The following is a 42,476-nucleotide window of genomic DNA, read 5'->3' on the forward strand; positions in this document are numbered from 1 at the left end:
CCCGAGCCCTGCTCCGACTCCTGGGGAGACTCCGAGACCTCGGGTGCGGTCGTGGTGGACATGGCGGACATTCTCGCCCATGGGGGTCGCCGGACCGGCATCCGGGGTTAACGGTTTGCCGCCCCGCGGCGGCCGCTGAGAGGGTTCCGGCATGCCCGCGCCCACGCTCACCGACGGAGTCGTCACGCTCCGCGCGCACCGGCCCGACGACGCCCTCCGGTGCTTCGAGCAGTGCCAGGACCCCTCCTCTCAGCGGTGGACGAGGGTGCCGGTGCCGTACTCGATGGACGACGCCCGGTCGTTCGTGGAGGAGTTCTGCCCAGGGTGCTGGGCGGACGACTCCGAGTGGATCTTCGCGATCGAGCACGAGGGCCGGTACGGCGGCACGATCTCGTTGCGCGACGAGGGCTCGGGACGCGCCGAGATCGCGTACGGCTCGCACCCGTCGATCCGCGGCAGCGGAGTGGTCGAGCGAGCGCTCCGGCTGCTGCTGGCGTGGGGGTTCGCGGAGCGGAACCTGCAGGTGGTCATCTGGTATGCGACCGTCGGCAACTGGGCGTCCCGCAAGGTGGCCTGGCGTCTGGGCTTCTCCGACGACGGCCTGGTGCGCCGCTGGAACCCGCAGCGCGGCGAGCTCCTCGACAGCTGGGTCGGGACGCTGCTGCCCGATGAGCCCCGCGAGCCGCGCACCCGCTGGCTGGAGAACCCGGTCGTGGACGGAGAGGGCGTGCGGCTGCGCCCGTTCTCCGATGCCGACGTACCCCGGATCGTGGAGGGGCTCGGCGACGCGGACACGCAGTACTGGCTGTCGTTCCTGCCCCGCGACCCCGGCGAGCCCGAGGGCCGTGCCTACGTCGAGCAGGTCACGGAGCGGCTCGCGACCGACCACACGATCACCTGGGCGGTGTGCACCCCCGAGGACGACACCCTGCTCGGCGCCGTCGGCCTGCACCGGATCGCCCAGGAGCCCGAGGTGGGCTACTGGACGCACCCGGACGCTCGAGGTCGTGGGATCGCCACCCGGGCGGCCAGGCTCGCGCTCGGGCACGGGTTCGAGACCCTGGGGCTCGAGCGGCTGGCGGCGTACGCCTCAGCCCCCAACCTGGCCTCGCTCCGGGTGCTCAAGGCGATCGGCATGCGGCGCACCGGCGTACAGCGGCGGGCCGTGCGCACCGCCGACGGGACCCCGGTCGACCTGGTCGGCTACGACCTGCTGGCCGAGGAGTGGGCCGCGGACCGGTCGACGGAGGCCGACCAGAGCAGCACCGCGACGCCGACGACCGAGAGCGCGCCGCCCACCAGCGCCGGCGCCCGGTAGCCGTAGCCCGCTGCGATCACGACGCCGCCGAGCCAGGCGCCCAGCGCGTTGGCGAGGTTGAGCGAGGCGTGGTTCATCGCCGCGCCGAGGGTCTGGGCCTCGCCCGAGACCGCCATCAGCCGCAGCTGGAGGTTGATCACCAGCACCGACCCGATCGCGGTGACGAGGAACACCGCCGGCAGCAGCAGCCAGCCGTGCGGTGCGGCCGCCCACACGACCAGCATCACCAGCCCGGACCCGATGCCGGCCCAGATCAGCGACCCGAAGACCGACCACTCGGCCAGCCGGCCGGCCAGCCAGGTGCCGGCGACCATGCCGACACCGAACGCCGCAGTGAACACCGGCACCGCGGACTCGGACAGCCCGCCGACCTCGGTGACCGTCGGGGCGATGTAGGAGTAGACGGCGAACAGGCCGCCGAAGCCCACGGCCCCGGCCAGGAGCGTGAGCATCGCCTGGCCGTTGCGGAAGAACAACATCTCGCGACGGCCGGTCGCAGCGAGGTTGCCGGGGTGCGACGGCACGAAGAGCAGGATCATCGCGATCGAGGCCGCGGCGATCGCGGCCGTCGACACGTACGCCGCCCGCCACCCGGCCTGCTGGCCGAGCCAGGTCGCGGCCGGCACGCCGACGACGTTCGCGACGGAGAGCCCGAGCATCACCGCGGCGACCGCCCGTCCCTTCCGGGCCGGCGGCGCGAGGCTGGCGGCGACCAGCGACGCGACCCCGAAGTAGGCGCCGTGCGGCAGCCCGTCGAGGAAGCGGGCCACCACCAGCACGCCGTAGCCGGTGGCGGCCGCGCTGAGCAGGTTGAACGCGGCGTACGCCGCCATCAGGCCGACCAGAAGCCCTCGCCGCGGCAGGCGGGCTCCGAACACCGCGATCAGCGGGGCCCCCACGACCACTCCGAGTGCGTACGCCGAGATCAGGTGGCCGGCGCTCGGGATCGACACGTCGATCCCGTCGGCGATCTGGGGCAGCAGCCCCATCGTCACGAACTCCGTGGTGCCGATCGCGAACCCGCCGAGCGCGAGCGCCAGCACCGCGAGCCGGAAGTGCGAGGCGCGGGCACTCGGGGCCAGGCCCGGGGCGGGCGCGGTCGTCGTCATCGGGTCGGGGAACCCTCTCCGGTCGCTGGGGTGGGACGCGGCTGACGGCGTTGTGCAGCGCTCCCAGTCTGCAACCGGACGACCGATGACGCCTATTCCGCGTTGCGGCGCGCGCGCTCCTCGTACGCCGCCCGGGCGGCCGGGTCGGCCTTGTGGAGCACGTCGGCCGCGCCGTTCATCCGGGCCAGGGCGTCCTGGACCCGCCGCGGCAGCGCCTGGATGGTCTTCGTCGGCCCCTGCACCCACCGGGGCACCCACACCTCGGCCCGCGGCTTGCGCACCACGCTCTCGATCACCGTGGCGACGTCGTCGGCGGTGACCGGCGGGACGCCCTTCGCGGCGGGGACGCCTGCGGAGAGCTCGGTCTGCACCACGGTGGGCAGCACCACCGAGACGTCGATGCCGAGCGGGCCGAGCTCGGCCCGGGTCGCCTCGCTGAAGCCGACGACCGCGAACTTCGACGCGGAGTAGGAGGCACCGTCGGCGACCGCCAGGCGGCCGACCGCCGAGGCGACGTTGACGATGTGGCCGTGGCCGCGCTCGACCATCCCGGGGGCGACGGCCTTGGTGCCGTTGATCGGGCCGTGCACGTTGACGTCGAAGATCGCGCGGGTCACCTCGTCGGGCTCCTTGAGCACCGAACCCAGCGGCATGATGCCGGCGTTGTTGACCAGCACGTCCCAGGGGCCGAGGTGCGCGACCTCGGCGAGGAACTCCCGCCACGACGCCGGGGCGGTCACGTCGAGCCGGGCGGCGACCACGCGGTCGCCGTACGCCCCGGTGGTCTCCGCGGCGAGCTCGGGGTCGAGGTCGCCGACGGCGACCGAGGCGCCCTGGCGGGCGAAGCGCTCCACCGTGGCCTTGCCGATGCCGCGGGCGCCGCCCGTGACGATGATGGACATTCCGGAGATCTGGCGGGTCATGGTCACCTCGGGGTCGGTCTGAACAGGGGTCTGGTGTCGGGTGCTAGCGCACGCGCAGCCGGCGCAGCGCCCGGAGCTGGGCGTTGCCCATCGCGACGAACCGCTCCAGCGGCGTGCCCGGCGGCGGGCCGATCGGGCCGATACGGGAGGTGGCGACGGTCTGGGCGTCGGTGTACTTGCGGATGCCCTCGGCGCCGTGCCGGCGGCCGAGGCCACTGTCGCCCACACCGCCCATGCCGGCCTCGACGGTGCCGGCGGCGAGGGCGGCTCCGTCGTTGATGTTGACCGAGCCGGCCCGGATCCGCCGTGCGAAGGCATCGGCGGACGCCAGGTCCTTGCTGAACACGCTGGCGGACAGCCCGGCGGTGCCCTGGTTGGCGATCCGCAGGGCGTCGGCGTCGTCACGCGCCCGGTAGAGCGCGACGACGGGCCCGAAGGTCTCGCCGAGGCAGAGTCCCATGTCGCCGGTGACGCCTTCGAGCACCGTCGGCGCGTAGGCGTACGGCCCGATCTCGGGGCGCGGCCGCCCGCCGGCGAGCACGGTGGCACCCTTGGCCACCGCGTCCGCGACGTGCCCCGAGACCTTGTCGAGCTGGGCCTGGGAGGCGAGCGGGCCGACGTCGCAGGAGAAGTCGTAGGTCTGACCGAGCCGCTGACCGCTGGTAGCGGCGCGCAGAGCGTCGGTGAACTCGTCGTAGACGTCGGTGTGGACGATGACGCGCTCGATGTGGATGCACATCTGGCCGGTGTTGGCGAACGCCGCGAGCACGGTCCCCCGGGCGGCCTGGGCGATGTCGGCATCGGCGCGCACCACGAGGGGGTTCTTGCCACCGAGCTCGAGCGAGGCGCCGATCAGCCGCCGCGCGGCGCGCTCAGCGACCAGCCGGCCGGTGGCCGTCGACCCGGTGAAGCTGACGAAGTCGACGTGGTCGACCAGCGCCTCCCCGGTTGCCGCACCCGGCCCGGCCACCACCTCCCACACGTGCTCGGGGAGCCCGGCCTCGGCCATCAGTGCGCGGGTCCACAGCAGCGTCAGCGGGGTCTGCGGATCGGCCTTGACGACGACGGCGTTGCCGGCGACCAGCGCCGGGATCGTGTCGCCGACGCCGAGGTAGAGGGGGTAGTTCCAGGGCGCGATGATCCCGACCACGCCCTTCGGCCTCCGCACCTCGCGGACCTTGGTCACCGCCGGCACCGGCGGCCGGACCCTGGTGTCGGCGAGGTAGGCCCGGCCGTGCCGCGCGTAGTGGCGGGCCAGGTTGCCGACCTGCAACACCTCCTGCCAGGCGTGGAACCGCGCCTTGCCCATCTCCCACTGGATCAGGTCGAGCACCTCGTCCTGCCGCTCGACGAGCAGGTCGTGGAAGCGCAGCACGACCGCGGCCCGCGCGTCGTGCGTCAGCAGCGCCCAGGCGGGCTGGGCCGTGCGCGCCGTCTCGACCGCGGCCGCGACGTCGGCCGCGGTGCAGGCCGGGACCTGCGCGGTCGGACCCGCGTCGTACGGCGCGGTCGCGGTCAGCGTCTCGACGCCTCCGGAGACCGGGCAGGCCACCCAGCGGGTCCAGGACGCCAGCTTGCGCTCGGTGACCCAGGCCGGGCGGGCGTCGGAGGTGCGGGCCGGGGCCGGCCGGGTGGCGGTCATCGGGCACTCCCGGTGCGGACGAGGCGGAGCGGCTGGCCGTCCTTGGGGAACGGCAGCGAGTGGTTGTCGATCGGGGCGACGTAGCCGGGGTCGACGCTCCAGCGGTGCTCCCGCAGCAGCCGGTGCAGGATCGCCTTGACCTCCATGCCGGCGAAGTACAGCCCGAGGCACTTGTGGACCCCGCCGCCGAAGGGCTCCCACGCCAGCCGGTGCGACTTGTCCTCGCGCCGTGCCGGCGAGAACCGCTCGGGGTCGAACACCATCGGGTTGGTCCAGTACTCCTCCATCACGTGCGAGAACTGCACACCGACCACCACATGGGTGCCCGCCGGGATCCGGTAGCCCTGCACGGTGGTGTCCTTCACGGTGTAGCGCACCAGCGCCGGCACGGGAGCGCGCAGCCGCAGCGCCTCGCGCGTCACCCAGTCGAGCGACTCGAGGCTCTCCAGCTCGTCGAGCGTGGGCGCGGGACCGAGCGCGAGCGACTCGGCCCGGCAACGCTCCTGCCACAGCGGGTGCTGACCGAGGAGCTGCAGGATCGTCGAGGCGGTGATGGTCGAGGTGTCGTGGGCCGCCATCATCAGGAAGATCATGTGGTTGACGACGTCGTCGTCGCTGAACCCCTCACCGTCCTCGGTCTCGATGTGGCACAGCACCGAGAAGATGTCGTCGGTCCGCGTGGCCCGCTTCACCGGGAGGTAGTGGCGCAGGAACCCGTCGAGCACCGCCCGACCGCGGTAGGCGCGGCCCCACCGGGTGAACGGCACGTCGGCGCGCACGACGCCCGCGGCCGCCTGCACGCAGGCGATGAAGGCGCGGTTGACGCGGTCCATCTCGGCGGGGCTGGTGGCGGGCGCGCCGCCCATGAAGATGTCGGCGGCGATGTCAAGCGTGAGCTGCTTGAGCGCCGGGTAGGCCCGGAAGCGCGGGTCGCTGTCCCATCCGACGGTGCCGTCGGCGATCGCGGGATGCATCCGCCCGGCGTACGCCGCCAGCCGGTCGCGCGTGAACGCCTCCTGCATGATCCGGCGGTGGACGCGGTGCTCGTCGCGGTCGAGCAGCATCAGGCCGCGATGGAAGAACGGGCCGACGACCCTGCCCCAGGCGGGCTCGTTGAGGAACGCCTTGTCCTTGTTGCGCAGCGCCTGCTCGCACGCGTCGGGGCCGAGCAGCACGACCGCGCGGTCGACGGCGTGGAGCGGCGAGACCGGCCCGTAGGTCTCCCACTGGTGGCGGAACAGCCCGATCGGGTCCCTCGTGTAGTCGAGGAGCCTGCCGAGGACCGGCAGTCCGCGGTCGCTGGGCAGCTGCACCGGCACCTCGCGCACGGTGGTCGAGGCGGTGCCGGCCGACGCCTCGAGCGTCGCTTGGTCAGTCATCGAGCCTCCTCGGGCTGGTGTGACCCGCGCCATACTTCATTCAGGAAGGGCATCCTGTCAATGTTCTGCCGCGGAGACCCTCGGGCCCGTGAGATGGTGTCGCCATGGCGGTGCAGGCAGGCGTGTACCGCGGCGTCCCCGCCGCGGCGCGGGTCGCGGAGCGCCGGACCCGTCTCATGGAGGCCACGCTCGCGGTGTGGGCCGACCCCACGACCAGCACCACCATGACCCGGATCTGCGCCGAGGCCGGGCTCTCGGAGCGGTACTTCTACGAGAGCTTCCGCAACCTCGACGAGGCGCTGACGGCCGTCATCGACGCGATCGCGGTCGAGATCGAGGAGCGCGCCCTGTCTGCGGCCGACGAGTCGGGTGCGGACCCGGCCGGGCGGGTGCTGGCCTCGCTCCGGGCGCTCGTCGAGATGCTGGTGGAGGACCCGCGCAAGGGCCGGGTGGCGATCATCGAGGCCGGCGCCATGCCGTCGCTGCGGCAGCGGCGCACCGAACTGCTCCACCACTTCGCACAGCGCTCCGCCGAGGAGGCCCGGACGCTCTCCGGCGGCGCCCGCCGCAGCGAGCACGACGACGAGATCGCCGGCGTCCTGTTCGTCGGCGGCATGGCCGAGCTGATCACTCGCTGGTTGAGCGGGACGCTCGAGGCGACGCCGGAGGAGATCGTCGAGGCTGCTGCGCGCAGCTTCTTGGGGTTCTACCGCTGAGGGGGCCGCTTCCCGGCCGGTCACGGGCTGTGTCGGCGAGCCTCGGCCCGGTCGCGGCTCGGTTGGCTGCTGCACGCGGGCACTCCACCGCGAGCGGCCCGCAGGTCCACTCATTCCGGCCTGCAAACGTGGAGTCGCCTCAGTAGGCGCCCTCTGGCACGGGTAGGGCTAGCACGACGGTGACAGGGACGTGGTCGGAGACTCCGCCGGCCGCCTTCAGGCCGGACCAATCGGCGAAGGTGCCAACCTTCACGTCGAGGACCTCGAGATCAGTGAAGCAGTGATCGAGATGGAACGGCTTGGCTTCGCGGCGGTGCAAGAAGAACGTCGGCTGTGACTCCGAGCCTTGGACCTCGCCAGTCCAGAGGTGGTACGCAGACACAAGACCGTGCACCGCGAGCCGGCTCACTAGCGTCGAGTGGTTACGACGCCTCTCCTTGTCCCAAATGGCGTTCGAGTTGTAGTCCCCGATCATCACTGTGCCGGTGCGCAGTGCCGGTTCCAGATCATCAAGCGCGAGGTGGGCTTGGCCGACGTAGGCGGCCTCGTGCCGTGACGCGCCGAGGGTCCACACCGCCCAGAGGTCGGCCGAAGCACCAGAGGGTGAGGTGATGGTGAAGGGAGTGACGTGCGAGTACCCGGGCACGAGTGGCTGCAACTGCGCCTCGACCTTGTAGCCAGGGCGCGCGAAGACGAGTACACCCTTCGCGTACTCCGGCCGAGCGACGTAGTGGGTCATGCTGCCTGGCGGCAGCAGTCCTGCGTACCGGTCGACCGGCTCCGCCTCCTGGATCACATAGACGTCGGCGTCGAGCGCCAACGCCCGCCCAATCTTCTCCCTGAAGGCACCCGCACAATTCCAACTGACGACTCGAAGCGGCTCACCCACGATGCAACACTCTGCACCCTGCACAGAGGGGATGAGGCCGTTTCCAGAATCCCCGGTTGCTGCGGCGGGACGACGCCTGATTGAGTCCGTATCCCGTCTGTGCACTGGTCCGAGCGACCGGTCCCACCGCGTCTTACCTATGCGCCACGGTCGACCTGTGGGGTCTCGTCGGACGTCGTGGTAGCGGCTTCCGCGACTGCGTCTCCCTAGCCGACTGGCCGCGACCTGCGAGGCTCCGCAACCACCAGACGCAACGATCCACAGACTCCTGCTAGGTATTGTTTTCAAACATCTGTTCGGTTAAGGTAACAGCATGTCCCTCCCGATCTGCGACCTCGATGCCGCCGGCGTGCTCGCCGCGAGCGAGGGTGCGCTGCGTCGGCGTCGCGAGGCGCAGGTCGAGGACCTGCTGCTGATGCTGCAGTGGGCGGACCTGCACGGCGCGGACCCGCAGGAGCAGCCGGGGGCGGTGCCGGCCCGACGTGGCGGGGACCGGCTGGTCGAGCTCGGCGCGGACGGCACTCCCCTGGTTCAGGAGCTGTGCGTCCACGAGCTCGCCATCGCCCGCCAGACTCATCCCGCCTCGACGCGTGCCACGCTCGGGGACGTGCTGGACCTGCGGCACCGCCTGCCGCTGACGTGGGCTCAGGTGGTCGCGCTGGAGTGTGAGCCGTGGGTGGCGTGCAAGGTGGCCCGGATGTCGCGCCGCCTCGACCGCGACCAGGTCGGCATCGTCGACCAGGCGGTCGCGGACGCGATCGGCGGTGAGTCACCCGGCCGGGTGCTCACCATCGCCGAGGCCAAGGTCATCGAGGCCGACCCCGCCGCTCAGGTCGCCCGGTTCGAGGAGGGACGGCGCCGCAAGGGCGTGTGGGTGAGCCGCACCGACCTCGAGACCGGCACCCGCAGCGTGTTCTCCCGCCTCACCCCCGGCGATGCGGTGTGGATCGATGCCATGGTCGAGCGCATCGTCGATGCCCTCCTCGCCCGGCCCGACGTGCTTCGCGCCCACCACCCCGACCTCTCGGTCGAGCTCGACGACCTCACGCACGACGAGCTTCGCGCGATCGCGTTCGGTTGGCTCGCCCGGCCTGACGACGTCTGCGCTCTCCTCGGGCTCAAGCAGGACGAGCTCCTCCCCCGCCGCCCTCACGGACGCGCCGTGCTCTACCTCCACCTCCACGAGAGCGCCCTGGCCGGCACCTCCTCGGCGGTCGCCCGGGTCGAGGACCTCGGACCCATGCTCCTCGAGCAGGTCGTGTCCCTCCTCGGCCACGCCCACGTGACCGTCAAGCCCGTCATCGACCTCGACGACCACGTCAGCGTCAACGCCTACGAGTTCCCCGCGACCGTCACCGAGCGCACCCGCCTGCGCTGCGTCGGCGACGTCTTCCCCTACGCCGTCGGCACCAACACCATCACCGGCCGCTACGACGGCGACCACGCCGTGCCCTACGACCCCCTCGGTCCACCCGGACAGACCGGCGACCACAACATCGCCCCACTCTCCCGGTCACACCACCGGGCCAAGACCATCCGCGGCTACCGAGTGAGACAGCTCGGCGATGGCGCCTACCTGTGGACCACTCCCAATGGACTGCGGCGCCTCGTCGACGCAGGCGGCACCCACGAGCTCTGCGCCTCCGACGCATGGCGCCTCGAGCACGCCGACGAGCTCGACGCCGCTATCCAGGCCATGTCTGAGGCGAGCTAGACACCGGCGACGGCGTATCAGTCGGGGACCGACGCCTCGGACTGCACGATCGCGAGCTCGCCACCCTCGAGGTCCACCGTGACCCGCCCGTCGTGACCGACGTGCACGTCGAGCCGCCGGCCACCGGCGCGTAGCCCCCGCAGCGAGTACCCGCCCAGGGCGGCGCTGACCCGGGCCGGGTGCAGCACCGTCCCTGCCGGTACGTCGACGCGGAGCCCGCTCGCTGCGACCAGGGCGGCCAGCGGGGCCGCGGCCGACCAGGCCTGCGGACGGCACGCCGCGGGGTAGGCCGACGGCAGGGGTACGTCGGCGGCCGCGTCCCCGCCGTACAGCTCGGGGAGGCGGTGGCCGAAGCCCTCCGCGGCGGTGAAGAGCCCACGGGCCAGCCGGGCTGCCTGGTCGAGGCGACCCTCGGCCGCCAGTCCGCGCACCGCGATCGCGGTGTCGTGCGGCCACACGGTGCCCCCGTGGTAGGAGAGCCGCGAGAAGCGCGGCGAGTCGGAGGCCAGCGTGCGCAGCCCGAAGCCCGAGTCGAGCCGCGGCTGCTCCAGGACCTCGGCGACCCGGGCCACCCGGTCCGGGGCGAGGATGCCGGTGCCGAGCAGGTGGCCGATGTTCGAGGTGACCGAGTCGACGCGGCGGCCGTGCGCGTCCAGCGCGATCGCGACGTGCCCGCCGTCGGGGGTGTCGACCCAGAACTCGCGGCCGCGGCCTCCTAACCGGCGCGGGAGTCGAACTCGGCACGGGCCGCCAGGATGCGCGGCGTGTTCACGGTGGTCCACTCGGCCAGGTGTGACACGGGCACGCGGAGCTCCCGACCCAGGTCGGTCAGGGCGTACTCGACCTGTGGCGGCACGGTGGCGATCACCGTCCGGCTGACGAGGCCGTCGCGCTCGAGCACCTTCAGGGTCGAGGAGAGCATCTTCTGGCTGATCTCGCCGACGTGGCGCCGCAGCTCGTTGAAGCGCAGCGGTCCCTCGCCGAGGGAGGCGACGATGAGCAGCGACCATTTGTCGCCGAGCCGCGCGAGCATGTCGGCGATCGCACCGCAGGACCCTTCGCCGCCCTCGGGCCGCGCGCACGTCCGGGTGTCGACCACGCTCGCTCCTCTCTGGGGGTAGTCACCTCGAGGTGACCTGGTGCGGTGAAAGTGCCTTCTTGTCCCGATCCGGCGGCCACGGCACGGTGGTTACTACAGGGAACCTACTCCCTACTCGACACCGAAGGAAGCCCCGTGACCACACCGCCCCGCCTCGCCCTCGTCATCGGATCCACTCGCCCCCAGCGCTTCGCCGACAAGCCCGCCGACTGGCTGGAGGAGCGCGCTACGACGCGCGGCGACCTCACCGTCGACCGGCTCGACCTGCGCGACTTCGACCTGCCGTTCTTCGAGAAGGGCGACCTCTACGCTCCGAGCGCGGACTCCCGGGTCCGGGCGTGGCAGGAGGCGATCGGCAGGTACGACGGCTACCTGTTCGTGGTCGCCGAGTACAACCACGCCATGACCGCGGTGCTCAAGAACGCGCTCGACCAGGCGACCGTCGAGTGGCGGCGCAAGCCGTTCTCCGCATTCGGCTACGGCAGCGTCGGCGGCGCCCGGGCCGTGGAGAACCTGCGCACCGCGGCGATCGAGCTGCAGATGGTGCCCTCGAAGTTCTCGGCGCACCTCGGCGGCGGCGACCTCTTCCGGGTCCACCCGTTCGGCGGAAACGGCCCGATGAGCGACATCGCCGAGGCGATCACCCCCTCGGTCGACGCGATGTTCGACGACCTGGCGTGGTGGGCCACGGTCCTGCGCGAGGCGCGCGCCGTGCCCGCAGCGGCCTGAGCCCACCGTCTGGTCTGCCGGTCAGTCCGCGACCGTCACCTCGGACTGCACGATCGCGACCTCACCGCTCTCAGGCAGGCAGGGCTGTCCGGCGAAGGTGCCGACGGGCCCGTAGCCACCGCCCATCGAGACCCGGTCGCCGTCGTGCGCGACCGTCCGGCCGGCGCCGTCGAGCAGGGTGAGCCGCTCGCCGTCGCGGACCGCCTTGAAGCCCGCGGGCCACACCGGCCAGATCTGTCCCGGGTCGGCGCCGTCCTGCCCGGCCTCGAGGTAGACGCAGTGGTCGTCGTCGAGGCGCAGCACGCCCTGGATCTGGGCGCCGTCCCCACCCCCTCCCGGTGTCCATCCGGACACCGGGAGCCGGACCGTCGTGCCGCTGCCGGTCTCGTCGCCGGCAGAGACCAGCGAGACCACGCCGAACGCGATCGCGGCGATGAGGAACGGCAGCACCGCGATGATCGCGTACCCCCGCTTGCTCAGCGCCTCGGGGCGGGACCAGCGGTCGTAGGGCTGGTCCCGCTCCTGCGGCGTCTGCTCGTCGACCGGCTCAGCCAAGGGACGCCAGCGCCTCGTTGAACGTCGCCGAGGGCCGCATCACCGCGGACGCCTTGGCCTCGTCGGGCCGGTAGTAGCCGCCGATGTCGGCCGGCGAGCCCTGCACGGCGATCAGCTCGTCGACGATCTGCTGCTCGTGGTCGGCCAGCGTCTGGGCGAGGGGCTTGAACGCGCCGGCGAGCTCGGCGTCGTCGGACTGGTTCGCGAGCTCCTGCGCCCAGTAGAGCGCGAGGTAGAAGTGCGAGCCGCGGTTGTCGATGCCGCCGACCTTGCGGGTCGGCGACTTGTCCCGGTCGAGGAACGTGCCCGTCGCACGGTCGAGGGTGTCGGCGAGGACCTGGGCGCGCGGGTTGTCGGCGTACCCGGCGAGGTGCTCGAAGGACGCCGCGAGCGCGAAGAACTCGCCCAGGCTGTCCCAGCGCAGGTAGTTCTCCTTGACCAGCTGCTGCACGTGCTTGGGCGCCGAGCCGCCCGCACCGGTCTCGAAGAGACCGCCGCCGGCCATCAGCGGTACGACGGAGAGCATCTTCGCCGAGGTGCCGAGCTCGAGGATCGGGAACAGGTCGGTGTTGTAGTCGCGCAGCACGTTGCCGGTCACCGAGATGGTGTCCTCGCCACGGCGCAGCCGCTCGAGGGAGAACGCGGTGGCGAGCTCGGGGGTCAGGATCTTGATGTCCAGGCCCTCGGTGTCGTGGTCGGCCAGGTAGGCGTTGACCTTGGCGATCAGGCAGGCGTCGTGGGCACGGCTCTCGTCGAGCCAGAACACCGCCGGGACGCCGGTGGCGCGGGCCCGGGTCACGGCGAGCTTGACCCAGTCGCGGATCGGGGCGTCCTTGGTCTGGCAGGCGCGCCAGATGTCACCGGCCTCGACGTCGTGCTCGAGCAGGGTGGCACCGGAGCCGTCGACCACGCGCACCGTGCCGGCGGCGGGGATCTCGAAGGTCTTGTCGTGCGAGCCGTACTCCTCGGCCGCCTGGGCCATCAGGCCGACGTTGGGCACCGAGCCCATCGTGGCCGGGTCGAACGCGCCGTGCTCGCGGCAGTCGTCGATCACGGTCTGGTAGACGCCGGCGTAGGAGGAGTCCGGGATCACCGCGAGCGTGTCGTGCTCCTGCCCGTCGGCACCCCACATGTGGCCCGAGGTGCGGATCATGGCGGGCATCGAGGCGTCCACGATCACGTCGGAGGGGACGTGGAGGTTGGTGATGCCGCGGTCGGAGTCGACCATCGCGAGCGGCGGCCCGTCGACCAGCGCCTGCTCGAACGCCGCCTTGATCTCGGCGCCGTTCGACAGCTTGTCCAGCCCGCTGAGGATGCCGGCGAGGCCGTCGTTGGCGCTGAGGCCGGCCGCGTCGAGGTCGGCGCCGTACTTGGCGAAGACGGGCTCGAAGTAGGCCTTCACGACGTGGCCGAAGATGATCGGGTCGGAGACCTTCATCATCGTGGCCTTGAGGTGGACGCTGAACAGCACGCCCTCGGCCTTGGCGCGGGCGATCGCGTTGCGCAGGAAGCCGTGCAGGTGGGCGACCTGGAGGACCGTGGCGTCGACGACCTCGCCGGCCAGCACCGGGAGGGAGTCCTTGAGCACGGTGGTGGTGCCGTCCTCGGCCTCGAGCTCGATGCGCAGCGTGTCGTCGGCGGGGATCACCACGGACTTCTCGTTGCTCTTGAAGTCGTGCTCGCCCATCGTGGCGACGTTGGTCTTGGAGTCGGGGCTCCACGCACCCATGCGGTGGGGGTAGGCCTTCGCGTAGTTCTTGACCGACGCCGGCGCCCGGCGGTCGGAGTTGCCCTGTCGGAGCACGGGGTTGACCGCGGAGCCCTTGACCCGGTCGTAGCGGGTCCGGACGTCCTTCTCCTCGTCGGACTGCGGGGACTCGGGGTAGTCCGGCAGGTCGAAGCCCTGGTCCTGGAGCTCCTTGATCGCGGCCTTGAGCTGGGGCGTCGAGGCCGAGACGTTGGGCAGCTTGATGATGTTGGCCTCGGGCCGCTTGGCGAGCTCGCCGAGCTCGGCCAGCGCGTCGTCCTGGCGCTGCTCGTCGGTCAGCCGCTCGGGGAACTGGGCGATGATCCGGCCCGCCAGCGAGATGTCGCGGGTCTCCACCTCCACACCGGCCTTCGCGGCGTACGCCTGGATGATCGGCAGGAACGAGTACGTCGCGAGCAGCGGCGCCTCGTCGGTGTGGGTATAGATGATCGTGGCCATGCGCGACGACTCCTGAAGCTCGGGAAAGTTCCTTGACGTCAAGATACCTGACGGGTGCGACAGACCCACCTTCGCACCGGCTCGCGAGGCAGGTCCAGCCGGGTCAGAGCGTGGGTAGAGTGCTGTCGCCGCGTCCGCGGGGGACGCGCGAGCGAGGGAGTGAGAACGTGGCCGACTCCGTGCACCAGTCCGTTGCCCAACCCGTTGCCGAGTCGGAGGTGCAGGCGGTCGACGCGGCCGCCCGGCCCACCCTCCGGCAGCAGCTCGCCGCCGAGGTGATCGGCACGTTCGTGCTCGTGTTCTTCGGGTGCGGCTCGATCACCTACGCCTCCGAGCTCGACGCGAGAAGCACCCTGACCACGGTCGGCCTCACCTTCGGTCTGGCGGTCATGGTCATGGTCTACGCGTTCGGTCGGGTGTCCGGTGCGCACTTCAACCCCGCGGTCTCGGTCGGAGCGGCTGTGGGCGGCCGGATGGCGTGGCGCCAGGTCGCGTTCTACGTGCTCGCCCAGCTGGCCGGCGCCTTCCTCGCCGCACTCGTGCTCTTCTTGCTGATGCAGGGCTTCGAGAGCTTCGACGCCGAGGGCCACATGGGTCAGAACTTCTTCGGCGACCAGGGCAGCGGCTACGCGTGGTGGGCGGCGTTCCTGCTGGAGCTGCTGCTGACCGCGGTCTTCGTGACGGTGATCCTCGCGGTCACCGACGAGCGCAACGAGCACCCGGCGCTCGCGCCGCTCGCGATCGGCCTGACGCTGGCCGCCATCCACTTCGTCGCGATCCCGGCCACCGGCACCTCGGTCAACCCGGCCCGCTCGATCGGTCCGGCGCTGTTCGCGGGTCCCGACGCGATCATCCAGCTGTGGCTGTTCATCCTGGCGCCGCTGCTCGGGGCCGCGGCCGCCGGCGCCGGCTACCCGCTGCTCTTCGGTCGCGCGAGCGAACCGGTGCCCGGCTCGGGCGTCCGGTTCAGCCGGCCGCGGACAGCGGCCCAGCTGCCCGGCTACGCCGCGCCCGACCAGTACCAGCAGCAGTGGAACCAGGAGACGTCGTACGCCGCCGCCCCGATCGTCCAGGACGGCTGGCAGTGGGACCCGGTCGGTCAGCAGTGGCACCCGGTCGGCCAGACCCCCGAGCAGTGGCGTGCCCAGCAGGCCGCCGAGGAGGAGGCGGCGCGGGCCCGGGCCGCCGAGCACCCGCCGACCGAGGCGGTCCCCGAGCAGCAGCACTGGCCCGACCAGGAGTGGCCCGAGGGCGAGCCCGGCGATGGCGGGACCCGGATCAGGCCGCCGGAGTAGGCGAGGCGACCGGCCCGCTGACCAGCCGGACCGTCCGGTAGCTGCCGGACACCTCCGACGCCTCGACCAGCCCGACGCCGCGGGCGTAGGCCAGCTCGGCGGTCGCGCCGGGGTCGAGCGCGCTGCGCTGCTCGAGCCGCAGCAACCCGTCATACGACCCGGCGGCGACGACCGTGTCCCCGTCGAGGGAGGTCACCCGCGCGGTGTCCTCGGTGACCCCCGCGGCGTACGCCATCCGGTAGCCGTCGCCGATCCGGGGCCGGGCGAGCATGGCGATCCCGGCCTCCGCACCGGCGTCCCCGGCTCGCCAGCTGCCCTCGCGGCCGAACCACCACACGTTGCCGTCCTCGTCCTGGGCGAACCAGTCGGTCACCACTCGAGACGGCTCGGTGCTCACCCGGCTGGTGGTCGCGACGCCCGCGATCTCCGGGCCCGGCGCCACCGTCACCGTCATCCGGTGGCTGCCGCCGGCGTCGGACACCGCGTAGACCCAGGTGTCGCCGGGCTCCAGCGGGAACCACGGGTTGTCGACCTCGGGCACGAAGTCGTCGGGGTCGGGCGACGGCGTCGGGATCGTCAGCTCGTCCACGCCGGCCGGCGGGCTCGGCGAGGAGGCCGTGCCGCAGCCGGCCAGGACGGCGAGACCGGTGAGCACGGCCGCGAGGAGGAGGGCCCGCACCGTCATGGACCCCAGCATCGCAGGGAGCGGGGCCGCTGCTAGCGTCGGGACAGAACCCAGTCGCGTGAAGGAGTCCGTCGTGAGCTCTACCCCGTTGAAGGTGGCCGTCACCGGTGCCGCCGGCCAGATCGGCTACAGCCTGCTGTTCCGCCTCGCGAGCGGCTCGCTGCTCGGCGACCGCCCGATCGAGCTGCGCCTGCTGGAGATCACCCCCGCGCTGAAGGCCCTCGAGGGCGTGGTCATGGAGCTCGACGACTGCGCGTTCCCCAACCTCGCGGGCGTCGAGATCGGCGACGATGCCGAGAAGATCTTCGACGGCGTCAACCTCGCCCTGCTCGTCGGCGCGCGCCCGCGCGGCCCGGGCATGGAGCGCGGTGACCTGCTCTCCGCCAACGGCGCGATCTTCACCGCCCAGGGCAAGGCCCTCAACAAGGTGGCCGCCGACGACGTCCGCATCGGCGTGACCGGCAACCCGGCCAACACCAACGCGCTGATCGCGATGACCAACGCCCCCGACATCCCGCAGGCCCGCTTCTCCGCGCTGACCCGCCTCGACCACAACCGGGCGATCTCGCAGCTGGCCGCCAAGACCGGTGCCGCGGTGACCGACATCAAGAAGATGACGATCTGGGGCAACCACTCCGCCACGCAGTACCCCGACGTCTTCCACGCCGAGATCGGCGGCCGCAACGCCGCCGAGGTCGTCGGCGACCAGGACTGGATCGAGAGCACCTTCATCCCGACCGTCGCCAAGCGCGGCGCGGCGATCATCGAGGCCCGGGGGTCGTCCTCGGCGGCCTCGGCCGCCTCGGCGACCATCGACGCCGCCCACGACTGGCTGTTCGGCAGCGCCGAGGGCGACTGGGTGTCGATGGCCGTGGTCTCCGACGGCTCGTACGGCGTCCCCGAGGGCCTGATCTCCTCCTTCCCCGTCACCACCAAGGACGGCGACTGGGAGATCGTCCAGGGCCTCGAGATCGACGACTTCTCGCGCGCCAAGATCGACGCCTCGACCGCGGAGCTCGCCGATGAGCGCGCAGCCGTGACGGAGCTGGGCCTGATCTGAGGACCCGCTCTCGGAGCAACCGACTCGGCCGAGGTCAGCCGCCCAGCAGGGTGGTGACCTCGGCCGAGTCGTAGAACGGGGCGAGCTGGGCGCGGACGATCCGCTCCAGCGCCCCCGCCTCTCGCAGCGCGTCGACGACCGGCGGCGCGACGCGCGCCACCTCGGCGACCACGTCGGCACGGTCCAGGTCGAGCTCGTCGAGCAGCTCGGCGGGACTGTAGCCGCCGAACCGGTGGAAGAACGCGTCCACGAGAGCCGCCGTGAGCCCGGCGGCCGCCTCGGCAGCGGCCGCGGTCGCCACCAGATCGTGCGCCGCGTCCACGACCCCGGTGAGCTCCTCCCGGGCGACGCTTCCGCTCAGCCCCGCGGCCGGCTGGCGGGCGACCAGGTCCCAGACCTGCAGCACCGCCTCGCGGGTCGTCGGGTCGCGGACGGTCTCGACGATGATCTTGTTCAGGCGGCGTACGGCGAACGTGCCGCCCTTGCCGACCGTGTCGCCGATCAGCCCCTCGAACTGCTTGTCCGCAGCGCCCATCATCTTCGACGCCGCCGTGGTGCCGAACGACATCAGTGACCCCAGCCCGGGGACGCGGTCGGTGACGGCCTTATTGGCCTGCAGGACCTCGCCGACGATGCGGCCCATGAAGCGCGATGCGACGGTGCCGACCAGGGGACTCTCGGTGAGCCGCTCCAGGCCGCGCTCGAGCACGGGGCTCAGCGCGATCAGCTCGTCGAGGAGCGCCGCGACCTGCTCCCGGTCGGCCAGCTCGCCGAGGGGGAACGCCTCGGCGGGGCCGTCGTACACGACCTGGACGGCGAGCTCCACGAGCGCGCCGGCGGCGGCGCTCCCGGGCACCTGGGCGAGCACCTGGGACACGATCCGGGCCGCGGCCTCGCGGTCGACCAGCTCCTCGATCGGGTGCTGCTCCGACGCAGCCAGCAGGTCCTCGGCCACCCGCGAGACGGTGGTGGCCAGATCGTCGCCGGTGAGCCGGGCGAGGTGGAACGCGACCTGAGCGTCGAGCAGCCGGTCGGCCAGGGACCCTGTGGGCGGAGAGTCGGTGGTCACGGACCGACGGTACGCGAGGTCTCCTCCGTCATGGCGACGCGAAAGGCCGGAGCCAGGGCCAGTGGGACCGGACCCCACCGATCCAGGAGGGCGTCGTGCAGGTCCCCCGCGAGCTCGACCAGCGCGTCAGGACCGGGCCCTGCGGCGGCCCGGCCCAGCCGGTGCAGGACGAACGCCCGCCGGGCCGGACGCCGCGGATCGATCCCGCGGTCGTCATCGAGGAGGGCGCCCGCGATGAAGAACGCCGGACTCATGACCTGCCAGCCGAGGACGGCGAGTCGCAGGTCCTCTCGGAACGCGGCGTCCGCCATGAGATCGCCCCGCGCCCCGCAGTACCGCTCGACAGCTGCATCGGCCAGCTCGTCCGGGACCGGCCATGCGCACCAGCAGCTCGGCCAGGGTGCCTGCAGGTAGGCCACGTCCCACGCCGCGTGGCGCAGCTGCGCGAACTCGAAGTCGATGAGCGAGACCGCATCCCCGACGAGCAGGGTGTTGTCCGGGCAAGTGTCTGCCGGGGTCAGCACCTCGTGGCCACGTGCCCCGAGCACGGCTGGCAGCGACCGGAGCTCGGTGAGTGCCTCGTCGCGGCCGCGGAGGCCGAGGTCGTCGAGGACGGAGCTGTACCGGTCAGCGGCCTCCGCGAAGTCCCCGGCCAGTGCCCTCGGCTCGAGCCCCGGGTCGCGCTCGTGGAGAGCACCCACGAACGCCGCGCACCGCTCGGGAGTGCTCGCGTCGTGGATCGCGGCGAGGGCGTCGGCCCAGCCGAGGACTCCGAACCTCGCCCGCTCCGTGCGCTCCGCGAGCAGCACGTCCGCGAGGCTCTCCGTGCCGTCCAGCCGGGTCATCACGACGCAGGCGGGGTCGTCGCTCTCGGCGAGCAGCCTCGGCACACCGGCACCCTCGAGCACGACCAGGGCCGCCCGCTCACGCGCCCCGCCGGCGGACCGGCCGGCGGCGTACGCCTTCACGACGTAGGAGCTCGGGCCCTTCCAGGCCAGGGCGACCTCGCCGCGACCGCCCGCCAGCGGTTCCCAACGGTCCCACTCACCCCAGCCCATCCGCTGGGCCGTCATCCGCAGGACCCGAGCGTCCATTCGCGTCTCCTGGGCGCTACAAGGGCTGGTCGGGGATCGAGCCGGCCAGGACGATCAGGGCGACGCCGACGGCGGCGAGCAGGAAGCAGTCCCACCAGCGCTTGCGTACGGCGAGCATGCCGGCGTCACGGGCCGGCAGCACCGCCCGCACCACGGCCGCGAACAGCAGCGCTCCGGCGATCCACCGGATGCCCTGTCGCCACGCGCCGGTCGTGACGATGCCGAAGCCGATCGCGGTGATCGCGACGACCACGAGGTAGAACGCGCCACCGATCGTCGAGGGGTAGCGCCGGCCCCCGTCCTCCGCGGAGACGGGCTCCAGGTCCTCCGGAGGCTCGAGGTCGCTCACGAAGGGGTCTGCTCGGCCATCGCCACGATGTTGGAGAGCAGCATCGCCCTGGTCATCGGGCCGACTCCGCCGGGATTGGGCGACACCCAGCCGGCGACGTCCCACACCTCTGGAGCCACGTCTCCCGCCAGCTTGCCGTCGACGCGCGACACCCCGACGTCGAGCACCGCGGCACCGGGCTTGACCATCTCACCGGTGACGATGCCGGGCACCCCCGCGGCGGCGACCACGATGTCGGCGTTGCGCACGTGGGCGGCCAGGTCGCGGGTGCCGGTGTGGCACAGCGTGACGGTGGCGTTCTCGCTGCGGCGGGTGAGCAGCAGGCCGAGCGGCCGCCCGACGGTGACCCCACGGCCGACCACGGTGACCTCCGCGCCCGCGATCTCGACCCCGTGGCGGCGCAGCAGCTCGACGATGCCGTTCGGCGTACACGGCAGCGGAGCTGCCTTGCCGAGGACCAGCCAGCCGAGGTTGGTGGGATGCAGCCCGTCGGCGTCCTTCGCCGGGTCGACCATGCCGAGCACGCGGTTCTCGTCGCGACCCTTCGGCAACGGCAGCTGCACGATGTAGCCGGTGCACGCCGGGTCGTCGTTGAGGACCTGGACGGCGTCCTCGATCTCCTCCTGGCTCGCGGTCGCCGGGAGGTCGATGCGGATCGACTCGATGCCGACCTCGGCACAGTCCTTGTGCTTGCCGTTGACGTACCAGCGGGAGCCCGGGTCGTCGCCGACCAGGATCGTGCCCAGCCCGGGGCGGATCCCGCGCTCGTGCAGGGCCGCGACCCGGGTCGTCAGCTCGCCCTTGATCGCCGCCGCCGTGGCGGTCCCGTCCAGCTTCTGTGCGGTCACGTGCTCATCCTTGCCCGTCGGGATCAGTGGAAGAAGTGGCGGGTGCCGGTGAAGTACATCGTCACCCCGGCGGCCTTGGCGGCCTCGATCGTGAGCTCGTCGCGCACCGACCCGCCGGGCTGCACGATCGCGGCCACACCGGCGTCGATGAGGATCTGCGGACCGTCCTCGAACGGGAAGAACGCGTCCGAGGCGGCAACCGAGCCCGCGGCCCGCTCCCCCGCCCGCGAGACCGCGAGCCGGCAGGAGTCGACCCGGTTGACCTGGCCCATCCCGATGCCGACCGAGGCGCCGTGCTTGGCGAGCAGGATCGCGTTGGACTTCGCCGCACGGCAGGCCTTCCACGCGAACGCGAGGTCGGCGAGCACCTCGGGCGACGCCGGCTCGCCGGAGGCCAGCGTCCAGGTGGACGGGTCGTCGCCCTCGGCGTCGACGTGGTCGCGCTTCTGCACGAGCATGCCGCCGCTGATCTGGCGCAGCTCGTCCGGCCGCTCGCCCGCGGGGTCGTCGCAGCGCAGGATGCGGATGTTCTTCTTCCCCTGGAGCACCTCGACCGCGCCGTCGTCGTACGCCGGCGCGACGATCACCTCGGTGAAGATCTCGGCGACCTGGCGGGCCATCTCGACCGACACCGGGCGGTTGACAGCGATCACCCCGCCGAAGGCGCTGACCGGGTCGCACTCGTGGGCCCGGCGGTGGGCCTCGGCGACGTCGGCGCCGACGGCGATGCCGCAGGGGTTGGCGTGCTTGATGATCGCCACGGCGGGCTCGTCGAAGCCGTACGCCGCGCGCCGGGCCGCGTCGGTGTCGACGTAGTTGTTGTAGGACATCTCCTTGCCGTGCAGCTGCTCGGCGCCGGCCAGGCCACCACTGCCATCGGTGTAGAGCGCCGCGCCCTGGTGCGGGTTCTCGCCGTAGCGCAGCACGGCGGTCTTCTCCCAGGTCTCCCCGGCGAACTCCGGCCAGCCGTCCTCGGCGGGGACGTACGTCGAGGCGAACCAGCTCGCGACCGCGACGTCGTACGCCGCCGTGTGCGTGAACGCCTCCGCCGCGAGCGTCTTGCGCTGCTCGAACGTGAAGCCGCCGGCGGCGACCGCGGCGCGCACGTCGGCGTAACGGGCCGGCGAGGTCACGATCGCGACCGACGGGTGGTTCTTGGCCGCGGCCCGCACCATCGAGGGGCCGCCGATGTCGATCTGCTCGACGCACTCGTCCGGGCTCGCGCCCGAGGCGACGGTCTCGCGGAACGGGTAGAGGTTCGAGACGACCAGGTCGAACGGCTCGACGCCGAGGTCGGCGAGCTGCTGGACGTGGGTGTCCAGGCGCCGGTCGGCGAGGATGCCGGCGTGCACGCGCGGGTGCAGCGTCTTGACCCGGCCGTCGAGGCACTCGGGGAAGCCGGTGAGGTCCTCGACCTTGGTGACCGGCAGGCCGAGGCCCTCGATCAGCCTCGCCGAGCCGCCGGTCGAGACCAGCTCGACGCCGGCGTCGTGGAGGCCGCGGACGAGGTCCTCGAGGCCGGACTTGTCGTAGACGGAGACCAGCGCGCGCTTGATCGGGATCCGGTGGTCAGACATGGGGGCAGCTCCTGCTCACGTGGAGGAGCACCCAGGCGGTCGATGCTCCCGACGTTTCACTCCCTGGTGGTCACCCACCTGCGCCAGTCGTGTGCGATCACCCTATCCGGACGCGGCGGCCGTCCACGACGAACCCCTCGCGAGCCATCCGCCCCACGGAGTCGACCAGCATCGCGCGCTCGGCGACCTTGATCCGCTCGTGGAGCGCCTCGACGGTGTCGTCGTCCTCGACCGGGACGACCGTCTGCGCGACGATCGGGCCGGTGTCGACGCCGTCGTCGACCACGAACAGCGTGCACCCGGTCACCTTCACGCCGTACGCGAGCGCGTCGGCGGGACCGTGCATGCCGGGGAACGACGGCGACAGCGCGGGGTGGGTGTTGACCATCCGCCCGGCGAAGCGCTCGAGGAAGCCGGCCCCGACGAGCTTCATGAATCCCGCAGAGACCACGATGTCGGGCTCATGGGCCGCCACCGACCCGGTCAGCGCCTGGTCCCACGCGTCGCGGGACTCGAAGTCCCTCACCCGGTGCACGAAGGTCGGGATGCCCAGCCGCTCGGCCCGGGCCAGGCCCTCGATCCCACCGCGGTCGGCGCCGACGGCCACCACCTGCGCGCCGTACGCCGGGTCCGCGCAGGCGTCGAGCAGTGCCTGGAGGTTGGTGCCGGACCCGGAGACGAGCACCACGAGGCGGGCGGGACCGGTCGGGCGGGGCGTCACGCCGTGGAGTCTAGGGAACCTCTGAGATGCGTCCGACGCTGCCACCAGGTCATGAGCACGCCGCCCATCAGGCCGCCGATGCCGAACGCCGTGATCGCGTGCACGAGCACGTCGGACGCGAACGGGCCGACGTCGCGCATCCGGCCCGGGCCGACAGCCCCTCCGGCGACCGTGGCGAGCAGCCCCAGCAGGAGGCCCGCCAGCGCGCCGCCCACGCACCCGCGCAGGGCTCCGTGGTCCCAGCGCAGCGTCGGGAAGCGGCGCTGCGAGCGGGCGACCGCGACGGCGGCCACGAGCGGAGGCAGCGCGAGGAGGTACGCCGTCCAGGCCGGTGTCGGGCCGTTGGCGGGCAGGGCCGCGAGCAGTGGGAACATCGGCAGCGGCCCGAGCACCACCGCGGTCGGGGAGACCAGGGTCTGGGCGCCCACGGTGAAGCCGGGTCCGAGCAGGTAGGACCCGGTGAAGACCGTGGCGTTGGGCACCAGGGTCGCGGTGAGCGCGGTGTAGACCGTGCCGTCGCCGGCGCCCAGGTGGAGCCGCGACATCACGTTGACCGCCGTACCGAAGTCGACGGCCAGGGCGACCGCGAAGACGACCGTCGAGACCAGGAGGTAGCCGCCGAGGATCCGCAGGCCGGCCGCACCGGCGGCGCGCACCGAGACCGGCACGAACGCCGCCCAGATCGCCGCCCGTCCCGACCCGACCGAGATCGCGACCAGGCCGAACGTGACGCACAGGAGCAGCGACCAGCCGACCACGCGCACCAGTGACGGCGCGGTCTCCGCCGTGGCGGCCAGGCGGAAGGTGACGAACGCCACCGCGAGGTAGCCGACGGCGAAGAACGCCGTCGCGGTCGCGACCGTCCAGTCGCGCTCGCCGTCGGCGATGCGGTCGGCGTCGGGCCCGTGCCCCGAGACCGAGTCGCCCACGCGGTGGCCCAGCCGCCACACGGCCCAGGCCGCGAGCGAGGTCAGGCCCAGCGGGACGACGCTCACCGCGACCCCGTCGATGTGGAGTCCGGAGCCGTGGGCCAGCAGCCAGCCGAGCGCCCCCACGCGCAGACCGTCGCGTGGGGTTCCGTGTGCGCCGGCGTCGGCGAGGAACCAGCCCACGACTCCGACGGCCAGACAGATCAGGAGGGTCGCCACGGCCGCTGCGGCCCCGCCGAGTGTGGCGACGAGCACCAGCGGGCGGCGGTGCCGGAGGTCGGCCGGGGTCGAGGCTCGCAGCGAACCAGGCAGCAACGAAGTCATGGCTCGGCCATCATCACCCGCACGAAGCACGCGATCACGGCTCCCACGCCGGTTCGGCCGCGATGTCCACCTCGGTTACCGTGGACGACGCCATGAGGGACCCCGACCAGTTCGACGAGTTCTACCGGGACGTCCGCACGCGCCTGCTGCTGCTGACGTACTGCCTGACCGGCGACCTCCCGTCCTCCCGGGCCGCGGTGCGGGACGCCTTCGTGGTCACCGCTCACCACTGGCGCAAGGTCCGCCGGCTGGAGGACCCCGAGGCCTGGGTCCGGGTCCGCGCGTGCGCGCACGCCCAGCGTCGGCACACCGCGAAGCTCTGGCACCGTGAGAAGGGGCTCGACCCGGACGTCAAGGCCACCCTCGACGCGCTCGGCAAGCTGCCGCTCGTCCAGCGCAAGATGCTGCTGCTCACCGAGCTCACCACCGCGTCGCTGGCCGAGATCGCCCGTGAGGTCGGGCTGCCCCGCCCGGAGGCGGAGCGCGAACTGCAGAGCGCCACCTCGCAGCTCTCCATGCTGCGCGAGGTGCCGACGACGAGCATCCGGACGCTGTTCGACCCCGTCCGCGCCTACGTCGAGGACGGTCGCTGGCCCCGCAGCACGATCATCCGGCGGTCGGGGGCCGCTCGCCGGCGTACCCACACCGTCATCGGCATCGCCGCCACCGTCGCGGCCCTGGTCGTCACCGGCACCCTGGTCACCGACGCGGGTGGCGTCCGTCCCACGCTGGCGGGCGAGCGGGTCGAGGCGCCCCAGAAGCACAAGCCGACACTCGCCCCGACGCCCGAGCCGATCGACGTGCCGGAGGAGACCATGCTCACCGCGGCCCAGGTCGGCGCCCGCGTGCCGGGCGCGACCTGGACGATCACCGGCACCGACGACAACAGCACCGGCGACGGCCTGGCGATGCCCTGCCAGGCGGACCGGTACGCCGATGCCAAGGGTCGCGCCGCCCTGGTGCGTACCTTCAGGTCTTCGGACAAGCACGCCTCCGAGGTGGTGCAGGCCACGCAAGCCTCCGCGACGAAACGGGGTGCGGCCCGTGCCTACCGCACCGCGGTGGGCTGGTTCGCGGCGTGCACCGACGACCGCGCACAGCTCCTGTACACCCGCGACGTCGCGAACGTCGGCGACGAGGCGACGCTCATCGTGCTGCGCACCTGGAGCGACCCCCGCTCGACGGTGGTCGCCGGCGTGGCCCGCACCGGACTGCTCACCACGACGGTCGTCGCTCGCACGCCCGTGGGCCACTCGCCTGCCTCGTCGAAGTACGCGACCCTGCTGTCCGCGGCGGTGACCGAACTCTGCGGCCGCCCCGGCGCCGGCACCTGCGCAGCCGTCCCACGACTCCTCGAGGTCGCGCCGGTGCCGGTGGCGACCGTCCCAGGCATGCTCGCCGAGGTCGACCTGCCACCCGTCGGCGACCTACGCCGACCCTGGGTCGGCACCGAGCCGCGCCAGGCGCGGGACAACGCCGCCGCCACCGCGTGCGACCGGACCGACTTCCGGGCGAAGCCCATGTCGAACGCCGTGACCCGCACCTTCCTGGTCCCTGGCGCCAAGCTCCGGGCCGAGTTCGGGCTCACCGAGACCGTCGGGTCACTGCCGGAGCGCCGGGCGGCCGCGTTCGTCGACGACGTCCGCGACCGGCTGGCCCGCTGCCCGAAGAAGCTGTTCGGCACCCAGGTCGACCGGATCAGCCACGTCGCCGGCAAGCACCGCGACCTCACCGTGTGGCGGGTGACCACCGAAGTCACCGACGAGCGCTCGGTGAGCTTCCTCATGGGCATCGTGCGGGACGGGACCTCGCTGGCCCAGGTCGGGTTCGTCCCGGACCCGAAGGCCGAGATGCGCGGCGCCGCGTTCGTCACCCTCGTCGAGCGCGCCCTGGCCCGGCTCGAGGCGATGCCCCCGCCGAAGTCCGGCTGACCGGGTCAGGCCGACCTGCCGAGGAAATCTCGGCACCCGTGCAACCGTGGTGCCCGGTGAGGCGTATCCCCATCGACTCGGCAGCGAGCCGAGGCGCACACAGACGGGAACAGGGTCGATGGACGAACGCGAGTTCGACGAGTTCTACAGCGCGTCGTTCCAGCGGGTCACCGGCCAGGTCTACGCGATGATCGGCAACCGGGACGAGGCGCAGGAGTGCGTCCAGGAGGCGTTCGCCCGGGCCTGGGCACACCGCCGCAAGCTGGAGCGGGCCGAGCACCCCGAGGCCTGGGTCCGCACCACGGCGTACCGGCTCGCGGTGAGTCGCTGGCGCCGTACGACGCGGGGCCGCAGGCCGGCCGACCGGGCGCTCAGCGCGCCGCTGGAGACGGCCGCGCCGAGCGAGACCCACGTCGCGCTCGTGGCGGCGCTCAAGCAGCTCCCCGAGGCGCAGCGGCAGGCGCTCGTCCTGCACCACATCGCCGACCTCTCCGTCCACGACGTCGCCCGCGAGGTCGGCGTCCCCGAGGGCACCATCAAGGCCCGGCTCAGCCGTGGCCGCGCGGCACTCGCCGCGATGCTCGCCGACGACAGACCCGGCGGTCTCCAGGAAGGAGCGAGCCATGCGTGACCCGATCGAGGAGCTCGAGAACTTCACCGTCCCAGGAACTCCCATGACTCCCCTCCCCGCCGCCGAGGTGCGCCGACGCGGCGACCGGATCCGGCGTCGCCGCAACGTGCTCGCCGGCGCCGCCGCCGTCGCGGTCGTGGCCGCGATCGTCACGCCGATCGCGGTGCTCGCCGATCGCGACGACGACCGGTCGGTGGATCCGGCACCCGCGCCGGAGTGGGTGCAGAAGGTCCCCGACGCCTTCCCGCTGAGCCATGGCCTCTTCAGCGCGCCGCCGGTGACGGCGAGGTCCGGCGCCGACGACCTGGCGCTGTGCGGCACGACCGCGTGGTCGCCCACGGACCCGGTCGCCACCGTTGATCTGGCAGGCGCGCGGTACGCCGAGAACGAGGCCCACATGGGTCGGACCCTCGCGCTGTACCCGGACTCGAAGGCGGCCGAGGCGGCCATGTCCGCGATCCGGTCCGGTGTCCTGGACTGCCCACGCGACGAGAACGGCGGCGGGCTGCCACTCGTCAACCACCTCGAGACGCTCGACCTCGGCGGCGACGAGGGGGCCACGGTCGTCCAGCAGGCCGAGAACGACGGCGGCTACTCCGACCTCACGGTCTGGGAGGTCGTGCGGTACGGCAACGCACTCTTCGTGGACAGCTCGTACGGCGCGGCCGGAGGCGAGGATGTGATCGCCTCCACCTCGGCGCTGCTCGCGGACCGCTCCGAGGCCGTGCGCTCGCAGATGTGCGTGTTCTCGGCCGAACCCTGCGCGACACCGGCACCGATCCCCGAGAAGTCCTCGGACCCGGGCACCGGCGAGGGCGCGGTCAGCGCGATCCCGTCCGGGCTCCAGCTCGGTCGCGGGCTGTCCTCGCCCGAGGGCGACCCCGTCGACGGCCCGTCGGCGACCGCCGAGGGCGTCCCCGCCCTCGACCTGTGCGGCAGCTCGGTCTGGCCGGTCACCGGGGTCGAGCGGCTCGCCGTGACGGTCAGCGGACCGGAGTACCGGGAGAACCGCGAGCTGGTCACGTTCTCCAGCAGCGCGGACCTGACCGCGGCGATGGACGCGCTCCGCTCCGTTGCCGACGCCTCCTGCACCCCGGACGGCCGGGTGCTGACGCCGTACGACGAGCAGGTCGGCGACGACGCGGTGACGTTTGCCCTCACCTACACCGACGGCCTCGGGCTGGATATCTACCAGTTCGTCCGGGTCGGCCGGTCCCTGCTGGCCACGCACCGGATGACCGAGGGCTCGCTGGAGAGCGCGAAGCAGAGCGTCCCGGACGTCACCAAGGCCAACCGGGACCTGGTCCCCGACCTGTGCCCCTTCACCAAGCGCGGCTGCTAGCGAGCACGGTGGTTCAGGTGCGAGCGCCACTAGGCGACGCACGGTGGTTGAGGTGCGAGGGCCGCTAGGCCCGAGCCTCGAAACCACCCGATAGCGGTGGTCGAGCTTGTCGAGACCCCTGCAGCCTCGGCAGGGCGCCGGGATGTACGTCGGCCTGCGGGCCGCCTGGGCTTGCGGTTCGTTTGGACGAGGAGCGTGGTCGCCGTTCGCTGTGGTCACCCGAGGGTGCTCACCGCCGGCATCTCGGCACGAGGTCGGCTTGTGGTTGCCGGGCTGTGGTCGCCGTCGTAGACCCGGGATTCCTCCTACCGGGATGCGCCACCCGACGGCTCGCAGGATTTTACTTTCGGGTTTCCCAGGGCCCTGTGGAACAAGGGGATTCCCGCCCTGCGATGTCGGTGGCCTCTGCTGGGATGGATCCATGGCAGCCACCCCGCTCGTGCACCCGGACCTCGACGGTCCCGGTTCGGTGCTGGCTGCTCTCGAGGCCACGCAGGGGGAGCTGGACCGGCACGAGATCGCCAAGTTCGAGCTGGCCGTTGAGTGGGCCACCGCCCACCCCGCCGACGGCCTCGACGACGCCGCGACCGTCGAGGGGACCGAGGGTGAGCTCGCGATCGCCGGCCCCGGCGCACCCCTGGTCGCGGAGTTCTGCATCGCGGACTTCGCGCTCGCGGTCGGCCTGACCACCGACGCCGGCCGCAGCTACCTCGGCGACGCGGTCGAGGTCCGCCACCGCCTCCCCCGACTGTGGGCCCGGGTGATCGCCGGCGCGGTGCCGGTCTGGCGGGCCCGCCGCATCGCCACCCACACCCGGTCCCTGCCGGCCGAGGGTGCAGACCACGTCGACCGGCACCTGGCCCCCCTCGCGCACCGGCTGTCCTGGGCCCAGCTGGAGCGGACGGTGGAAGCCGCTCGGGCCACGTTCGACCCAATCGAGGCCGAGCACCGCCGCCTGCTGGCCGCCGACGGCCGGTTCTGCGACGTCGACACCACCCAGGTCTCCCTCGACGGCACCATGGCGGTGCGCGGTGAGCTCGACCTGGCCGACGCCCTCGACCTCGACCACGCGTTGAGCGAGGGTGCCCAACAGCTCGCCGACCTCGGCTGCACCGAGACGTTGGATGTCCGCCGCGCGATGGCCGCCGGCGCCCGCGCCCGCGGCGACCTCATGCTCCAACCAGACACCACCAGCGAGCCGCCGCGGCCGACGCCGACCCGGCGGGGCCGGGAGCTGGTGATCTACACCCACCTCTCCGCCGATGCCCTGGCCGGGGTGGAGAACACCCGCACCCACGTCCTGGTCGCCCAGGTGGCCGGCTGGTGCGCCACCGCCACCGGACCCGTCACCATCCGCCCCGTCCTCGACCTGGGCGAGCATCTCCAGGTCCCCGGCTACACCCCCTCACCACGGCTCCGTGAGCAGGTCCTGCTCACCCACCCCACCTGCGTGTTCCCCGGCTGCCACCGACCATCACGCCGCTGCGACCTCGACCACGTCATCCCCTGGGCCGACGGCGGCCCGACCTGCACCTGCAACCTCGTCCCCCTCTGCCGCTTCCACCACCGCCTCAAAACCCACGGCAACTGGACCCTCCACCGCACCGGCCACCGGATCTTCACCTGGACCAGCCCCCACGGACGCACCTACACCCGACATACCTGACCACCCGACCCCGCCGACCACGGCCGGCGGGGCCAGAACCATGCCCCAGGCAACCGGTGCCGGCCTGACGGCGTCACACGGGCACGAGACGTGTCCTCGGGCTCCTCGTCGCCGCCGTCCTTCTGCTCGCCGGATGCGGTGACGGCCAGCCGAGGGCCGACGACCCGGAGCCGACGCCGACCCGGACCCCGCCCGCCACGGCACCGGCGGAGCCGTCCTCCACCGCCTCGCCCCACGCACCGCCGGCCGCACCGGCGCCGGCCTCAGCCTTGGGCGAGGTCATCCCCAACGACTTCCCCCTGCTGAGCGGCTACCCCGAGGGCCGGGAGGCCGAGCCCGGCGAGGGTCGCCACGGACCGAACCGCACGATGAAGCCGATCGTGCCGGAGGCGTGCCGTGACCGCGTGTCGCTGCCCGACCACACCGACCACCTCCGCGCGGCCTGGACCAACCCCGAGGACGGGCGAGACCGCCAGCTCGTCACGTTCGCGGACGTCGAGAGCGCGCAGGCGTACGCCGAGCGCGTGCTCGACGTGTTCCGCGCCTGCCCCGAGGAGGTCACCTCGGAGGAGATGGAGGAGTCCCGCCGGCTGACCGTGGTGGACAGCCGCCTGGGCGACTTCGCGGGCGCGGCCTCCACGCAGTATCTCCTCCAGGGCTACCCGACCCCCGGCCTGACCACCTGGCACGTCGTCCGCGTCGGCGCGGCGGTGCTGCTGTCGGTCACGAGCAACGAGGGCGGTGCCGGCCCCGACCCGGACCAAGCGGCCGCCGACCAGCGCCGCCGAGACGCCCGCGCGATCGCCCGCGTCATCGACGCGATGCACACACTGATCGAGGAGTACCCGTCGGAGCCGCCATTCGGACCCGACGGCTTCGGCAGGGTCACGCTCGGCATGTCCCGAGAGGAGCTCCTCGCCGTTCCGGGCGTGCGGATCACGGGCGACAACGGCGTGTGCGGGACTTCGAGGCCCCGGGCGTTCGCGGACACCTCCAGCCGGGCCGCGGCGTCGCAGTGCTGTCCATTCGCGCCGACCTGGAGACGCCCGAGCGCATCCACGAGGGCTCGACCCTCAGCGAGGTGCGCGCGGCCTACCCGCAGGGCACGTACGACGATCCGTGGTACTCCGACCCGCCCTACCGGTTCGAGCTGGGCGCCGGCGACCGCGTGACCAGCGTGATGCTGCTCCTCGACGGCCAGCGTTGCGGCAGCTGAGCTACCGCGCCTCGGCCCCCTGCGGACAGACGGGGCCCCGGGCGGACAGCCCGGGGCCCCCTCGACGTACGCGTGGAGCTGGAGTGGCTCAGAGCGAGCGCAGCACCTCACGCATCAGCTCGGCGGTCTCGGACGGCGTCTTGCCGACCTTGACGCCGACGGCCTCGAGGGCCTCCTTCTTCGCCTGCGCGGTGCCCGAGGAGCCGGAGACGATGGCGCCGGCGTGGCCCATGGTCTTGCCCTCGGGCGCCGTGAAGCCCGCGACGTAGCCGACGACCGGCTTGGTCACGTGCTCCTTGATGTACGCCGCCGCCCGCTCCTCGGCGTCGCCGCCGATCTCGCCGATCATCACGATCGCCTTGGTGTCCGGGTCGGCCTCGAACGCCGCGAGGGCGTCGATGTGGGTGGTGCCGATGATCGGGTCACCCCCGATGCCGATCGCGGTGGAGAACCCGTGGTCGCGCAGCTCGTACATCATCTGGTAGGTCAGCGTGCCCGACTTGGACACCAGGCCGACCGGGCCGGTGCCGGCGATCGTGGCGGGCGTGATGCCGGCCAGCGACTCGCCCGGGGTGATGATGCCGGGGCAGTTGGGCCCGATCATCCGGGTGCCGCCGACGTTCGCGTCACTCTGCAGGTACGCGAAGACCTCCGCGGTGTCCTGCACCGGCACACCCTCGGTGATGACCACCAGCAGGCCGATGCCCGCGTCGATGGCCTCGATGCACGCGTCCTTCGTGAAGGCCGGCGGCACGAAGACGACCGACACGTCGGCGCCGGTCTCGGCCATCGCCTCCTTGACGGTGCCGAACACGGGCAGCTCCTTGCCGCCCAGCTCGACCGAGGTGCCGGCCTTGCGCGCGTTGACGCCGCCGACGATCTGGGACCCCGCCTCGACCATGAGCGCGGTGTGCTTGGAGCCCATGCCACCGGTCATGCCCTGGACGATGATCTTGGAGTCCTTGTTGAGGTAGATCGACATTCTTCTGGTCTCCAGTCTCAGGCGTTCGCGAGCTCGGCGGCCTTGTCGGCCGCACCGTCCATGGTGTCGACCATGGTCACGAGGGGATGGGCGGCCTCGTTGAGGATGCGGCGACCCTCGTCGACGTTGTTCCCGTCGAGACGGACGACGAGCGGCTTGGTGGCCTCGTCGCCGAGGATGTCCAGCGCGCCGACGATGCCGTTGGCGACCTCGTCGCACGCGGTGATCCCGCCGAAGACGTTCACGAACACCGCCTTGACCTGCTCGTCGCCGAGGATCACGTGCAGGCCGTCGGCCATCACCTGGGCGTTGGCGCCACCGCCGATATCGAGGAAGTTCGCGGGCTTGACCCCGCCGTGCTTCTCCCCGGCGTACGCGACGACGTCGAGCGTGGACATGACCAGCCCGGCGCCGTTGCCGATGATGCCGACCGACCCGTCGAGCTTGACGTAGTTCAGGTTCTTGTCCTTGGCCTGCGCCTCGAGCGGGTCCTCCTCGTCGCGGATCACGAAGACCTGGTGGTCCTCGTGCCGGAACTCGGCGTTCTCGTCGAGCGAGACCTTGCCGTCGAGCGCCTCGAGCTTGTCGCCGGCGAGCCGCGCGAGCGGGTTCACCTCGACCAGGGTGGCGTCTTCCTCGACGAAGACCTTCCACAGCGCGAGCACCATCTGCACGGCCTGCTCGGTGAGCGCCTCGGGGAACTTGGCGTCGGCCACGATCTCGCGGGCCTTCGCCTCGTCGACGCCGGTGCCCGCGTCGATCGGGGTCTGCCGGACGGCTTCGGGGTTGGTCTTGGCGACCTCCTCGATCTCCACGCCGCCCTCGACGCTCGCGATGCAGAGGTACTTGCGGTTGGCGCGGTCGAGCAGGAAGGAGAAGTAGTACTCCTCCTCGATGCTGGCCGCGGGAGCGATGAGCACCCGGTTGACCCGCAGGCCCTTGATCTCCATGCCGAGGATCGCCTCGGCGTGGGCCCGGGCCTCCTCAGGGGTCTTGGCGAGCTTGACGCCGCCCGCCTTGCCGCGGCCGCCGGCCTTCACCTGCGCCTTGACCACCACGACGCCGAGCTGCTCGGCCGCGGCCTGAGCCTCGTCGGGGGTGTTGGCGACGATGCCGAGGGTGACCGGTACGTCGTGCTTGGCGAAGAGCTCCTTCGCCTGGTACTCCATCAGATCCACTGATCCACCATGTTCCTCTGTCGGAGCGGGCGGACGCGCTTGACGTCCGCGCGCCGCTGGGATGTCGCTCGGGTGTCCTCGGGCACCCTAGTCCGCGCTCCGGCGTACGACGAGGCCCGGCGGACGTGACGCATGGCACTTGGTCCCGGGCACATGGACCCGGGTGGCCGCGGGGACGGGGTCGCGGGAGACGGAGTCAGCCGGCGGTGCTGGGCGCGAAGTGCTCGGCGACCCAGCCGGTGATCTCCCGGGTCGACGCACCCGGTGTGAACACCTTCGCGACGCCGACCTCCTCGAGGAGCGGGATGTCCTCCTCGGGGATGATGCCGCCCCCGAACAGCACGATGTCGGAGGCGTCGCGCTCGGCGAGCAGCTCGGCGAGCCGGCGGAAGAGCGTCATGTGGGCGCCGGAGAGCACGGAGAGGCCGATCAGGTCGGCGTCCTCCTGGATGGCGGTCTCGACGATCTGCTCCGGGGTCTGGTGCAGGCCGGTGTAGACGACCTCGTGGCCGGCGTCGCGGAGCGCGCGTGCGACGATCTTGGCGCCTCGGTCGTGGCCGTCGAGGCCGGGCTTGCCGACCACGATCCGAATCCGCGTGGCGCCCGCCGAGGGGGTCGCCGTGGGCCCTGTCGAACTCCTGGTCGAGGTCATGTCCGCAGGCTAACCCAACGCGTGACACTCGCCACGCTTCCGGCCCCGATCCCGCTCGCCCGGGCGCAGGTACCCGATCTTCCTCCACAAGATTCCCCCGAAGGTTTCTCGCCCCCGTGATCTTTCCGTTACAGTCGGGCGTCGCCGTCTGAACCCCGAGCAGCGGAGAACGAATCTATGGGCAACCACCGAGCGGAACGTCGCGGCTCCGGCCGCCGTCCCTCGGACCTCGCGACCCCGATCGAGATCGCGACCCAGATCACCCCTCCGGCTCCCGTCGTCGGCAAGCGCAAGGCGGTGAAGCCCGGTAAGCCCGCGAAGGCCCCGAAGCCGGCGCGCGCCGCCCGAGCCGCCACTCCGGCCACCACCGCGGCCGTCGCCGCGACCACGGCGCCTGAGGCCGCACCCGCCGTACCCACCGCCGGTGGGCGTCGCGCACACCGGCACACCGCCCCGCGCGGCCCGCTCTTCCGCGGCCTCCCCTCCCCGCCGATCCTGATCGGCGTCGCCGCCCTCGCGATCTCCGCCGGCGGTGCGATCACCGCCGCCAACGGCGGCCTGGGCGACCAGACCACGCGGTTCAGCCAGGCGAGCGCGCTCAGCGGCGCCAGCGACGTCTCCCGGGTCAGCCTGCTCGACCGCGACATCGTCAGCCGCGACTCACGGCGCGACGCGCTCGACGACCGGGCGGACGCCAAGCTGGTCGCCGCGGCCGAGAGCCAGCTCCAGCAGCGCAACGCGGCCCTGATGAAGCTCCAGCAGCTCACCCAGAAGCAGGCCGACAAGCTGCGCCTCAACCAGTGGGTGCTCCCGGTCGCCGGATACCACCTGACCGCCGGCTTCGGCGAGTACAGCGGCCTCTGGTCGCACTACCACACCGGCCTGGACTTCGCGGCTCCCAGCGGGACCCCCATCGTGGCGATCGCGAACGGCGTCGTGACCTCCGTCGGCTACGACGGCGCCTACGGCAACAAGACCGTGATCACGCTCGACGACGGCACCGAGCTGTGGTTCTGCCACCAGACGTCGTACATGGTCGACGTGGGCCAGGAGGTCCGCGCCGGCGACCTGATCGGCTACGTCGGCTCGACCGGCAACGTGACCGGCCCGCACCTCCACCTCGAGGTGCGCCCGGGCGCCGGCGACCCGGTCGACCCCTACCAGGCCCTGGTCGTCCACGGCCTCCAGCCCTAGGACCTACAGCTTCTCGACCGGCGCGTAGCGCAGCAGCAGCCGCTTGACGCCCTCGGAGCCGAAGTCGATGGAGGCGACGGCCTTCTCGGCCACGCCCTCGAGAGCGACCACGGTGCCCATCCCGAACGAGTCGTGCAGCACCCGGTCCCCGGGCTCGAGGCTCGGGATCGCGCGGGCGGGCTTGGCGCGCGCCGCCGCGTCGGCGCGGACGGCGGCCGCGGAGAAGTTGCGCCGCCCTGCGTCGGTCGGGGCCCCCAGGCGGCCCGGAGAGCCGCTGGAGAGGTCGGGACGGCCCCAACGGGTCTGGGCGGCCTCGGTGCGCCGCCAGTCGACCAGGTCGACCGGCAGCTCGTCGAGGAACCGCGAGCCGGGGTTGTGCGACGGCGCACCCCAGGCCGAGCGGACGACCGCCCGGGAGATGTAGAGGCGCTCGCGGGCGCGGGTGACCCCCACGTAGGCCAGCCGGCGCTCCTCCTCCAGCTCGGGCTGGTCGCCCAGGGAGCGCGCGTGCGGGAACACGCCGTCCTCGAGCCCGGTCAGGAACACGACCGGGAACTCCAGGCCCTTGGCCGTGTGCAGCGTCATCAGCGTGACCACACCGCTGTCGTCCGGGTCGTCGTCGGGGATCTGGTCGGCGTCGGCGACCAGCGCGACCCGCTCCAGGAAGTCCCCGAGCCCGGGGGCGACCGTGCCCGCGTCGACGTCGGCGGGGTCGGCAGAGGGCCCGGCGACGGGGTCGTCGGCGAACTCGCGGGCGACGGCCACGAGCTCGGCGAGGTTCTCCAGGCGGGTCTCGTCCTGCGGGTCGTCGCTCTCCTCGAGCGCGGTGAGGTAGCCCGAGCGCGCCAGGGTGGTCTCGAGCACGACGTCGGGCCGCTCCCCCGCGTCGACCATGGACTGCAGCTCCTCGATCATCGCCACGAACCCCTGGATGGCGGTCAGTGACCGGGTCGCGAGCCCGGGAGCGTCCTGTGCGCGGCGCAGCGCCTCCCAGAACGTCGTCCGGTCGCGTTCGGCGAGCGCGTTGACGCACGCGACCGCGCGGTCGCCGATGCCCCGCTTGGGGGTGTTGAGGATGCGGCGCAGCGAGACCTGGTCGGCGGGGTTGACCAGGAGCCGGAGGTAGGCGAGCGCGTCACGGACCTCCCGCCGCTCGTAGAACCGGACCCCGCCGACGACCTTGTAGGGCATGCCGAGGCGGATGAAGATCTCCTCGAACACCCGCGACTGGGCGTTGGTGCGGTAGAAGACGGCGACGTCACCGGGACGGTAGGCGCGGGCGTCGGTGAGCCGGTCGATCTCCTCGGAGACGAACCGCGCCTCGTCGTGCTCGTCGTCGGCGACGTACCCGACGATCCGCTCGCCGTCGCCGGCGTCGGACCACAGCCGCTTGGGCTTGCGTCCCAAGTTGTGGCCGATCACGGAGTTGGCGGCGTTGAGGATCGTCTGCGTCGAGCGGTAGTTCTGCTCGAGCAGGATCGAGGTGGCGTTGGGGAAGTCCTGCTCGAAGTCGAGGATGTTGCGGATGTTGGCGCCGCGGAAGGCGTAGATCGACTGGTCGGCGTCGCCCACGACCATCAGCTCGGCGGGCTCGACCCGCTCCGCTGCCGGGTCGACCTCCTCCATCTGGTCGGCGCAGAGCTGGTGGATGAAGGCGTACTGCGCGTGGTTGGTGTCCTGGTACTCGTCGACCAGCACGTGCCGGAACCGCCGGCGGTAGGTCTCGCGCACCTCGGGGAACGTCTGGAACAGGTGCACGGTCAGCATGATGAGGTCGTCGAAGTCGAGCGCGTTCGCCTCGCGCAGCCGTCGCTGGTAGAGCGTGTACGCCGCGGCGTAGGTCTCCTCCAGGTGGTTGCGGGCGTCCTTGGTCGCCTCCTCGGCGTCGCGCAGCTCGTTCTTGTGGTTGGACACCCAGTGCAGCAGCGCGCCCGGCTGATAGCGCTTGGGGTCCAGGTCGAGGTCGTTGCAGACGAGCGTCATCAACCGCTTCTGGTCGGCGCTGTCGTAGATCGAGAAGTTGGACTTGTAGCCGAGTCCGACGTTGTCGAAGGCCGTGATCTCCTTGCGGAGGATGCGCACGCACGCGGAGTGGAACGTCGAGACCCACATGATCCGCGCCCTCCGGCCGACCAGCTCCTCGACCCGCTCCTTCATCTCCGCGGCGGCCTTGTTGGTGAAGGTGATCGCGAGCACGGACCCGGGGTGTGCCTTGCGTTCGGAGATCAGCCAGGCGATCCGCCGGGTGAGCACGCGCGTCTTGCCGGAGCCCGCGCCAGCCACCACCAGCAGGGGCGCGCCCTCGTGGACGACGGCGGCGCGCTGGGGCTCGTTCAGGCCCTCCAGCAACTCCTCGCGGGTGGGCCCGCGACGGGTCGGCTCGGGCCCGTCCGGGGTGGGTGCGGCGGGCATGCCGGGCAGGGGGATCGAGATGCTCATGCTGTCCGCCAGCCTACGTGCCCGCACCCTCGGGCTCGGGGGTGCGGGGGCGTCAGGCGAAGACGGTCACGATCGAGAGCGTGCCGCTCCCGTAGCCGGCGATGTCCAGCGTCACGTCCTCCCGCGCGCCGAGGGTCGCGGCATACGACGCGATCTGGCCGGGCAGCGGATCGTGCGGGGCGAAGGTCGTCTCGAGCCGCTGATGCACCCCGGCACAGTCGCCGATCGGCGCGGCGAGCACGTTGAGGATCTCCGAGACGTTCTCGAACAGGTTGTCGGGCAGCAGCTGGTCCTCGACGGCCGCCTCGGCGCCGCCCTTCGGGATCAGGGCCAGCGCGGCACCGGAGTACGCCGCGAGCGGCAGGTCCATCACCGCGAGCGTGGCGAGGTGGTGCGCCGGGTCGATGTACGTCGCCACCACGGGGCGGGGCGCATCGAGGCTGATCGGCGTGCCGTCGCCGACGGCGACGTCCCGGCCCAGCAGACCCTCGAAGACGTCCTTGATCAGCTTGCGGTCCGGCAGACTCATGATCTCCTCCTCAGCCGAGCATGCCGACGAGCGCGGACTCGAAGTGCTCGGGGGTGAACGGCTTCGCGATGAGGAACAGCGCGCCTGCGGCCTGAGCCGCCTCACGCATCTCCTCGGACCCTTCGGACGTGACGAACCCGAAGGGCACCGCGTTGCCGCTGCCGCGCAGGTCGCGCAGCAGCTCGATGCCCGTCTTGTTGGGCATGTTCCAGTCCGACAGGACCAGGTCAGGCTGCTCGGTGGTGACCTTGTCGAGCGCGTCCGCACCGTCCGTGGCCTCCACGAAGTCGTGGTGCCCGAAGCCGGCTTGGCGCAGGGTGCGCAGCACGATCTGGCGCATGACGCGACTGTCGTCGGCGATGATGATCTTCATGGTCGAGTGCTCTCCTCGGTAGTGGGTGGTCGGGGGGTCAGAGGCCCTCGGCGTCCGGCACGATCTGGACATGCACCGGTGAACCGCGCCAGGACACGACGAGGCTCTCCTCGGACGACGGGGGCGAGGCGCTCGCGCGCACTCCGGGGAGGCCGAGCGTCATGGCGCCGTCGATGGCACCCTTCACGCTGCCGCCGACGACATTGAGCACCTCGCCGACGGCGTCGTGGACGTCCAGCTCGTCGACGGTCTCGTCGGGTCCCATGCCCAGCAGCGCTGCCGCGATCTGCGCGGCGACGTCGCTGTTGCAGGTCAGGAGCAGTCGGCCGTTCCAGCCGCCACGGATCTCGATGTGCGCCTGGAGCCCGGTCTCGAAGTCGGCAGGTACGTCGGCAGGCCACGGGTCGGCTGCCTCGAACAGCATCGAGCCCCAGACCTGCTCGACGGCGGCATGCAGGAGCGCCTGGTCCGGCGCGCTGTAGAGGGTCATGAGTGGTCTCCCACGGTCGTCGGGAGCAGACCGAGCAGGTCGAGCTTCTCCACGAGGGCGTCGCCGGTGAACGGCTTGATGAGGTACTCGTGGGCACCGGCGGCCAGTGCACGCACGATCCGGTCCTGCTCGCTCTCGGTGGTGACCATCATCAAGGTGATGGACCGCCACTCGACCTGCTTGCGGACCTGGGTGATGAACGTGAGCCCGTCCATCACGGGCATGTTCCAGTCCACGCACGCGAGCACGGGCAGGTCGCCGCCCTGTGCGGCGAGGACGTCGAGCGCCTCCTGGCCGTCGCCGGCTTCGAGGATCTCGAAACCCGCATCAACGAGGATGCGTCCGACGATCCGCCTCATGGCGCGTGAGTCGTCAACGATCAAGGCACGCATGTGCGTTGTTCCTCTCTGATCCGGTACACGGAGGACCGTCCGGCCGGTACCCGTTCCCAGGCGTCGTCGACGCCCATGGTCATCTCCGCCGCACCCAGGAACAGGTGCCCGTCGGGTGCCAGCACCTGCCGGACTCGGCGCAGGATGTCTCGCTTGGTGGCGAGATCGAAGTAGATGAGCACGTTGCGCAGGAAGATCACGTCGAACTTCCCCATCGCTGGGAACGGGCGCATCAGGTTGAGTTGGCGGAACTGCACCTGGGCGGCCAGCGCGGGGCTGATCCGCCACCCGAGGCCGAGCCGCTCGAAGTGCCGGACCAACGTGGTCGCGGGCAGCCCGCGGTTGACCTCCAGCTGGGAGTACTCCCCCTTGCGGGCCCGCTCGAGCATCTCGAGCGAGAGATCGGTGGCGAGCATGTCGACCTTCCAGCCCGACAGCTCGGGGGTGTCCTGCGCCGTCATCAGGATGCTGTAGGGCTCCTGCCCGCTCGAGCAGGCGGCGGCCCAGACCCGGATCTCCCGCTTGCTGCGGGTCTTGGCGAGCGCCGGGAAGACGGTCTGGCGCAGCGCCGTGAACGGGTCGGTGTCCCGGAACCACGACGTCTCGTTGGTGGTCAGCGCCTCGACGACCAGCCGCATCGCGGCCGGGTTGCGCCGGGTCGACAGCTCGGCGACGAACGCGTCCACATCCTTGTGACCGCCCTGGCGGGCCAGCGGCACCAACCGTGACTCGACGAGGTACTCCTTGCCCGGCTCGAGGACGATCGCGCTCTCCGCCCGCACGAGCTCGCGGACGAAGGTGAAGGCCTCGTGGCCGATGGTCATTGGACAGCTCCAGCCGGGACGAGGGACGGACGTTGACGGGCGAGCCGGCGCAGGATCTCCGGACCGAGCTCGAGGAGGGGCAGCACCCGCTCGGCGAGCCCCGCGGTGGCGACGGCGCCGGGCATGCCCCAGACGACCGAGGTGGCCTGGTCCTGGGCGAGCACGCTGCCGCCCTTGTCGACGATCGACCGGGCCCCCTTGCAGCCGTCGGAGCCCATCCCGGTCAGCACGACGCCCAGGACAGCGGGGCCGACGGCGGCGACCGCGCTGCGGAACAGCACATCGACGGCCGGCCGGCAGTAGTTCTCGGGTGGGGCCTGGGTGAGCCTGGTGCGGAGACCGTCGACCTGGGGCACCACCTCCAGGTGGAAGTCGCCCGGGGCGATCGCGACCGTGCCGGGCCGGAGCGGTACGCCGCTCTCCGCCTCGACCACGTCGAAGGGCAGCTGGCGGTCCAGTCGGCCCGCGAACTGCTTGGTGAACAGGGGCGGCATGTGCTGGACCACGGCGACCGGGACCGCGAGCGGCGGCAGCGTGTGGAGCAGCGCGCTCAGCGCCTCGGGTCCGCCGGTCGAGCTCCCGATGACCAGCAGCCGGTACCCGCCGAGCGGCGGGGTCGCGGGAGCGTGCAGCTGCACCGTCGCCGTGGGGGCGACGGTGAGGCCGGCAGGGTGGGGCGAGAGCCCGGCCCGCGGGACCAGCGACTTGATCCGCGGGATCAGCGCCTCGCGGACCTGGTCCATGGACCGGGTGACGCTGCCGACGTTCGCGGGCTTCGGCACGTAGTCGGAGGCGCCGGCCGAGAGCGCGTCCAGCGTCGCGACCGCACCGCGCTCGGTCAGCGTGCTGAACATGATGATCGGGACCTTGTTGCCGGTCGCCCGGATCGCCCGGACCGATTCGATGCCGTTCATCTCCGGCATCTCGATGTCCATGGTGACGAGGTCCGGCTTGAGCTGGGCCACCTTCTGGACCGCAGCCCGACCGTTGACCGCCGTCCCGACGACCTCGATGTCCCGGTCGGCGGCGAGGAGGTCGGACACGAGCTTGCGGATCACAACGGAGTCGTCGACCACGAGCACCCTGATACCGGGCATGGGCGTCCCCTCCTCCTGTCCCCCGGGCGGCGGACGTAGACACCATCGGCGACACCCCGAGAGTCCTGAGGAGTGCGCCCGGAGCTTGTGCACCCGGTCTGTTCCAGGAGGCCTCAGACCGAGGAGAGCGGCCCGTCGGTGCCGTGCACCAGGTGCCAGGGGCGCATCAGGACCGACGCCGTGCGCGCCGGCAGCAGGTCGGCGACCGCCACCGCCTGGAGGACGCCGGAGACGGCGTTCCACACGCCGTACGCCGCGTCGCGGGGCATCAGACCGCCGAGCTGGAACGCGATCACGCCGGCCAGCTGCGCGTCGCACGCGAGTCGCAGCCGGTCGGACATCGAGACCGCCCAGCTCGCCTGGTGCATGGCGGGCGCCCACTCCGCGGTGCGGAGCCGCTGCTCGTCCACGACCCGCCGCCACGCCGACCGGGCCGCCTCGTCGCTGTCGGCGAGCCGGTCGAGCACCCGGTCGAGGCGGGCCATCCCCGTGGAGGCCGTCTCGTCGCGGGTCGGCAGGTCCGCCCGGAGGTACGGGGTCACCATGGCCCGGCGGACCCCGGCGTCGAGCCGGTCCCCGAGGTAGCCGCTGATGGCGGCGTCGGCGAGCACGTCCGCCGCGGCGGAGGCCGTCGGGTCCTGGACCGCCATCGGGCCGCTGTGCAGCCAGGTCCAGTCCAGGACCTCGTGCCGGATGAACTGGTCGAGCGCGTGCGTGTCGCCCAGGAGGCTGGTCTCGAGACGGCGCAGCAGCGTCGACGCCCCGGTCGTGACCGCCTCCTCGACGGCCTCGCCGGCCAGCGGCAGCACCGAGCGGACCGTGGCGGCCCGGGCGTCGGCCCGGGCGGTGGCCTGGAGCCAGGGGGTCCGGACCACGGCGCCGGGGTGACCGGCCGCGCATCGTTCCAGGTCAGACGCGTCCGCGGTGAGTGCGGTCCGCAGCACAGCCGCCGCCTGGCGCCCCCGGCCGAGGCGAGCGAGGTCGAAGCCGAGCGCGTGCGCGCCCACGAGGGAGTACGGCACGGGCCCCTCCCCCCTCCTCGATCAGCCGGAGTGCACGGCCGGGTCAGGCCGTGAACCCGGCAACGGCCCCCCGCAGGTCGGCTGCCATCCTGGCCAGGTTATCGACTGCGGTGCGAGTTTGTGCGAGAGCTTGGGTAGTCGAGTCGGCTGCTGCGGAGACGCCGGAGATGTTGGTCGCGATCTCACCCGACCCGGTCGAGGCCTCCGCCACGTTGCGCGACATCTCGTTCGTCGTCGCGGTCTGCTCCTCCACCGCCGAGGCGATCGTCAGCTGGTAGTCGTTGATCG

The 42,476-nt window shown here is 72.2% G+C and carries 42 protein-coding genes and 1 riboswitch (1 of these 43 only partly in view); of the genes, 12 read left to right on the forward strand and 30 right to left on the reverse strand.

Annotated elements, in window-relative coordinates; genetic code table 11:
- A protein-coding gene (trpS, locus tag QQZ14_RS07185; protein ID WP_284533550.1) for a tryptophan--tRNA ligase crosses the window boundary here: on the reverse strand, positions 1-62 show its start. Its footprint begins 1,009 nt before the window's first position; the window shows 62 of its 1,071 coding nt (coding positions 1-62); the start codon lies at positions 60-62; its stop codon lies beyond the left edge, outside the window.
- Positions 63-151: 89 nt separating this feature from the next.
- Here trpS and QQZ14_RS07190 point away from each other — a divergent pair, with 89 nt between their 5' ends.
- Positions 152-1,318, forward strand: a complete 1,167-nt coding sequence (locus QQZ14_RS07190; RefSeq protein ID WP_284533551.1) for a GNAT family N-acetyltransferase — start codon at positions 152-154, stop codon at positions 1,316-1,318.
- Here QQZ14_RS07190 and QQZ14_RS07195 read toward each other — a convergent pair.
- From QQZ14_RS07195 to QQZ14_RS07210, 4 genes are all read right to left on the reverse strand, one after another.
- Positions 1,204-2,427, reverse strand: a complete 1,224-nt coding sequence (locus QQZ14_RS07195; protein ID WP_284533552.1) for an MFS transporter — start codon at positions 2,425-2,427, stop codon at positions 1,204-1,206. The genes QQZ14_RS07190 and QQZ14_RS07195 overlap by 115 nt on opposite strands.
- A 92-nt stretch (positions 2,428-2,519) precedes the next feature.
- Positions 2,520-3,350 carry an SDR family oxidoreductase gene (locus tag QQZ14_RS07200; protein ID WP_284533553.1) on the reverse strand — a complete coding sequence of 277 codons (831 nt, stop codon included), beginning with the start codon at positions 3,348-3,350 and terminating at the stop codon, positions 2,520-2,522.
- Between the two features lie 43 nt (positions 3,351-3,393).
- Complete coding sequence (locus tag QQZ14_RS07205) at positions 3,394-4,992, reverse strand: succinic semialdehyde dehydrogenase (protein WP_284533554.1); 1,599 nt, start codon at positions 4,990-4,992, stop codon at positions 3,394-3,396.
- Positions 4,989-6,371 (reverse strand): cytochrome P450, encoded by a 1,383-nt coding sequence (locus QQZ14_RS07210; protein ID WP_284533555.1) that lies wholly within the window; start codon positions 6,369-6,371, stop codon positions 4,989-4,991. The genes QQZ14_RS07205 and QQZ14_RS07210 overlap by 4 nt, the downstream gene beginning before the upstream one ends.
- A 104-nt stretch (positions 6,372-6,475) precedes the next feature.
- On the opposite strand from QQZ14_RS07210, the gene QQZ14_RS07215 reads away from it, so the two are divergent.
- Positions 6,476-7,087, forward strand: a complete 612-nt coding sequence (locus QQZ14_RS07215) for a TetR/AcrR family transcriptional regulator (RefSeq protein WP_284533556.1) — start codon at positions 6,476-6,478, stop codon at positions 7,085-7,087.
- Between the two features lie 139 nt (positions 7,088-7,226).
- Here QQZ14_RS07215 and QQZ14_RS07220 read toward each other — a convergent pair whose 3' ends face one another.
- Positions 7,227-7,976 (reverse strand): endonuclease/exonuclease/phosphatase family protein, encoded by a 750-nt coding sequence (locus tag QQZ14_RS07220; RefSeq protein WP_284533557.1) that lies wholly within the window; start codon positions 7,974-7,976, stop codon positions 7,227-7,229.
- Between the two features lie 313 nt (positions 7,977-8,289).
- Between QQZ14_RS07220 and QQZ14_RS07225 the strand changes: the two genes are divergently transcribed.
- The gene (locus QQZ14_RS07225; RefSeq protein WP_284533558.1) at positions 8,290-9,690 is read left to right on the forward strand and encodes a hypothetical protein; all 1,401 of its coding nucleotides are present in this window, start codon (positions 8,290-8,292) and stop codon (positions 9,688-9,690) included.
- Positions 9,691-9,707: 17 nt separating this feature from the next.
- Here the strand turns inward: QQZ14_RS07225 and QQZ14_RS07230 are convergent, their stop codons facing one another.
- On the reverse strand, positions 9,708-10,472 hold the full coding sequence (locus QQZ14_RS07230; RefSeq protein WP_284533559.1) for an amylo-alpha-1,6-glucosidase: 765 nt from the start codon (positions 10,470-10,472) through the stop codon (positions 9,708-9,710).
- Positions 10,406-10,789 (reverse strand): winged helix-turn-helix transcriptional regulator, encoded by a 384-nt coding sequence (locus QQZ14_RS07235; RefSeq protein ID WP_284533560.1) that lies wholly within the window; start codon positions 10,787-10,789, stop codon positions 10,406-10,408. The genes QQZ14_RS07230 and QQZ14_RS07235 overlap by 67 nt, the downstream gene beginning before the upstream one ends.
- A gap of 135 nt (positions 10,790-10,924) precedes the next feature.
- On the opposite strand from QQZ14_RS07235, the gene QQZ14_RS07240 reads away from it, so the two are divergent.
- Positions 10,925-11,518 (forward strand): NADPH-dependent FMN reductase, encoded by a 594-nt coding sequence (locus tag QQZ14_RS07240; RefSeq protein ID WP_284533561.1) that lies wholly within the window; start codon positions 10,925-10,927, stop codon positions 11,516-11,518.
- Between the two features lie 21 nt (positions 11,519-11,539).
- Here the strand turns inward: QQZ14_RS07240 and QQZ14_RS07245 are convergent, their stop codons facing one another.
- Positions 11,540-12,073: a hypothetical protein gene (locus QQZ14_RS07245; RefSeq protein ID WP_284533562.1), complete on the reverse strand. Its 534-nt coding sequence runs from the start codon at positions 12,071-12,073 to the stop codon at positions 11,540-11,542.
- On the reverse strand, positions 12,066-14,279 hold the full coding sequence (locus QQZ14_RS07250) for an NADP-dependent isocitrate dehydrogenase (RefSeq protein WP_284533563.1): 2,214 nt from the start codon (positions 14,277-14,279) through the stop codon (positions 12,066-12,068). The genes QQZ14_RS07245 and QQZ14_RS07250 overlap by 8 nt, the downstream gene beginning before the upstream one ends.
- Before the next feature lie 167 nt (positions 14,280-14,446).
- On the opposite strand from QQZ14_RS07250, the gene QQZ14_RS07255 reads away from it, so the two are divergent.
- Positions 14,447-15,574, forward strand: coding sequence for an MIP/aquaporin family protein (locus QQZ14_RS07255; RefSeq protein WP_284533564.1), 1,128 nt, complete (start codon positions 14,447-14,449; stop codon positions 15,572-15,574).
- Here the strand turns inward: QQZ14_RS07255 and QQZ14_RS07260 are convergent.
- Complete coding sequence (locus QQZ14_RS07260) at positions 15,558-16,259, reverse strand: hypothetical protein (protein ID WP_284533565.1); 702 nt, start codon at positions 16,257-16,259, stop codon at positions 15,558-15,560. The two genes, QQZ14_RS07255 and QQZ14_RS07260, sit on opposite strands and share 17 nt — an antisense overlap.
- Before the next feature lie 73 nt (positions 16,260-16,332).
- On the opposite strand from QQZ14_RS07260, the gene QQZ14_RS07265 reads away from it, so the two are divergent.
- Positions 16,333-17,319, forward strand: a complete 987-nt coding sequence (locus QQZ14_RS07265; RefSeq protein ID WP_284533566.1) for a malate dehydrogenase — start codon at positions 16,333-16,335, stop codon at positions 17,317-17,319.
- Between the two features lie 34 nt (positions 17,320-17,353).
- On the opposite strand, the gene QQZ14_RS07270 is transcribed toward QQZ14_RS07265, so the two are convergent.
- The 7 genes from QQZ14_RS07270 to QQZ14_RS07300 form a co-directional block, all read right to left on the reverse strand.
- Positions 17,354-18,388 (reverse strand): hypothetical protein, encoded by a 1,035-nt coding sequence (locus QQZ14_RS07270; RefSeq protein WP_284533567.1) that lies wholly within the window; start codon positions 18,386-18,388, stop codon positions 17,354-17,356.
- Positions 18,385-19,482 (reverse strand): phosphotransferase family protein, encoded by a 1,098-nt coding sequence (locus QQZ14_RS07275; protein ID WP_284533568.1) that lies wholly within the window; start codon positions 19,480-19,482, stop codon positions 18,385-18,387. The genes QQZ14_RS07270 and QQZ14_RS07275 overlap by 4 nt, the downstream gene beginning before the upstream one ends.
- A 16-nt stretch (positions 19,483-19,498) precedes the next feature.
- Entirely contained in the window at positions 19,499-19,831 is a 333-nt protein-coding gene (locus QQZ14_RS07280; protein ID WP_284533569.1) for a DUF3017 domain-containing protein, read from the reverse strand.
- Positions 19,828-20,679 carry a bifunctional methylenetetrahydrofolate dehydrogenase/methenyltetrahydrofolate cyclohydrolase gene (locus tag QQZ14_RS07285; RefSeq protein ID WP_284533570.1) on the reverse strand — a complete coding sequence of 284 codons (852 nt, stop codon included), beginning with the start codon at positions 20,677-20,679 and terminating at the stop codon, positions 19,828-19,830. The genes QQZ14_RS07280 and QQZ14_RS07285 overlap by 4 nt, the downstream gene beginning before the upstream one ends.
- Positions 20,680-20,702: 23 nt before the next feature.
- On the reverse strand, positions 20,703-22,256 hold the full coding sequence (purH, locus tag QQZ14_RS07290) for a bifunctional phosphoribosylaminoimidazolecarboxamide formyltransferase/IMP cyclohydrolase (protein WP_284533571.1): 1,554 nt from the start codon (positions 22,254-22,256) through the stop codon (positions 20,703-20,705).
- Positions 22,257-22,278: 22 nt separating this feature from the next.
- Positions 22,279-22,357, reverse strand: a riboswitch (ZMP/ZTP riboswitch).
- Positions 22,354-22,977 (reverse strand): phosphoribosylglycinamide formyltransferase, encoded by a 624-nt coding sequence (gene purN, locus QQZ14_RS07295; protein ID WP_284533572.1) that lies wholly within the window; start codon positions 22,975-22,977, stop codon positions 22,354-22,356. (Overlaps the previous riboswitch by 4 nt.)
- Positions 22,974-24,230 carry a cell division protein PerM gene (locus QQZ14_RS07300; RefSeq protein WP_284533573.1) on the reverse strand — a complete coding sequence of 419 codons (1,257 nt, stop codon included), beginning with the start codon at positions 24,228-24,230 and terminating at the stop codon, positions 22,974-22,976. The genes purN and QQZ14_RS07300 overlap by 4 nt, the downstream gene beginning before the upstream one ends.
- Positions 24,231-24,322: 92 nt before the next feature.
- Between QQZ14_RS07300 and QQZ14_RS07305 the strand changes: the two genes are divergently transcribed.
- The 5 genes from QQZ14_RS07305 (at position 24,323) to QQZ14_RS07325 (ending at position 30,972) form a co-directional block, all read left to right on the forward strand.
- Positions 24,323-26,161: a hypothetical protein gene (locus QQZ14_RS07305; RefSeq protein WP_284533574.1), complete on the forward strand. Its 1,839-nt coding sequence runs from the start codon at positions 24,323-24,325 to the stop codon at positions 26,159-26,161.
- 118 nt (positions 26,162-26,279) lie between these two features.
- Positions 26,280-26,792 carry an RNA polymerase sigma factor gene (locus QQZ14_RS07310; RefSeq protein WP_284533575.1) on the forward strand — a complete coding sequence of 171 codons (513 nt, stop codon included), beginning with the start codon at positions 26,280-26,282 and terminating at the stop codon, positions 26,790-26,792.
- Positions 26,785-28,134: a hypothetical protein gene (locus QQZ14_RS07315; protein WP_284533576.1), complete on the forward strand. Its 1,350-nt coding sequence runs from the start codon at positions 26,785-26,787 to the stop codon at positions 28,132-28,134. Before QQZ14_RS07310 ends, QQZ14_RS07315 begins: the two co-directional genes overlap by 8 nt.
- A gap of 421 nt (positions 28,135-28,555) precedes the next feature.
- Entirely contained in the window at positions 28,556-29,800 is a 1,245-nt protein-coding gene (locus QQZ14_RS07320) for an HNH endonuclease signature motif containing protein (RefSeq protein WP_284533577.1), read from the forward strand.
- 269 nt (positions 29,801-30,069) lie between these two features.
- Positions 30,070-30,972, forward strand: a complete 903-nt coding sequence (locus QQZ14_RS07325; RefSeq protein ID WP_284533578.1) for a hypothetical protein — start codon at positions 30,070-30,072, stop codon at positions 30,970-30,972.
- 132 nt (positions 30,973-31,104) lie between these two features.
- Here the strand turns inward: QQZ14_RS07325 and sucD are convergent, their stop codons facing one another.
- The 3 genes from sucD to QQZ14_RS07340 form a co-directional block, all read right to left on the reverse strand.
- On the reverse strand, positions 31,105-31,998 hold the full coding sequence (gene sucD, locus QQZ14_RS07330; protein WP_284533579.1) for a succinate--CoA ligase subunit alpha: 894 nt from the start codon (positions 31,996-31,998) through the stop codon (positions 31,105-31,107).
- A 17-nt stretch (positions 31,999-32,015) separates the two neighbouring features.
- Positions 32,016-33,176 (reverse strand): ADP-forming succinate--CoA ligase subunit beta, encoded by a 1,161-nt coding sequence (gene sucC, locus QQZ14_RS07335; RefSeq protein WP_284533580.1) that lies wholly within the window; start codon positions 33,174-33,176, stop codon positions 32,016-32,018.
- A gap of 196 nt (positions 33,177-33,372) precedes the next feature.
- Positions 33,373-33,828, reverse strand: a complete 456-nt coding sequence (locus tag QQZ14_RS07340; protein WP_284533581.1) for a cobalamin B12-binding domain-containing protein — start codon at positions 33,826-33,828, stop codon at positions 33,373-33,375.
- A gap of 177 nt (positions 33,829-34,005) precedes the next feature.
- Here QQZ14_RS07340 and QQZ14_RS07345 point away from each other — a divergent pair, with 177 nt between their 5' ends.
- A complete protein-coding gene (locus QQZ14_RS07345; protein WP_284533582.1) occupies positions 34,006-35,022 on the forward strand; it encodes a M23 family metallopeptidase in 1,017 nt (338 codons plus the stop codon).
- A gap of 3 nt (positions 35,023-35,025) precedes the next feature.
- On the opposite strand, the gene pcrA is transcribed toward QQZ14_RS07345, so the two are convergent.
- The 9 genes from pcrA to QQZ14_RS07390 form a co-directional block, all read right to left on the reverse strand.
- Positions 35,026-37,461, reverse strand: a complete 2,436-nt coding sequence (gene pcrA / locus QQZ14_RS07350; RefSeq protein WP_446740481.1) for a DNA helicase PcrA — start codon at positions 37,459-37,461, stop codon at positions 35,026-35,028.
- Positions 37,462-37,513: 52 nt separating this feature from the next.
- Positions 37,514-37,990, reverse strand: a complete 477-nt coding sequence (locus tag QQZ14_RS07355) for a hypothetical protein (protein ID WP_284533583.1) — start codon at positions 37,988-37,990, stop codon at positions 37,514-37,516.
- A 10-nt stretch (positions 37,991-38,000) separates the two neighbouring features.
- Complete coding sequence (locus QQZ14_RS07360) at positions 38,001-38,363, reverse strand: response regulator (RefSeq protein ID WP_284533584.1); 363 nt, start codon at positions 38,361-38,363, stop codon at positions 38,001-38,003.
- 37 nt (positions 38,364-38,400) lie between these two features.
- Positions 38,401-38,853 carry a chemotaxis protein CheX gene (locus QQZ14_RS07365; protein WP_284533585.1) on the reverse strand — a complete coding sequence of 151 codons (453 nt, stop codon included), beginning with the start codon at positions 38,851-38,853 and terminating at the stop codon, positions 38,401-38,403.
- Positions 38,850-39,212, reverse strand: coding sequence for a response regulator (locus tag QQZ14_RS07370; RefSeq protein ID WP_284533586.1), 363 nt, complete (start codon positions 39,210-39,212; stop codon positions 38,850-38,852). The genes QQZ14_RS07365 and QQZ14_RS07370 overlap by 4 nt, the downstream gene beginning before the upstream one ends.
- 20 nt (positions 39,213-39,232) lie before the next feature.
- Complete coding sequence (locus QQZ14_RS07375) at positions 39,233-40,069, reverse strand: CheR family methyltransferase (RefSeq protein WP_284533587.1); 837 nt, start codon at positions 40,067-40,069, stop codon at positions 39,233-39,235.
- Positions 40,066-41,166 carry a protein-glutamate methylesterase/protein-glutamine glutaminase gene (locus tag QQZ14_RS07380; RefSeq protein ID WP_284533588.1) on the reverse strand — a complete coding sequence of 367 codons (1,101 nt, stop codon included), beginning with the start codon at positions 41,164-41,166 and terminating at the stop codon, positions 40,066-40,068. The genes QQZ14_RS07375 and QQZ14_RS07380 overlap by 4 nt, the downstream gene beginning before the upstream one ends.
- Before the next feature lie 113 nt (positions 41,167-41,279).
- A complete protein-coding gene (locus QQZ14_RS07385) occupies positions 41,280-42,188 on the reverse strand; it encodes a hypothetical protein (protein WP_284533589.1) in 909 nt (302 codons plus the stop codon).
- A gap of 43 nt (positions 42,189-42,231) precedes the next feature.
- On the reverse strand, positions 42,232-42,476 hold a 245-nt coding region (locus QQZ14_RS07390; RefSeq protein WP_284533590.1), incomplete at its 5' end, for a methyl-accepting chemotaxis protein.

The organism is Nocardioides sp. T2.26MG-1, from assembly GCF_950101795.1.
Lineage (GTDB): Bacteria > Actinomycetota > Actinomycetes > Propionibacteriales > Nocardioidaceae > Nocardioides.

What these genes read in the sequence shown, in the direction of transcription:
- QQZ14_RS07215 (WP_284533556.1), top strand. Translation starts at nt 6,476, where the DNA reads ATGGCGGTGCAGGCAGGCGTGTACCGCGGCGTCCCCGCCGCGGCGCGG.
- QQZ14_RS07315 (WP_284533576.1), top strand. Translation starts at nt 26,785, where the DNA reads ATGCGTGACCCGATCGAGGAGCTCGAGAACTTCACCGTCCCAGGAACT.
- QQZ14_RS07345 (WP_284533582.1), top strand. Translation starts at nt 34,006, where the DNA reads ATGGGCAACCACCGAGCGGAACGTCGCGGCTCCGGCCGCCGTCCCTCG.
- QQZ14_RS07380 (WP_284533588.1), bottom strand. Translation starts at nt 41,166, where the DNA reads ATGCCCGGTATCAGGGTGCTCGTGGTCGACGACTCCGTTGTGATCCGC.
- QQZ14_RS07195 (WP_284533552.1), bottom strand. Translation starts at nt 2,427, where the DNA reads ATGACGACGACCGCGCCCGCCCCGGGCCTGGCCCCGAGTGCCCGCGCC.
- QQZ14_RS07260 (WP_284533565.1), bottom strand. Translation starts at nt 16,259, where the DNA reads ATGACGGTGCGGGCCCTCCTCCTCGCGGCCGTGCTCACCGGTCTCGCC.
- QQZ14_RS07190 (WP_284533551.1), top strand. Translation starts at nt 152, where the DNA reads ATGCCCGCGCCCACGCTCACCGACGGAGTCGTCACGCTCCGCGCGCAC.
- pcrA (WP_446740481.1), bottom strand. Translation starts at nt 37,461, where the DNA reads ATGAGCATCTCGATCCCCCTGCCCGGCATGCCCGCCGCACCCACCCCG.
- QQZ14_RS07340 (WP_284533581.1), bottom strand. Translation starts at nt 33,828, where the DNA reads ATGACCTCGACCAGGAGTTCGACAGGGCCCACGGCGACCCCCTCGGCG.
- QQZ14_RS07275 (WP_284533568.1), bottom strand. Translation starts at nt 19,482, where the DNA reads ATGGACGCTCGGGTCCTGCGGATGACGGCCCAGCGGATGGGCTGGGGT.
- QQZ14_RS07365 (WP_284533585.1), bottom strand. Translation starts at nt 38,853, where the DNA reads ATGACCCTCTACAGCGCGCCGGACCAGGCGCTCCTGCATGCCGCCGTC.
- QQZ14_RS07305 (WP_284533574.1), top strand. Translation starts at nt 24,323, where the DNA reads ATGAGGGACCCCGACCAGTTCGACGAGTTCTACCGGGACGTCCGCACG.
- QQZ14_RS07225 (WP_284533558.1), top strand. Translation starts at nt 8,290, where the DNA reads ATGTCCCTCCCGATCTGCGACCTCGATGCCGCCGGCGTGCTCGCCGCG.
- QQZ14_RS07360 (WP_284533584.1), bottom strand. Translation starts at nt 38,363, where the DNA reads ATGAAGATCATCATCGCCGACGACAGTCGCGTCATGCGCCAGATCGTG.
- QQZ14_RS07300 (WP_284533573.1), bottom strand. Translation starts at nt 24,230, where the DNA reads ATGACTTCGTTGCTGCCTGGTTCGCTGCGAGCCTCGACCCCGGCCGAC.
- sucD (WP_284533579.1), bottom strand. Translation starts at nt 31,998, where the DNA reads ATGTCGATCTACCTCAACAAGGACTCCAAGATCATCGTCCAGGGCATG.
- purH (WP_284533571.1), bottom strand. Translation starts at nt 22,256, where the DNA reads ATGTCTGACCACCGGATCCCGATCAAGCGCGCGCTGGTCTCCGTCTAC.
- QQZ14_RS07375 (WP_284533587.1), bottom strand. Translation starts at nt 40,069, where the DNA reads ATGACCATCGGCCACGAGGCCTTCACCTTCGTCCGCGAGCTCGTGCGG.
- QQZ14_RS07370 (WP_284533586.1), bottom strand. Translation starts at nt 39,212, where the DNA reads ATGAGGCGGATCGTCGGACGCATCCTCGTTGATGCGGGTTTCGAGATC.
- QQZ14_RS07355 (WP_284533583.1), bottom strand. Translation starts at nt 37,990, where the DNA reads ATGAGTCTGCCGGACCGCAAGCTGATCAAGGACGTCTTCGAGGGTCTG.
- QQZ14_RS07320 (WP_284533577.1), top strand. Translation starts at nt 28,556, where the DNA reads ATGGCAGCCACCCCGCTCGTGCACCCGGACCTCGACGGTCCCGGTTCG.
- QQZ14_RS07205 (WP_284533554.1), bottom strand. Translation starts at nt 4,992, where the DNA reads ATGACCGCCACCCGGCCGGCCCCGGCCCGCACCTCCGACGCCCGCCCG.
- QQZ14_RS07310 (WP_284533575.1), top strand. Translation starts at nt 26,280, where the DNA reads ATGGACGAACGCGAGTTCGACGAGTTCTACAGCGCGTCGTTCCAGCGG.
- QQZ14_RS07210 (WP_284533555.1), bottom strand. Translation starts at nt 6,371, where the DNA reads ATGACTGACCAAGCGACGCTCGAGGCGTCGGCCGGCACCGCCTCGACC.
- QQZ14_RS07250 (WP_284533563.1), bottom strand. Translation starts at nt 14,279, where the DNA reads ATGGCCACGATCATCTATACCCACACCGACGAGGCGCCGCTGCTCGCG.
- QQZ14_RS07200 (WP_284533553.1), bottom strand. Translation starts at nt 3,350, where the DNA reads ATGACCCGCCAGATCTCCGGAATGTCCATCATCGTCACGGGCGGCGCC.